64 protein-coding genes, 1 tRNA gene, 1 other RNA gene and 5 pseudogenes (1 of these 71 running past the window's edge) are annotated in these 55,892 nt (G+C 41.1%); 23 read left to right on the forward strand and 48 right to left on the reverse strand.

Going from position 1 to position 55,892, the window contains the following annotated elements:
- Positions 1-324: 324 nt before the first annotated feature.
- From yacG to infA, 3 genes are all read right to left on the reverse strand, one after another.
- Positions 325-609: a DNA gyrase inhibitor YacG gene (gene yacG / locus ACFIK4_RS04800; RefSeq protein ID WP_375611670.1), complete on the reverse strand. Its 285-nt coding sequence runs from the start codon at positions 607-609 to the stop codon at positions 325-327.
- Between the two features lie 21 nt (positions 610-630).
- Positions 631-1,344: a Maf family nucleotide pyrophosphatase gene (locus ACFIK4_RS04805; RefSeq protein ID WP_375611669.1), complete on the reverse strand. Its 714-nt coding sequence runs from the start codon at positions 1,342-1,344 to the stop codon at positions 631-633.
- A gap of 243 nt (positions 1,345-1,587) precedes the next feature.
- Positions 1,588-1,806 (reverse strand): translation initiation factor IF-1, encoded by a 219-nt coding sequence (gene infA / locus ACFIK4_RS04810; RefSeq protein ID WP_004857577.1) that lies wholly within the window; start codon positions 1,804-1,806, stop codon positions 1,588-1,590.
- Between the two features lie 2,622 nt (positions 1,807-4,428).
- Between infA and ACFIK4_RS04815 the strand changes: the two genes are divergently transcribed.
- Positions 4,429-4,794 (forward strand): helix-turn-helix domain-containing protein, encoded by a 366-nt coding sequence (locus ACFIK4_RS04815; RefSeq protein WP_375634536.1) that lies wholly within the window; start codon positions 4,429-4,431, stop codon positions 4,792-4,794.
- 1,915 nt (positions 4,795-6,709) lie between these two features.
- Here ACFIK4_RS04815 and ACFIK4_RS04820 read toward each other — a convergent pair.
- Complete coding sequence (locus tag ACFIK4_RS04820) at positions 6,710-7,291, reverse strand: disulfide bond formation protein B (RefSeq protein ID WP_375610657.1); 582 nt, start codon at positions 7,289-7,291, stop codon at positions 6,710-6,712.
- A gap of 10 nt (positions 7,292-7,301) precedes the next feature.
- Positions 7,302-7,454 (reverse strand): DUF5993 family protein, encoded by a 153-nt coding sequence (locus ACFIK4_RS04825; protein ID WP_273790835.1) that lies wholly within the window; start codon positions 7,452-7,454, stop codon positions 7,302-7,304.
- Positions 7,455-8,275: 821 nt separating this feature from the next.
- Here ACFIK4_RS04825 and purE point away from each other — a divergent pair.
- Both purE and ACFIK4_RS04835 read left to right on the forward strand, forming a co-directional pair.
- Positions 8,276-8,773, forward strand: a complete 498-nt coding sequence (gene purE, locus ACFIK4_RS04830; RefSeq protein WP_375610656.1) for a 5-(carboxyamino)imidazole ribonucleotide mutase — start codon at positions 8,276-8,278, stop codon at positions 8,771-8,773.
- Between the two features lies 1 nt (position 8,774).
- Positions 8,775-9,920 (forward strand): 5-(carboxyamino)imidazole ribonucleotide synthase, encoded by a 1,146-nt coding sequence (locus ACFIK4_RS04835; RefSeq protein ID WP_375675204.1) that lies wholly within the window; start codon positions 8,775-8,777, stop codon positions 9,918-9,920.
- Between the two features lie 197 nt (positions 9,921-10,117).
- On the opposite strand, the gene ACFIK4_RS04840 is transcribed toward ACFIK4_RS04835, so the two are convergent.
- Positions 10,118-10,243 carry a hypothetical protein gene (locus ACFIK4_RS04840; RefSeq protein ID WP_375627706.1) on the reverse strand — a complete coding sequence of 42 codons (126 nt, stop codon included), beginning with the start codon at positions 10,241-10,243 and terminating at the stop codon, positions 10,118-10,120.
- A 941-nt stretch (positions 10,244-11,184) separates the two neighbouring features.
- Between ACFIK4_RS04840 and ACFIK4_RS04845 the strand changes: the two genes are divergently transcribed.
- Positions 11,185-11,559, forward strand: a complete 375-nt coding sequence (locus tag ACFIK4_RS04845) for a hypothetical protein (RefSeq protein WP_375638481.1) — start codon at positions 11,185-11,187, stop codon at positions 11,557-11,559.
- The gene (locus tag ACFIK4_RS04850; protein ID WP_375611660.1) at positions 11,552-11,725 is read left to right on the forward strand and encodes a hypothetical protein; all 174 of its coding nucleotides are present in this window, start codon (positions 11,552-11,554) and stop codon (positions 11,723-11,725) included. Before ACFIK4_RS04845 ends, ACFIK4_RS04850 begins: the two co-directional genes overlap by 8 nt.
- A gap of 295 nt (positions 11,726-12,020) precedes the next feature.
- On the opposite strand, the gene ACFIK4_RS04855 is transcribed toward ACFIK4_RS04850, so the two are convergent.
- The gene (locus ACFIK4_RS04855; protein ID WP_375675207.1) at positions 12,021-12,251 is read right to left on the reverse strand and encodes a hypothetical protein; all 231 of its coding nucleotides are present in this window, start codon (positions 12,249-12,251) and stop codon (positions 12,021-12,023) included.
- Between the two features lie 136 nt (positions 12,252-12,387).
- Complete coding sequence (locus tag ACFIK4_RS04860) at positions 12,388-12,513, reverse strand: hypothetical protein (RefSeq protein WP_375675209.1); 126 nt, start codon at positions 12,511-12,513, stop codon at positions 12,388-12,390.
- A 448-nt stretch (positions 12,514-12,961) separates the two neighbouring features.
- Between ACFIK4_RS04860 and ykgO the strand changes: the two genes are divergently transcribed.
- Positions 12,962-13,087, forward strand: a complete 126-nt coding sequence (gene ykgO, locus ACFIK4_RS04865) for a type B 50S ribosomal protein L36 (protein ID WP_004863016.1) — start codon at positions 12,962-12,964, stop codon at positions 13,085-13,087.
- Positions 13,088-13,244: 157 nt separating this feature from the next.
- Positions 13,245-14,030 (forward strand): tetratricopeptide repeat protein, encoded by a 786-nt coding sequence (locus ACFIK4_RS04870; protein ID WP_375611659.1) that lies wholly within the window; start codon positions 13,245-13,247, stop codon positions 14,028-14,030.
- Positions 14,031-14,797: 767 nt separating this feature from the next.
- Here the strand turns inward: ACFIK4_RS04870 and ACFIK4_RS04875 are convergent.
- Positions 14,798-14,950, reverse strand: coding sequence for a hypothetical protein (locus ACFIK4_RS04875; RefSeq protein WP_375675211.1), 153 nt, complete (start codon positions 14,948-14,950; stop codon positions 14,798-14,800).
- Positions 14,951-15,129: 179 nt separating this feature from the next.
- On the opposite strand from ACFIK4_RS04875, the gene ssrS reads away from it, so the two are divergent.
- The 4 genes from ssrS (at position 15,130) to ACFIK4_RS04895 (ending at position 17,482) form a co-directional block, all read left to right on the forward strand.
- Positions 15,130-15,290, forward strand: a non-coding RNA gene (gene ssrS / locus ACFIK4_RS04880) — 6S RNA.
- A gap of 257 nt (positions 15,291-15,547) precedes the next feature.
- Entirely contained in the window at positions 15,548-15,721 is a 174-nt protein-coding gene (locus ACFIK4_RS04885) for a hypothetical protein (RefSeq protein WP_375675213.1), read from the forward strand.
- Positions 15,722-16,036: 315 nt separating this feature from the next.
- Complete coding sequence (locus ACFIK4_RS04890; RefSeq protein WP_375675319.1) at positions 16,037-16,642, forward strand: 5-formyltetrahydrofolate cyclo-ligase; 606 nt, start codon at positions 16,037-16,039, stop codon at positions 16,640-16,642.
- Positions 16,643-16,660: 18 nt separating this feature from the next.
- The gene (locus tag ACFIK4_RS04895) at positions 16,661-17,482 is read left to right on the forward strand and encodes a TIGR00282 family metallophosphoesterase (protein WP_375675215.1); all 822 of its coding nucleotides are present in this window, start codon (positions 16,661-16,663) and stop codon (positions 17,480-17,482) included.
- A 372-nt stretch (positions 17,483-17,854) separates the two neighbouring features.
- Here the strand turns inward: ACFIK4_RS04895 and ACFIK4_RS04900 are convergent.
- From ACFIK4_RS04900 to ACFIK4_RS04925, 6 genes and pseudogenes are all read right to left on the reverse strand, one after another.
- Positions 17,855-18,210: pseudogene (locus tag ACFIK4_RS04900) on the reverse strand (helix-turn-helix domain-containing protein).
- Between the two features lie 280 nt (positions 18,211-18,490).
- Positions 18,491-18,883, reverse strand: a complete 393-nt coding sequence (locus tag ACFIK4_RS04905; RefSeq protein ID WP_375675217.1) for a helix-turn-helix domain-containing protein — start codon at positions 18,881-18,883, stop codon at positions 18,491-18,493.
- A gap of 430 nt (positions 18,884-19,313) precedes the next feature.
- A pseudogene (locus tag ACFIK4_RS04910) lies at positions 19,314-19,653 on the reverse strand (UDP-N-acetylglucosamine 1-carboxyvinyltransferase); the annotation flags it as partial.
- Positions 19,654-20,007: 354 nt separating this feature from the next.
- Positions 20,008-20,337: pseudogene (locus tag ACFIK4_RS04915) on the reverse strand (UDP-N-acetylglucosamine 1-carboxyvinyltransferase); the annotation flags it as partial.
- Between the two features lie 91 nt (positions 20,338-20,428).
- Positions 20,429-21,724 (reverse strand): UDP-N-acetylglucosamine 1-carboxyvinyltransferase, encoded by a 1,296-nt coding sequence (murA, locus tag ACFIK4_RS04920; protein ID WP_375638476.1) that lies wholly within the window; start codon positions 21,722-21,724, stop codon positions 20,429-20,431.
- 176 nt (positions 21,725-21,900) lie between these two features.
- Positions 21,901-22,053 (reverse strand): hypothetical protein, encoded by a 153-nt coding sequence (locus ACFIK4_RS04925; protein ID WP_375675220.1) that lies wholly within the window; start codon positions 22,051-22,053, stop codon positions 21,901-21,903.
- 172 nt (positions 22,054-22,225) lie between these two features.
- Between ACFIK4_RS04925 and ACFIK4_RS04930 the strand changes: the two genes are divergently transcribed.
- Positions 22,226-22,300 (forward strand) — tRNA-Thr (locus ACFIK4_RS04930).
- Positions 22,301-22,484: 184 nt separating this feature from the next.
- Here ACFIK4_RS04930 and ACFIK4_RS04935 read toward each other — a convergent pair.
- The gene (locus tag ACFIK4_RS04935; RefSeq protein WP_375675222.1) at positions 22,485-22,673 is read right to left on the reverse strand and encodes a hypothetical protein; all 189 of its coding nucleotides are present in this window, start codon (positions 22,671-22,673) and stop codon (positions 22,485-22,487) included.
- A 1,408-nt stretch (positions 22,674-24,081) separates the two neighbouring features.
- Here ACFIK4_RS04935 and ACFIK4_RS04940 point away from each other — a divergent pair.
- From ACFIK4_RS04940 to ACFIK4_RS04955, 4 genes and pseudogenes are all read left to right on the forward strand, one after another.
- Positions 24,082-24,819: a hypothetical protein gene (locus ACFIK4_RS04940; RefSeq protein ID WP_375675224.1), complete on the forward strand. Its 738-nt coding sequence runs from the start codon at positions 24,082-24,084 to the stop codon at positions 24,817-24,819.
- Between the two features lie 93 nt (positions 24,820-24,912).
- On the forward strand, positions 24,913-25,446 hold the full coding sequence (locus tag ACFIK4_RS04945; protein ID WP_375675226.1) for a hypothetical protein: 534 nt from the start codon (positions 24,913-24,915) through the stop codon (positions 25,444-25,446).
- 230 nt (positions 25,447-25,676) lie between these two features.
- Entirely contained in the window at positions 25,677-25,982 is a 306-nt protein-coding gene (locus ACFIK4_RS04950) for a hypothetical protein (RefSeq protein ID WP_375675228.1), read from the forward strand.
- A 436-nt stretch (positions 25,983-26,418) separates the two neighbouring features.
- Positions 26,419-26,658, forward strand: a pseudogene (locus ACFIK4_RS04955) (DnaJ domain-containing protein); the annotation flags it as partial.
- Between the two features lie 415 nt (positions 26,659-27,073).
- Here the strand turns inward: ACFIK4_RS04955 and ACFIK4_RS04960 are convergent.
- From ACFIK4_RS04960 to ACFIK4_RS04985, 6 genes are all read right to left on the reverse strand, one after another.
- Entirely contained in the window at positions 27,074-27,277 is a 204-nt protein-coding gene (locus ACFIK4_RS04960) for a hypothetical protein (protein WP_375675230.1), read from the reverse strand.
- Positions 27,278-27,317: 40 nt separating this feature from the next.
- Positions 27,318-27,512, reverse strand: a complete 195-nt coding sequence (locus ACFIK4_RS04965) for a hypothetical protein (protein WP_375675232.1) — start codon at positions 27,510-27,512, stop codon at positions 27,318-27,320.
- A gap of 166 nt (positions 27,513-27,678) precedes the next feature.
- Entirely contained in the window at positions 27,679-28,002 is a 324-nt protein-coding gene (locus ACFIK4_RS04970; protein ID WP_375646988.1) for a hypothetical protein, read from the reverse strand.
- 112 nt (positions 28,003-28,114) lie between these two features.
- Positions 28,115-28,879 (reverse strand): lambda exonuclease family protein, encoded by a 765-nt coding sequence (locus tag ACFIK4_RS04975; protein ID WP_375675234.1) that lies wholly within the window; start codon positions 28,877-28,879, stop codon positions 28,115-28,117.
- 69 nt (positions 28,880-28,948) lie between these two features.
- The gene (locus ACFIK4_RS04980) at positions 28,949-29,119 is read right to left on the reverse strand and encodes a hypothetical protein (RefSeq protein WP_375638470.1); all 171 of its coding nucleotides are present in this window, start codon (positions 29,117-29,119) and stop codon (positions 28,949-28,951) included.
- Between the two features lie 230 nt (positions 29,120-29,349).
- On the reverse strand, positions 29,350-29,619 hold the full coding sequence (locus ACFIK4_RS04985) for a hypothetical protein (RefSeq protein ID WP_375611645.1): 270 nt from the start codon (positions 29,617-29,619) through the stop codon (positions 29,350-29,352).
- Positions 29,620-30,071: 452 nt separating this feature from the next.
- Between ACFIK4_RS04985 and ACFIK4_RS04990 the strand changes: the two genes are divergently transcribed.
- Entirely contained in the window at positions 30,072-30,293 is a 222-nt protein-coding gene (locus ACFIK4_RS04990) for a hypothetical protein (RefSeq protein WP_375675321.1), read from the forward strand.
- Here ACFIK4_RS04990 and ACFIK4_RS04995 read toward each other — a convergent pair.
- The 3 genes from ACFIK4_RS04995 to ACFIK4_RS05005 all read right to left on the reverse strand — a co-directional run bounded on the left by ACFIK4_RS04995 (position 30,235) and on the right by ACFIK4_RS05005 (position 31,445).
- Complete coding sequence (locus ACFIK4_RS04995) at positions 30,235-30,423, reverse strand: hypothetical protein (RefSeq protein ID WP_273790850.1); 189 nt, start codon at positions 30,421-30,423, stop codon at positions 30,235-30,237. The two genes, ACFIK4_RS04990 and ACFIK4_RS04995, sit on opposite strands and share 59 nt — an antisense overlap.
- Before the next feature lie 2 nt (positions 30,424-30,425).
- Positions 30,426-30,815, reverse strand: a complete 390-nt coding sequence (locus tag ACFIK4_RS05000; RefSeq protein ID WP_375611644.1) for a hypothetical protein — start codon at positions 30,813-30,815, stop codon at positions 30,426-30,428.
- A 312-nt stretch (positions 30,816-31,127) separates the two neighbouring features.
- Positions 31,128-31,445 carry an XRE family transcriptional regulator gene (locus ACFIK4_RS05005; RefSeq protein WP_273790852.1) on the reverse strand — a complete coding sequence of 106 codons (318 nt, stop codon included), beginning with the start codon at positions 31,443-31,445 and terminating at the stop codon, positions 31,128-31,130.
- Between the two features lie 416 nt (positions 31,446-31,861).
- Here ACFIK4_RS05005 and ACFIK4_RS05010 point away from each other — a divergent pair, with 416 nt between their 5' ends.
- Both ACFIK4_RS05010 and ACFIK4_RS05015 read left to right on the forward strand, forming a co-directional pair.
- Positions 31,862-32,932 carry a YdaU family protein gene (locus tag ACFIK4_RS05010; RefSeq protein ID WP_375675237.1) on the forward strand — a complete coding sequence of 357 codons (1,071 nt, stop codon included), beginning with the start codon at positions 31,862-31,864 and terminating at the stop codon, positions 32,930-32,932.
- Positions 32,933-33,467: 535 nt separating this feature from the next.
- Positions 33,468-36,203: pseudogene (locus ACFIK4_RS05015) on the forward strand (toprim domain-containing protein); the annotation flags it as partial.
- A 142-nt stretch (positions 36,204-36,345) separates the two neighbouring features.
- Here the strand turns inward: ACFIK4_RS05015 and ACFIK4_RS05020 are convergent.
- The 6 genes from ACFIK4_RS05020 to ACFIK4_RS05045 all read right to left on the reverse strand — a co-directional run bounded on the left by ACFIK4_RS05020 (position 36,346) and on the right by ACFIK4_RS05045 (position 39,374).
- The gene (locus tag ACFIK4_RS05020; RefSeq protein ID WP_375675239.1) at positions 36,346-37,431 is read right to left on the reverse strand and encodes a hypothetical protein; all 1,086 of its coding nucleotides are present in this window, start codon (positions 37,429-37,431) and stop codon (positions 36,346-36,348) included.
- Positions 37,432-37,495: 64 nt separating this feature from the next.
- Positions 37,496-37,708 (reverse strand): hypothetical protein, encoded by a 213-nt coding sequence (locus tag ACFIK4_RS05025; protein ID WP_375675241.1) that lies wholly within the window; start codon positions 37,706-37,708, stop codon positions 37,496-37,498.
- Between the two features lie 57 nt (positions 37,709-37,765).
- Complete coding sequence (locus tag ACFIK4_RS05030) at positions 37,766-38,089, reverse strand: hypothetical protein (protein ID WP_375675243.1); 324 nt, start codon at positions 38,087-38,089, stop codon at positions 37,766-37,768.
- A 24-nt stretch (positions 38,090-38,113) separates the two neighbouring features.
- Positions 38,114-38,800 carry a hypothetical protein gene (locus ACFIK4_RS05035; protein ID WP_375675245.1) on the reverse strand — a complete coding sequence of 229 codons (687 nt, stop codon included), beginning with the start codon at positions 38,798-38,800 and terminating at the stop codon, positions 38,114-38,116.
- A 15-nt stretch (positions 38,801-38,815) separates the two neighbouring features.
- Positions 38,816-39,220 carry a hypothetical protein gene (locus tag ACFIK4_RS05040; protein WP_375675247.1) on the reverse strand — a complete coding sequence of 135 codons (405 nt, stop codon included), beginning with the start codon at positions 39,218-39,220 and terminating at the stop codon, positions 38,816-38,818.
- Positions 39,180-39,374 (reverse strand): hypothetical protein, encoded by a 195-nt coding sequence (locus ACFIK4_RS05045; protein ID WP_375668421.1) that lies wholly within the window; start codon positions 39,372-39,374, stop codon positions 39,180-39,182. Before ACFIK4_RS05045 ends, ACFIK4_RS05040 begins: the two co-directional genes overlap by 41 nt.
- Before the next feature lie 87 nt (positions 39,375-39,461).
- Between ACFIK4_RS05045 and ACFIK4_RS05050 the strand changes: the two genes are divergently transcribed.
- Positions 39,462-40,031, forward strand: a complete 570-nt coding sequence (locus ACFIK4_RS05050; protein WP_375651157.1) for a hypothetical protein — start codon at positions 39,462-39,464, stop codon at positions 40,029-40,031.
- A 2,048-nt stretch (positions 40,032-42,079) separates the two neighbouring features.
- Here ACFIK4_RS05050 and ACFIK4_RS05055 read toward each other — a convergent pair.
- A complete protein-coding gene (locus ACFIK4_RS05055; RefSeq protein ID WP_375675250.1) occupies positions 42,080-42,343 on the reverse strand; it encodes a hypothetical protein in 264 nt (87 codons plus the stop codon).
- Between the two features lie 1,180 nt (positions 42,344-43,523).
- Between ACFIK4_RS05055 and ACFIK4_RS05060 the strand changes: the two genes are divergently transcribed.
- On the forward strand, positions 43,524-43,847 hold the full coding sequence (locus ACFIK4_RS05060; RefSeq protein WP_375613621.1) for a hypothetical protein: 324 nt from the start codon (positions 43,524-43,526) through the stop codon (positions 43,845-43,847).
- A gap of 245 nt (positions 43,848-44,092) precedes the next feature.
- Here ACFIK4_RS05060 and ACFIK4_RS05065 read toward each other — a convergent pair whose 3' ends face one another.
- From ACFIK4_RS05065 to ACFIK4_RS05105, 9 genes are all read right to left on the reverse strand, one after another.
- Entirely contained in the window at positions 44,093-44,260 is a 168-nt protein-coding gene (locus tag ACFIK4_RS05065; RefSeq protein ID WP_375675252.1) for a hypothetical protein, read from the reverse strand.
- 514 nt (positions 44,261-44,774) lie between these two features.
- Complete coding sequence (locus tag ACFIK4_RS05070; RefSeq protein ID WP_375675254.1) at positions 44,775-45,938, reverse strand: DUF6990 domain-containing protein; 1,164 nt, start codon at positions 45,936-45,938, stop codon at positions 44,775-44,777.
- Positions 45,939-45,948: 10 nt separating this feature from the next.
- Entirely contained in the window at positions 45,949-46,326 is a 378-nt protein-coding gene (locus ACFIK4_RS05075; protein WP_375658261.1) for a hypothetical protein, read from the reverse strand.
- A 697-nt stretch (positions 46,327-47,023) separates the two neighbouring features.
- The gene (locus tag ACFIK4_RS05080) at positions 47,024-47,590 is read right to left on the reverse strand and encodes a hypothetical protein (protein WP_375675256.1); all 567 of its coding nucleotides are present in this window, start codon (positions 47,588-47,590) and stop codon (positions 47,024-47,026) included.
- A gap of 52 nt (positions 47,591-47,642) precedes the next feature.
- Entirely contained in the window at positions 47,643-47,801 is a 159-nt protein-coding gene (locus ACFIK4_RS05085) for a hypothetical protein (protein WP_375675258.1), read from the reverse strand.
- A gap of 959 nt (positions 47,802-48,760) precedes the next feature.
- Positions 48,761-49,318, reverse strand: a complete 558-nt coding sequence (locus tag ACFIK4_RS05090) for a hypothetical protein (RefSeq protein ID WP_375675260.1) — start codon at positions 49,316-49,318, stop codon at positions 48,761-48,763.
- Between the two features lie 143 nt (positions 49,319-49,461).
- Positions 49,462-49,815 carry a hypothetical protein gene (locus ACFIK4_RS05095; protein WP_375675262.1) on the reverse strand — a complete coding sequence of 118 codons (354 nt, stop codon included), beginning with the start codon at positions 49,813-49,815 and terminating at the stop codon, positions 49,462-49,464.
- Positions 49,802-49,993, reverse strand: a complete 192-nt coding sequence (locus ACFIK4_RS05100; RefSeq protein ID WP_375675264.1) for a hypothetical protein — start codon at positions 49,991-49,993, stop codon at positions 49,802-49,804. The genes ACFIK4_RS05095 and ACFIK4_RS05100 overlap by 14 nt, the downstream gene beginning before the upstream one ends.
- Entirely contained in the window at positions 49,954-50,103 is a 150-nt protein-coding gene (locus tag ACFIK4_RS05105; RefSeq protein ID WP_375675266.1) for a hypothetical protein, read from the reverse strand. Before ACFIK4_RS05105 ends, ACFIK4_RS05100 begins: the two co-directional genes overlap by 40 nt.
- Before the next feature lie 694 nt (positions 50,104-50,797).
- Between ACFIK4_RS05105 and ACFIK4_RS05110 the strand changes: the two genes are divergently transcribed.
- Together ACFIK4_RS05110 and ACFIK4_RS05115 are read left to right on the forward strand one after the other, a co-directional pair.
- A complete protein-coding gene (locus tag ACFIK4_RS05110; RefSeq protein WP_375675268.1) occupies positions 50,798-51,361 on the forward strand; it encodes an NADPH-dependent FMN reductase in 564 nt (187 codons plus the stop codon).
- Between the two features lie 18 nt (positions 51,362-51,379).
- Positions 51,380-51,895, forward strand: a complete 516-nt coding sequence (locus tag ACFIK4_RS05115; RefSeq protein WP_375675270.1) for a short-chain dehydrogenase — start codon at positions 51,380-51,382, stop codon at positions 51,893-51,895.
- 607 nt (positions 51,896-52,502) lie between these two features.
- Here ACFIK4_RS05115 and ACFIK4_RS05120 read toward each other — a convergent pair.
- The 7 genes from ACFIK4_RS05120 to ACFIK4_RS05150 form a co-directional block, all read right to left on the reverse strand.
- The gene (locus tag ACFIK4_RS05120; RefSeq protein ID WP_375675272.1) at positions 52,503-52,670 is read right to left on the reverse strand and encodes a hypothetical protein; all 168 of its coding nucleotides are present in this window, start codon (positions 52,668-52,670) and stop codon (positions 52,503-52,505) included.
- Between the two features lie 112 nt (positions 52,671-52,782).
- Positions 52,783-52,956 (reverse strand): hypothetical protein, encoded by a 174-nt coding sequence (locus ACFIK4_RS05125; protein ID WP_375675274.1) that lies wholly within the window; start codon positions 52,954-52,956, stop codon positions 52,783-52,785.
- Positions 52,957-53,098: 142 nt separating this feature from the next.
- The gene (locus ACFIK4_RS05130; RefSeq protein WP_375675276.1) at positions 53,099-53,260 is read right to left on the reverse strand and encodes a hypothetical protein; all 162 of its coding nucleotides are present in this window, start codon (positions 53,258-53,260) and stop codon (positions 53,099-53,101) included.
- 260 nt (positions 53,261-53,520) lie between these two features.
- Positions 53,521-53,697, reverse strand: coding sequence for a hypothetical protein (locus ACFIK4_RS05135; RefSeq protein ID WP_375675278.1), 177 nt, complete (start codon positions 53,695-53,697; stop codon positions 53,521-53,523).
- A 15-nt stretch (positions 53,698-53,712) separates the two neighbouring features.
- A complete protein-coding gene (locus tag ACFIK4_RS05140) occupies positions 53,713-54,285 on the reverse strand; it encodes a hypothetical protein (RefSeq protein WP_375675280.1) in 573 nt (190 codons plus the stop codon).
- A gap of 10 nt (positions 54,286-54,295) precedes the next feature.
- A complete protein-coding gene (locus tag ACFIK4_RS05145; RefSeq protein ID WP_375675282.1) occupies positions 54,296-54,670 on the reverse strand; it encodes a hypothetical protein in 375 nt (124 codons plus the stop codon).
- 88 nt (positions 54,671-54,758) lie between these two features.
- A protein-coding gene (locus ACFIK4_RS05150) for a DUF6990 domain-containing protein (RefSeq protein WP_375675284.1) crosses the window boundary here: on the reverse strand, positions 54,759-55,892 show its 3' portion. 18 nt of this gene lie beyond the right edge of the window; 1,134 of the gene's 1,152 nt are visible here — the last part of the coding sequence; the start codon falls outside the window, past its right edge; the stop codon is at positions 54,759-54,761.

A 55,892-nucleotide genomic window follows, 5' to 3' on the forward strand; every position in this document is an offset into this window, starting at 1 on the left:
CTTTTTTCGTTAGCAATACTGATTGGACTATCAATTTTTCCTCACACCCTAAAGGCACCAACAACTTTCACGCAACAAAGCTCCATCGACCTTCATGCAACAAAGCAATTTATAATTATCCATGGTAAACAAAACCTCTGGAGATAAGTCTTAGATATGTATTAAAACTTCCATCGTTGATTGAACTTAATCTGCGTCTTTGCGAATGACGATAATAAGCAAGCCGTTAATCCAGCTCTTAAATACATTTACGATAATCCCGCGCGCCTCCCCTTCAGTTTCCACACAAAAAAACGCTTTAGCGTTCTTTCTCAAGAGAACTCTTTATTCTTCTTCATCACTTACTTGTGGTGGGGGTGGTAAAATATAAGAGCCTGAAAGCCAACGATTAAGATCAATAGCTCGGCACCGTGTGGAACAAAAAGGATAAGAAGATTTTTGTGACATCTGACCACAAATAGGACAAGGATGCGGAGGACGGGTCTCTTTTTGCAAATTTAGCTCTTTTTGTTCTTGGCACACCTTTGTCATTGGCTTCTTCATTAACTTTTCTTCTGTTGCTTTTTTTTCATTTTTGCTTTTCTCTTTTTGTTGCTTTTCACCTTGCATTGATCTTACCTTAAAGTTTTTCTAATGCGTTTGTTCAGCCCAGTGAGTGAAAAGTGGATAGTGATAAGCGGTCAAGAGATCGGCTGTTTCAGCCAAAGGCAATCCCACAACATTAGAATAAGAACCCGTGATATGGACAACAAAAGCCCCTGCTTTTCCTTGGATAGCGTAGCCACCTGCTTTCCCTTGCCATTCTCCTGAAGCAAGGTAAGCCTTCATCATGGCAGAGGTTAAGCGTCTAAAGCGAACACGACTTTCAACCAATTTTACGGTTATTTTTCCACGTTCATTGAGCGCACAAATGGCACCATAGACCTTATGCGAACGCCCAGAAAGGTATCGTAAACATTCATAAGCCTCATCCTCGCTTTCTGGTTTGGGGAAAATGGTCCGCCCAACAGCCACCACGGTATCAGCCGCCAAGATAATCATTTTCTGTCCAGGTAATTTTTCTTGACCATTCTGCAACTCGTCTTGACCATTCTGACTGTACCAGCGCAAAATTTTTTGGGCTTTCAGTGCTTTTTCTTTTGCCAAACGTTTGGCAAGGTTTGCAGGATGTTCTTTTAATTTTGGCGTTTCATCAATATCGCTTGCATAAACCTGCTGGGGATCAATCCCTATTTGTGCCAAGAGCGCTAAACGCCTTGGCGAAGCGGAGGCAAGCACCAAATGAATTTCTTCTGTAAGAGTATCTGCCAAACGTTTTTCCCCCCACTCTCTTATATTTCTCATTTCCACCCCTTCACAATCGACTTCCCTCTCACCCCCTTAAGCACCCCCTTTTTAAGCGCCCCTTTAGCCTCCCTTTTAAGCGCTATTGATCTCCTTATCCTTTTTCCGCATCGATTTTACAGTTTTTCAAGGCTCTTCAAACACTCCCCTTTTTTCACTCATGAAAAGCAAACTAAAAAACTGTTAAAAAATAATAGAAATAATATGATAGCTTTTAGAAAAAAGTGCAAGCCACCCACGAGGCTACTTATAGCGATATGTAATACGCCCTTTTGTCAAATCATAAGGTGTCATTTCCACCATGATTTTATCACCGGCCAACACCCTAATACGATTTTTCCGCATTCTACCAGCGGTATGAGCAATAATTTCATGATCATTTTCCAGTTTCACACGAAACATCGCGTTAGGTAAGAGTTCAGTAACGATACCAGAAAATTCTAAAACTTCTTCTTTTGACATAAACAAACATTTCCTTTACAGTGCACATATTTTGTTAAGCTGCGCGTTATTTCCAGCGTTCATATCCTATTTTCTTAAGTTTGTGAATAAAAATTCCACAAAAAGGGAAAGGTTTTTCAAGTTTACTCTCTCATGTTCTCAAAAAACGTCATCCCACACCTTAAGAATAAAAACTTTTTTTTCACCAATTTTACCCGCTAATTTCCTTCAATTTTTATGATGATTTTGGTTTCAGTGTGACAAGAAATTACGCTAATTTTTTCCCCTAAAGCATTTTCCCAACACCTCTGACTAATCCCTCCACAACTTACTCACAATCATCCTCTCTCCAACTTTTCCTCACCTTCCACACCTTAAACATGCGCCCTTCAGATAAACACCACTCCCCCACGCCAGAAGCCCTTCCTTTTCTCAAAAACCTTCTCCATTCTTCACACACCATTCACAACATGCTTCACTGCCCCACACTTCATACTCTACGCATTTCCCATACAGCCTTCCCCATTTTCTCTCTCTTCACACGCTTCCTCTAAGCCACTCTTTCCATTTATGTTGTTCTTCCTACCTTCGAAAACACGATCCCTATACATTGCGTACCATTAACCACAACGCCTCTAACGACATAAAGCCTTTTCCTTTTTTACACATTTCCGTTTTTACGCTTTTACGTATTTACAGAATAAAGCCAAATGAAACTTCCACACCGCACCACTCTATAAACAATAGTATTACCCCAGCTTCTTGCCTAGCCAATCTCCCCAAGCACTTCAGATCACCCACCCACGGACTTCAGATTCCCCTCAAATGACACCACTTCATCAAGTACCATAAAAGCAAAGCGCTATCTCCTTCACACCATCCTTCACGCATCCCTTCGCACCACCGCCTCTTCCCCCTCTAGTCTGTTCATTCCTATTCCGCCCCCACACTCTCTTCTCCCTTCAATCTCCCGCAGGCTTCATCCCAGCTTACCACTCCATTCACAAAAACTCTTTCCCCCATTTATCTCACCACATTCCATGCCATGCCAAAAGCATACACAATGCACAAATCCTCTACTCCTTTTTCACGAATATACGTTTTCACGCTTTTACATATTTACAGAATAAAGCCAAATGAAACTTCCACACCGCACCACTCTATAAACAATAGTATTACCCCAGCTTCTTGCCTAGCCAATCTCCCCAAGCACTTCAGATCACCCACCCACGGACTTCAGATTCCCCTCAAATGACACCACTTCATCAAGTACCATAAAAGCAAAGCGCTATCTCCTTCACACCATCCTTCACGCATCCCTTCGCACCACCGCCTCTTCCCCCTCTAGTCTGTTCATTCCTATTCCGCCCCCACACTCTCTTCTCCCTTCAATCTCCCTCCGCTTCATCCCAGCTTACCACTCCATTCACAGAAACTCTTTCCCCATTTATCTCTCCACATTCCATGCCATGCCAAAAGCATACACCCCACATAAAGTCCCAGCTTCCTTTTTTACATATTTCCGTTTTTACGCTTTTACATATTTACAGAATATAGCCAAATGAAACTTCCACACCGCACCACTCTATAAACAATAGTATTACCCCAGCTTCTTGCCTAGCCAATCTCCCCCAAGCACTTCAGATCACCCCTCAAACGAGATTATTTCATCAAACGCGACAAAAAAATCCAGCCTAAAATACTCATCATACACTCTAAAAACACCTTGATAAATTGATATGCCTGATATCACTCCCCCTATAAGCTCCCCTTCTAATCATGATTTCGGAGCCGCGTGAGAGGGACAAAACAAGCCGTTAAGTTCTGGGGGTCAAGGACGCCGTTAGGCGCCATGTAATGGTCTCCTTGACCTTAAGAACCTAGGATTGTTAGTCCCCTCATTAAACGCGGGTCTGATCTCATGATTTTGGTGAGCGTTCCGGAGAGTTTGAGAGGCGGAAAGCCTCTCATTAAAAAATAAAGTTTATAAATAAAAACTATTTTCATTTGCCAATCTTCTGAAATTACTTTATCACTTAAAGTGTAATTTTGATCGTCCACGCAACGATCAACAGGGAACTAAAAGCCCTAAACCCTAGCGTACAATTGAACCCACTCTTGTGGGTATCCCGGAATTCCGGGAGTTTTTGCTATGTCCAGGTGCGTTTCCGCACTAAAAGCAAAAAAGCTGACTAGGGTTCAGTACTTTTAGACTCCCGGAATACCAATGCGAGGGCGCTCGCAACCGGAGGGGGGCTTGAAATGCAAACCAAAAATCCACATTTTATCGACATTTCTGATTAAGCAAAAGACGCGATTTATAATCCATATTTCGCACTTTTTTAAAAAGTACCCAATCTTATAGTCTTTGAGATTATTTTGATTTTTCTTGCCAATCTCCTGAAATTACTTTATTGATAAGCACGTGTTTTTGATCGTCCACGCAACGATCAAATAGGGAGCTAAAAGCCCGAAAGCTTAATACATAAATTTATCCCGCATTGCGGGTATCCCGGAATTCCGGGAGATTTTGCTATGTCCAGGTGCTTTAAGCACTAAAAGCAAAAAGCTGATTAAGCTCAGTACTTTTAGACTCCCGGAATACCAATGCGAGGGCGCTCGCAACCGGAGGGGGGGCTTGAAGTGCAAACCAAAAATCCAAATTTTATCGATATTCTGATAGGCAAAAGAATTCGTCATAGAAGAATTGCCATGGGACTTTCCCAAAAAGAATTAGGAAGCTATTTAGGTGTCAGTTTTCAACAAATCCAAAAATATGAAAAAGGCTTCAATCGTGTAAGCGCAGGGTGTTTACTCAAAATCGCCCAAAAACTGGAAGTTCCCATAAGCTTTTTTTATGCAGATATTGCCACAAAAGAAAATCTTTCAACACATGCCGCACACTATGATCAAGAAACATACAGCGAAAAAGAACATTCCCTTTTGAAAAATTTTAGAGAGCTCCAGCCGAAAAAACAAAAAGCAATCTTATGGTTGATTTCTGATTAAGCAAAAGTGCACACAAAGCATAAATTCTCCGCATCATTTTACGGACATACGTTTTTATTTTACGGATCAACGTTTTGATGCTTCTCCACATTTACAGAAAGCAGCCAAACGAAACTTTCAAATTCCCCCCGCACCACTTTGTAAACATAGGTTTGTCAACAATACAGCTTCTTACTCTACAATTCCCCTGCTGATTTCAGATCACGACACCACAAAGGATAATGTTGCATCAAACGCGACAGATACGTCCTATTTTAAAATATTCTTGCCCCTTCACCACCCTAAAGTAAGATCACGCAAAGCACCGGTCAATCCCACTTCAAAAACAACTTTCCCCACACCCTCTCTCCTCTCTCGTCAACACACCCACCTCTTCATCCAAACTTCTCCTCCCCTTCATAAAACTCTTCATCCCCACACCCCAATCTTCTCTCCACATTCCATGCCATGATAAAATCATACACCACGCATAAAGTCCCAGCTTCCTTTTTTACAAATTTCCGTTTTTACGCTTTTGCATATTTACAGAAAGCAGAAAATCTGTAAAAAATGCATTATACAATAACGTTTTCAACAACTGTCATCAAAATCTCGCCTCCCTTTTCATCTAAATCCCCCTATTTTCACTTAAATCATAGATATAAACCGCCCTATTATTGTATTGAGCAGCATAAAATTTTTCGAAAAATTCTAACGATCAAAAGGGGTCATAAGAAGCATTTTACGACTTTTAAAAGAATTTTTATTTACACCCAGTGCTTTTTTGTAACGTAGAAGAGCACATTTAATTAATTGACTATAAGAAAGTTTGAAATGAGAGAAGCTCTTCGTTTTTCTCATTCAACATCCGCAACGATAACTTATCCTTATAAGTCAATATTTTTTCGTAATACAAAACGTGCCAAAAGGAATATACTTATGTTGCATATTCACGCGCTTGTTTTAAAGAAAGATCTCTCAACGCTCCATCACACCCATTTTGCAAAACGCTACCCGTAAAGGAATGGTAAGCTCCCATGAAGTGTATAAAATCCATTCAGCCCCCCCCTATCTTTACGCTTATGGAAAAACAAGTTTACGCTTATAGAAGAACAAGCCGGCATCATCACAAAAACTCTGCCAGCTCCCAATGTTGCAGACAGCCTTCAGTTCAAGAGACACTTCATTAAAGGCATGCCTTTCTTGTACAGTTTTGACCCACATGGCCCACTCACTTATGATGTATAAGCCAAGTAATTTTAATTGATTTAATATGAGAGAACTGGTGATGAGAAATTTTATTATATTCAGCAACGCGCTTCACGGTAAAAAAAATGGTTATTTATTATTATAAATCAATATATTAATAAAGAAGAGAGTCATCATCAAGACGCTTACCTTTTTCTAAAAAAAGGCTTCACACTGAAAGAAAACATCTAAAACTTAGATAAAAAAAAAGGTTTGCCTCTAATAAACAAACCTCTGCAGAAAATTATTCACATAACTTTCAAAATTTTAAATTAATCCCTCTAGAAGCAATAAAAAGCTTTAGAAGCACCAAAATGAATACAAAAACTTATTTAACACAATGTTAAGAAAAATCAAGAACAAAAAATTTTTATCGTTAATGCACCTTTAAAAAAACGAGGCTTTTTAACCCACGCGGCTCAAAAGTCCGGGGCTTCTTCTACAAACGCCTCCAAGCCAATCAATCCCTTCATCTCTCTCAAAAGACAGCATAAAAGGTGCACAGTACAAGTCTTCGCTAAAAAAAATATCAATCGCCAGCGCTCATAAAAGCCAGCGTTAGTATAAAAGATCAGATTATCGAACAATCTTGCTGAAATGTCTTCCCAATAAATAAAAAAGAAGCGGATTCTTAAATATTTCCGCCTCTTTAACAATAAAAATTATGATGAGGGATTATTAAAAAATTTCAAGACTGTGAAGGGAACCAATTTGATAACAATTCATACCTTACAGGATCATCGGCACATTGTCCACCACCACATTCCAGTATGGTAGAAATCAAATTTGCCGCAATCAAAAACACAAATAAGAAACTTGCCGTTTTACTCAAGGCTGGAAAAGGAGAAAATTCTTTGAACTTGTGTGCCAATTCGCCTAAAATCATGACAAATGAGACAGCAAAGATACAAAGGACAGAAATAATGAAAGCCCAAGTATAAAAATGCAATCCAAAGAACGTTGAACCATATCCTAAATCATCGGGTGTGATATGCAAAAACACTTGCCGTGCTGCCACAGCACTGGTTACCATACAACCAAGAATAACCATACCATAATGGGTATTTTTCACCTTATGGTGAATATTGAGTAAGAACCCACAACCTGCCAGCATCAATCCAACGCGCTGCAGCAAACAAAGGGGACAAGGTAACTCAAACTTTACCAATTGATAATAAAAAGCCACCACCAAGACAATAGATAACCCAAAGAGTCCTAGCGTATTCATAAAGATGACGAAGTGAGGATTTTTTTGTTCAACATGTTCCATGGCTATTCTCTCAAAAAGATAAATTTAAAGTAGAAGTTGCGTGATGATTGAAAGTGAGAAGAATGACAACGAATAAAATTGCCCACAAAGCATAACTTATATTTTTTTTACCACACATAGTCGTTACTGCAGTACCTAAAGCGATTAAAAATGGAAGAAACATAGCTTTTAAATCTCCTTTACATCCGTTGTTTAACTCTTATTTATTTCAGCGTTCACCATATTACAAAATTGGGCAAAAAAGAGACCATGGATTTATTATTCACAATTCGTCACTCGCGATTGATATTGCCATTATATTTAAGTGAAAAAACGATATAATCGCTCAGAAGCACATCTCAACAAAAGCGTTAAAAGCACAAAAGCGTTGATTATTCGCTTCCCCTTATATCAGCCATTGTTAAAGATATATCGACAATTATAAAGATTATATCCCCTATAAAGATTATATCCCCCACTCACAAAAGAATCACTTGAACAACAAAATAAATAGGCTTTGAAATCGAGAGATATACATCTCTTTTTTTCTCAAAAGAATATCCTCATTTTGCAACACATTTTTGACATAAAAATCTCTTTTTCTCATAAGCAATGTTTCAAATTGCAACAGATTTTATATCATATGGTGATCTTGTTTATTTTAGCAAATAAAAAATAAGACATTTTTTTAAAAAAAACTTATAATCAATGGCTTTTTCCCAATACATTTTTCCCTCTTATCTTAAATAAAAGACAATACCGCAAGCTCAACAGCCTCATGGGTCCCACGCCACCCCGTGACATTGCCCTCCCCCCTCACAAGAAGTGCTTCATGCCTTCAATACTTTAGTTTTTCATCTCTCGAGATCCCCTTTAAATTTTTAGCTTTCCGCCTTATTTGAAAAATAACTGTTTCTCTGTCATCAATTGGCTTTGCAAAAAGAATATAAAACTTTAAAAAAATAATGATAAAGAATCGCATTGAACCTTTGAAAAGGATAGAGAATGATGAAAAAATCATGTGATGTGGCGATTTTAATGGGGAGCCAATCGGATTGGCAAACGATGTGCCATAGTGCAGATATTTTGACGAATCTTGGTATTTCTCATAGTTCGCATATTGTCTCAGCACACCGAACTCCTGAACGCCTTTATCAATTTGCCAAAGAAGCAAAAGAAGCAGGGTTTAAAGTTTTAATTGCCGGTGCGGGGGGTGCAGCGCATCTTCCAGGTATGTTAGCAGCCCTTACTCCTCTTCCTGTTTTTGGCGTTCCAGTGCATTCTCACTCTCTTTCTGGTCAAGATTCTTTGCTTTCAATCGTGCAAATGCCAGCAGGGATACCCGTCGGCACATTAGCAATTGGCAAAGCAGGCGCAATTAATGCAGCACTTTTAGCCGCAGCCGTTATGGCCGTTTATGACCATGATCTCGCCCAACGATTAGAAGATTGGCGTCAACAACAAACAGCCAATGTCGCCCAAACGCCTGTAACGGAGGTTTAAAATGGCACCGTTTTCCACCCCCCCCTCGTCCAACACCACCTCGTCCAACACCACTCCCTTCACCATGTTACCTCCAGGCAGCGTCATTGGTTTAATCGGGGGGGGACAATTAGCGCGGATGCTCGCCATAGCGGCCGCAGAATTAGGATTTCGAACCGTTATTTTTTGCCCTGAAGCCGATTGCCCAGCCGCTCAAACAGCAAACAACCATATTGTTTCCTCCTATGACGATATATCAGCTTTAGATCATTTTATTTCTCAGTGTGATGTTGTCAGCTATGAATTTGAAAATCTTTCGCTTCAAACGGTTCAATATGTAGAAAAGAGTAAGCCTGTTTATCCTTCTTCCAAAGCATTAGAGATCACGCAAGATCGACTTTTTGAGAAGCAATTTTTGCGTGATCAAGGGATTGGCACCGCGTTATGGCACGCTGTTGACAATTCTTCTTCTCTTCTTTCCGCTCTTGATACCTTAGGCGGACGTGGTCTTTTAAAGACGCGTCGTTTTGGTTATGACGGAAAAAACCAGATCAAGCTTGATCACCCAGATGAACAAACCCTTGACGAAGCCTTAAGGACTTTTCAGGAACAGCCTTGTATTTTAGAAGAAATAGTCCCTTTTTTATCGGAAATTTCGGTTCTTTCGGCACGTACAAAACAAGGAGAACATATTTTTTATGACTGCCCTGAAAATCAACACAAAAATGGTATTCTTCATAAGTCCTTTGTTCCATCACATATTCCACTTGACGTGCAAAAAGCAGCTCAAGAAATCAGTGTAACAGTCATGGATGCCCTCGATTATGTTGGTGTTCTTTGTATTGAACTTTTTGTCTTAACGAATGGTCATCTTTTAGTGAATGAATTAGCACCGCGTGTCCATAATTCTGGTCATTGGACACAAAAGGCATGCATAACTTCACAATTTGAACAGCATATCCGTGCTATTTGCGGACTTCCCTTAGGCAGTCCCTATCGCCATAGCGATTGCCAAATGACCAATCTTCTTGGTAACAATTTTAGCACGTTAAAATATTTTCTGAAGCAAGAGCGCACCTCGATCCATTTATATGGCAAAAGCACTGTTCACCCCAACCGCAAAATGGGGCATATCATCCAATTACTGGGACCAGCCAACAAATCTTAAGCCCACATATATACAAATACTTTTTCACACTTTTCCCCCAAATGAACTGAAAAAACAACCTCTCCCCCCACACCGATATCCATCGGCTTCAAAAGCGCCCCTAACCTTTTAATTCTCCCCTGAAAGGGCGTGAAGCCCTCCTACAAGCTCCTTCTCTCTTAAAAACATCACCTCTTCCCCCTCCAAACCGCTTCATCCTACACGAACATCTCATCCGCCCTCAAAAACAACCTCTCCCCCACACACCGATATCCAAGCAGTACAACAAGCGCTCCCAACCCTTCAACTCCACCCCCTAGCTCTTCTCCCCTTCCTTTTCTCAAAAATATCCCCCCACGGCTAAAAATAATCCACCAGCCCCCAACTTCACTACCCCTCCACCTCCCACAGCATAAATATTCCCCTATAACATACGCAGCCCCTTCATTTTTCTTTTAATGCCAATCTTTAAGCCTTTTAATTCCAACCTTTAGAGGATAAACTTACCTCTTGCGGCCTATAGAGAGCATTCTAACAATGCGTTCTCATTGCCTCTAGTCTCCCTTCTTGTGTTCATTCTTTCACAAAAGTGCCAAGCGCCGCTCCGCACCACCCCTTGAGTTTCATGTCAAAGATATAATTACAGTACTAAGCTTATCCATCATAGCAATATCCTCTCTCCCCTCATAAGGCGATATTACCTGTGTCGTATTTTCTAGGGCTTGAAGCGTCTCTCCTTATTTCATTTCGCGATAAGGCTTAAAAGAGCAGATGTACATACACTCCACACTGAAAGAAAACCGTAAATTTAGCTTACACGCTAAAACACCAACCGCTTAAAATATCACTCACTTTAACATTTGTAATATTTGTGACCTCCGTTATGTCTATCGCCTTCGTTCTTTCCCCTATAAAGTTACATTATTCAAATTTGCGCGCCTAACCGCGCTCAAGGACGAAGATTCCTGTGCCGATCTGTCAACAATCAAGCTTCTCTTAAGTAAATTCTAGCCAATATGAACACTTCATATTAAATGCCTCTTCTCCTATAGTTTAGTGATAAAACATAATTGTACTCACAAAACGAATCTTTTATACAGCGGCACGAAAAATTGTACATGCCTCATAATAATAAAGGGAAGATGCGCTACAGACGTAGCAAGTCATTCGTATTATCATTTTAACAACTACAGAAATCTTTTTTCATTTCATAAACATAGTCTGAGAAACTGAGTTATTCGCTTTATCAAAAGACAAAACCCTCAAGAAACAAACGAATATCAACATGACAAAACCAAACCTATCAAATGCATCACCAAAAGAACAAAATGATACATCTTCTCAATGGGACTTAGTCCTCGATATCCAAAAAGAAGTTAAGGAAACATTAAAGGCTGGTGTTGTTTCACTGAGAGAGTTTATATTCATAATTTTTATAAGCATCTGTTTATACATTTTCCTCTCAATATTAGGCAGTGCGGATAAACCTCAGATGAATGTAGCAACTGCAATCGGGCTGATATGCGCATTAATTCTGTACGGTTCGATACCAATCTCTTTGGTGCTACGGATCATAGTAAAGAAGAAACTGAAAAAAGTAATGAAACAACTAGACGAAGCGGTTGCTAATCAAAATACAATAAGGAGAGAAAATGACTGAAGCTATAATATTAGGGCGCATTCTAGGGATCATTGTCGGTTGTGCAATAATAACATTATCCGTTTGGCTTGTTTATTCTACCATTAAATATCGAAAACTGTACCGTAAAGCGCTTACAGGACTAAACTTAGCAATTCAAAAATGTAATAAAGAAATTAATAAATAAAAAAAGTCGTGAAAAACGTGGTATTAAAATACCATAATCCTTATTTTCATATTTCTAGACGTATTTAATGTGATTACCAGTTATTGATGACCCATATTGAGGGTATGAGATTTTTCATAAGGGGACGTTTGAAACTATCGGCATGATATTATGTGCGTATAGCCAATACAAGAAACAATTCCAACGGCTCCCCCTCTTCCCCACTTCAAGCATTTCAGCCGGCGCACGCACCTGACAGGGCCTTCACGAGCCCGCAACAAACAAGCCCCTTACGTTTTAAGAAGCCACCTTGCCCTTAACAACAAAAACCACACCACTTCAACAATCCAACGGCGTCCCCTCTTCCCCCCACTTCAAGCATTTCAGCCGGCGCACGCACCTGACAGGGCTTCACGAGCCCGCAACAAACAAGCCCCTTACGTTTTAAGAAGCCACACCTTGCCCTTAACGACAAAAACCCACACCACTTCAACAATCCAACGGCTCCCCCTCTTCTCCCCACTTCAAGCATTTCAAGCCGGCGCACGCACCTGACAGGGCTTCACGAGCCCCCACAAACAAGCCCCTTACGTTTTAAGAAGCCACACCTTGCCCTTAACGACAAAAACCCACACCACTTCAACAATCCAACGGCGTCCCCTCTTCCCCCCACTTCAAGCATTTCAGCCGGCGCACGCACCTGACAGGGCTTCACAAGCCCGCAACAAACAAGCCCCTTGCGTTTTAAGAAGTCCCCCTTTGCCCTTAACGACAAAAACCCACACCACTTCAACAATCCAACGGCTCAACAGCGCTCCTGTTCTTGCAACACTCCCTAACAGAGCTTATTTGTTTAAAGCTGAAAAGGCTTTTACTTTTTTCCACTCTTTGTGCTTTTTGGTGTCCTTCTTTTTACGAGAAAATTTTTACCTTCAAGGCAACCATTAACACACCCTAAGGAATTTGTAAGGGATATACCCTTGACAAGAATAAGACTTCTTGTTAAATCTCTCCTACTTTTTTGCAATTTTCACTTATCGTTGTGCTAATGAAGTGGTTAATGCGTACCTTAAGAGTGCGCTTTTCTTTTTGTGATCACAGTGAAAAAGTGTATCGTGTGATGTTATCATGCAAGTACGATATCGCAATGCAATGCTCATAGAGTAAGCAGTCTATTGGGGTTGTAATATTGTATTTTCGTGTTTTAATATTGTATTATAGTATTGTGTTACGTAAACTATTTAAACGGTGAATATGATGAAAATTAAAAATTCGCTTAAAGCACTAAAAGAGCGCCACCGTAACAATCGTTTGGTGCGTCGTAAGGGTCGTGTTTATATTCTTAATAAAACGAACCCACGTTTTAGAGCACGTCAGGGCTAATTCTTTTAGGACTAATTTCTTTAGGATCAATGTTTTTATGCCTACTTTGATTGTAGGCTTAAAAAAATTTTATTGCGTTTTTTTGGTTATAAGTCCGTTGATTACAAGTCTAGTATTTGATAATATTTGGTGATTTATCTTTTGGGGGCTTGTTTTTATGGATTCTTCTATTTTTTTAAAAGCCTTTCGATTTTTTCAGCTGCGTTTTTTCTGTATTTTTCAGCGCGCGTTTTTTCTTTTTTTTGTTGGCGTTTTTTGTTTTGTTCCCTCGAGCTATGGGCAAAATCCTCCTTCTCTTCCTGAAGATCGGCCTTCTCCACAATCGCTTTTACCGTTAGATGATCTTATTCCCAATTCTCCTCCCCCTTCCTCAACGCCCTCCGATTCTGATTCCTCGGCGGTTATTCTTGAAGATCTTGACAAAGAGCAGCTTTCCCATGTTGACAGAGTTAAGCAGCGCAAAGAAGCAGAAATTTCACGTTTACTCAAAGAATTGAAATATTGTGCTGATGTTGCTAAAGCGAAAAAGATCAGTCAACAACTTCAACATTTATGGTCCCAATCGGGGAGTGAGACGATTGATCTTTTAATGTCATGGGCTGAAAATGCACTCAACAGCGACGATTATGGACTTGCGCTTGATTATATTGACAATGCTCTTGCACTTTTACCTACTCATTCTGAAGCTTGGATAAGACGCGCTTGGATTCACATTCAACTGAACGATTTCAAACTTGCCCTGCTTGATCTCAACCATGCTCTTGAACTTGAGCCGCGCAATTATAGTGCTTTTTTTGAACTTGGCGTTGTCATGGAAGCAACGGAGCGTCCAAAACTTGCTCTTAAAGCTTATGAAACAGCATTGGATTACTATCCACAAATGCGCAGGATTCAAAAGCGCGTGCAAGCTCTGTTAGACGAACAATCACCCCAAGCTCTTTAAAACCATTCAAGAACAAGACACTTTACGGCATCCTTTCAAACCTAGATAAGACGCAAGCCGGCTTCACATTCCACTCAATAAACTGCCCCTGCTTATAACCCCCCCCCCCAATTGACAGTGTCTTTTTTTGAAACTTAGCCATTACCATGGAAGCAACAGAGCGTTCAAAACTTGGCTCTTAAGATTGATGAAACAGCATTGGATTACACTCCACAAATGCGCAGGATTCAAAAGCGCGTGCAAGCTCTGTTAGACGAACAATCACCCCAAGCTCTTTAAAACCATTCAAGAACGAGACGCGCTTTACGGCATCCTTTCAAACCTAGATAAGACGCAAGCCGGCTTCACATTCCACTCAATAAACTGCCCCTGCTTATAACCACACCATCACCCCCCCACACAATTCACAGTGCCTTTTTTTGAATTTGGACCTTTTTTGTATTGAAGGCATCTTCCAAACACTGCCAATATGCCCCTTACAGAATTTCTTCTCATAGCAAGCATACGGGCTTCACGCCTAAGTCCTCTTCACGCCGTTTCTTCTTTTCACACCTTCCATCATGGATAAAAAAAAATTGTAAACACGATCCTCAAAAAATACTTTTTGAAAAAAGCTTAAAACATCGCTTAGCGCCTCTGATAAACTGTCATCGTCTGTTTTTTATTTATGAGCTTCAACCATAGCACAGCACATACCGTATCGGCTCTCCTCCACCCCTCAAAGTTGATAAAACAGCCCTGAAATATGGCTTCACAAAGCAAAAACTTCAAAGGTGCAACACCAATTCAACCAACATACTTGAAATAAGAAATATTCCTTTCAAAACTCCTCCAAGCATTACCCCCGAAACATAAAAATCAAGCATTGTCGCAAAAGAGCTAATCAAGCCATTGCCAATAAACCGTTCTACGTCACTCAATCACCCACCCCCACTCATATTTTTTGCTTTTTTACTTTGAATAAGCCATCCATCATACAGCCATTTCGAGCAACCACCAGCAAGGTTATAAAAACTCTCCTGAAATACTTTATGAAAAAGAAGAGAGCGAGGTTATTTTATCTCTAGCAGAAACTCTGAAATTGTTTTATATTAAGGAGGGTGTTCTGCACTTCTCGACAGGAAATAACGTATTCCTGAGACCTTAATGATCTCCAAGGGAGCTGTCCCTGATCAAGCCCGTGGGCTTTTTCATATGGCGCCCACCTATTTGTATAGGTTCCCGGGATCAGCTTTTTCCATCGGCTGTTGTGGATCACCCTTTATTTATATAACTTTTTTACATCAAATTTTTCCAGCTAAAATTGAGAGCGTCCTTTTACATAAGACCAATGACGATACTCTCTTTTCAAGAAATAAAAATTACGATAGGCTTTATTTTATAAAACAGACAGCACTGACAAAATAATCCCCTCTGTGAATCTGCTTCACCCCTTCGCACGCAAGCAACGCAAAAGCGGCTTGTTGCACCAAGATACCCCCTAAAGAGCACACACTTTTTTTCATGCTTTTTTTTTCATGAGCACAGCTCTTGTCCTAACAGAGATTTACAAAACGCCAACAATGGATAAAATACCAGCATCTTATAAAACAATTGACGAGACAATGACAAATAATCCCCTCTGTGAATCTGCTTCACCCCTTCGCACACAGCAACGCAAAAGCGGCTTGTCGCACCAAAATACCCCCTAAAGAGCACACACTTTTTTTCATGAGCACAGCTCTTGTCCTAACAGAGATTTACAAAACGCCAACAATGGATAAAATATCAGCATCTTATAAAACAATTGACGAGACAATGACACAAAATCCCCTCTGTGAATCTGCTTCATCCCTTCGCACGCAAGCAGCGCAAAAGCGGTTTATCGCACCAAGATACCCCCTTATAAAGAGCACACACTTTTTTTCATGCTTTTTTTCATGAGCACAGCTCTTGTCCTAACAGAGATTTACAAAACGCCAACAATGGATAAAATACCAGCATCTTATAAAACAATTGACGAGACAATGACAAATAATCCCCTCTATGAATCTGCTTCATCCCTTCGCACACAGCAACGCAAAAGCGGTTTATCGCGTCGTGATGCTCTTTTAACAGAAGAGCGTGCACTCTTTTCGCAGCGTGCTTGTTGCCACTTTATTGAATACCTTGAAAAGAAGGGAACCGATTTTTCACGCCTCATTTTAGCAGGCTATTGGCCCATTAAATCGGAAATTGACCCGCGTCCTTTACTGGATGCTGTAGCGTTACGCGGTGGGCATTTAGCCTTACCAGCAGTTCTTGATTCCACCACCATGATTTTCCGTGCATTTTCGCCCAGCACGATTTTAGAGCCCATGCGTTTTGGCACCTTTGGTCCGGGTGCAGACAATGACGTTGTTGCCCCCAATAATATTATTGTTCCGCTTTCTGCATTTGATCGTCAATGTCACCGTCTTGGCTATGGAGGAGGATACTATGACCGTGCTGTTGCAGCTCTTGAAAAACAAGGGCATCAAATGATATTATGGGGCATAGGATTTTCATGTCAGGAGGTTTCCTCTATTCCCGCAGCAGAATATGATCTACAGGTACAAGGAATTTTTACAGAAAAAGGTTTCTTAAAATGTTAAAATGTGATTAAAGCGCCTATGCGTTTTTTATTTTTAGGTGACATTGTTGGTAGCACAGGCTGTAAAGCTGTTTTTGAACACCTTCCTCAACTGATTGAGAAATGGCAGCTTGATTTTGTTGTGGTAAATGGTGAAAATGCCTCTGGTGGTTTTGGTCTCACACAAGAAACGTATCAAGATCTTTTGATAACCGGTGTTGATGTTGTCACCACAGGTAATCATGCTTTTTCTCACAAAGAAGCATTGCAGTATGCCCATGAGAGTGATCGTTTTTTACGCCCTGCCAATTTTTCGAAAGAAACTCCTGGAAAAGGTTCTGGTGTTTTTACGGCAAAAAATGGCGCCCGTGTTCTTGTCGCCAATCTGTTGGGCAACGTTTTTATGCCGTGTAAAGTAGAAGATCCATTTGAAACAGCGGAAAATATTCTGCTTGCCTGTTCGTTGATGGAGCAAGCCGATACGATTATTTTTGACTTTCACGCAGAAACGACAAGCGAGAAGCAATGTTTTGGCCATTTTCTTGATGGTCGTGTGAGTGTTATCGTTGGCACCCATACGCATATTCCCACGGCTGACGCGCAGATCTTAGAAGGTGGGAGCGCCTATTTAACAGATGCAGGCATGTGTGGAGATTATAATTCCTCTCTTGGAATGGATAAAGAAGAACCCTTACACCGTTTTCTTTATAAGACGAAGCAAAATCGTTTTGAACCGGCATGTGGTCCTGCCACCCTTTGTGGTTTAGCGGTTGAGATTTCAGATCGCACCGGTTTAGCAGAAAAGGTCTCGGCAGTACGGATTGGTCCTCATTTAAAGCCTGAAGTTCCGGATTTTTGGTAGCTTCTTTTAAGCCGCCCCTTTGATGATCGCTCTCCACTGTGCGCCCTTTGGATGATTGCTCTCCAAGATTTTCTTTTGAGAACTCTATTTGGCAAGACGACTTTTCCAGCCCTTCCCAAATCCCTACTAAAAACACCCCGCCCTCCAATTTACCTAATACAGCAACTTTTCTAGCACAAATAAGTCACTCTTTAAAAAAAAATAAAGGATAAAAGATAAAATTTTTCGTGATTTTTAAAACGATGAGAAGGAGGTTTTATTTGGACATTTCTGCGGGGGGGGGGGAGGAGAAATGTTAACCCCCTTCTCTAGAAAAAGCTTTATATAATAATTTATTATTTAGCAAGAGCCTCTTTAATCTTTTTTTTGATTCTAACGAAAATTTAATCTTAAAATTGCTTTTTGCTTTTTAGGTTTGAGCTCTCTAAAACTTTTCAAAAGGATATGCTCTTCTTTACTTGAAATCCTTTCATCACAGTAATACAAAGCATTTTCTTTTGTTGAGAGATCAGCGTAAAAAAGGCAATAGGAACATTGAGAATATCAGCAATTTCCTGTAAACGCCCAGCTCCTATACGATTAGAGCCTTTTTCATATTTTTGGATTTGTTGAAAAGTCACACCTAACTGGCTACCTAATTTCTTTTGCGACATTCCCAGCATTGCTCTTTTAAAGCGAATTTTTCTGCCTATCGAAATATCGTTAAAGTGTGGATTTTTAGTTTGCACGTCAAGCTCCCCTGCCGGTTGCGAGCGCCTCTTATGCGTATTCTGGGAGTCTGAAAGTACTGAGTTCAGTCAGCTTTTTTGCTTTTAGTGCTAGAGCGCACCTGGACATAGCAAAAACTCCCGGAATCTCGCGATACTTATAAAGCAGGCTAATGTTTCATCTTGGATTTTCAGGCTTTGGGTTTCACCATTCAACCACACTGTACGACGAGAACCCTAGTGCTTGTTCATAAAATAATTTCTGGAGACCAGCAATAAAATTTAAAACAGTGTTTTTATCTCATGAGACAATCAAACACAAAATTGCTTTCTGTTTTTGAGGTTTGAGCTCTCTAAAACTTTTCAAAAGGATGTGCTCTTCTTTACTTGCGATCCCTTCATCACAGCAATACAAGGCATTTTCTTTTGTCGAGAGATCCGTATAGAAAAAAGAAATGGGAACATTAAGAATATCAGCAATTTCTTGTAAACGCCCAGCTCCTATACGATTAGAGCCTTTTTCATATTTTTGGATTTGTTGAAAAGTCACCCCTAACTGGCTGCCTAATTTCTTTTGCGACATTCCCAGCATTGTTCTTTTAAAGCGAATTTTTCTGCCTATCGAAATGTCGTTAAAGTGTGGATTTTTAGCTTTCACTTCAAGCTCCCCTGCCGGTTGCGAGCGCCCTCGCATGAGTATTCCGGGAGTCTGAAAGTACTGAGTTCGAATCAGCTTTTTTTGCTTTTAGTGCTAGAGCGCACCTGGACATGGCAAAAACTCCCGGAATTCCGGGATACCTACAAGAGTAGGTTCATTTTATGATCGAACTTTAGGGCTTTCAGACCCTACTGATCGCTGCGTAGACGACCAAAGTCACCCTTTAAGGTATAAAGGAATTGAAGAAGATTAGCAATAAAATTTAAAAACAGTCTTTATTTTATGAGCTCCACCCCCGCCTCTCAAACTTTTATGCCCGCTCGTAAAAACTCCAAAACCATGAAATAAAACCCACGTTTATTGAGAGGACTAATAACCCTTTATTTTTGAGATCACACCTCCCAAAAGCACACCTAACAACATATCACCCCCTCCCAAAGCCATTTTTGAGAGACATCTTACAGATTTACACTGTGATGCGTTGGATTTTTGCGCCACAACGAGCCAATTTTTCTTCTAATCTCTCAAATCCACGATCAAGATGATAAACACGATTGACGATTGTTTTCCCCTTTGCTGCCAATGTAACAAGAGTAAGAGGGCTGCAATCACAAGAGAAACAACAAGCACGCAAATCCGTCGCCATGATGAGGCCCCCCTTGCAAATTCTCTGTTCCATGAGATGCGTTGCTCTCTCGCCCATCAAGCTTTATTTGCGCCCTCAAGCGATTGAGTTCTTGAACATGCATAAAACGATTTTCGAAAACCGTCTCTGTAATATGCGCGATTCCTTCAGCCCGTGTCATGCACCCCGCGTCATGAGCGCCATGAACGAAACTTAGACAATAATCACGAGCCTCCTCAAGAGTGAGAGAAGCAAAACTTTACACGAAAGAAAAACCATTCCGAAAAGAAAACAGCAGCCACAAAAGCCATACCCTTGAAAGATGGAGATTTGAAAGAACTATTGAGAAAATCATCAAGAATGTACGGCTCCAAAATTCCACAAGCAAGAGAGTAAACCATTAAAAATGCACCAGCCAAGCCCAGCGCCCCAAGCCCAGCCCCTCCCAACAAGCAAACATTGTGTTAAAACGCCCCCAAGCAATCGCCCCCCCCCTCAACCACAGCGCAAAGCATTCAGCATATCTTTGAAAGCTTTACACTGTGATGCGTTGGATTTTTGCACCACAACGAGCCAATTTTTCTTCTAATCTCTCAAATCCACGATCAAGATGATAAACACGATTGACGATTGTTTCTCCCTTTGCTGCCAATGTAACAAGAGTAAGAGGGCTGCAATCACAAGAGAAACAACAAGCACGCAAATCCGTCGCCATGACAGGAGCCCCCCCTTGCAAATTCTCTGTTCCATGAGATGCGTTGCTCTCTCGCCCATCAAGCTTTATTTGCGCCCTCAAGCGATTGAGTTCTTGAACATGCATAAAACGATTTTCGAAAACCGTCTCTGTAATATGCGCGCTTCCCTCAACCCCGTGTCATGAAAGCATGCCGCCCACACAACAGCCACCCCCCAAGCAACCTCTCAAAGCCATTCTTTGGAGCATATCTTTGAAAGCTTTACACTGTGATACGTTGGATTTTTGCGCCACAACGAGCCAATTTTTCTTCTAATCTCTCAAATCCACGATCAAGATGATAAACACGATTGACGATTGTTTCTCCCTTTGCTGCCAATGCTGCAATCACAAGAGAAACAGAAGCGCGCAAATCCGTCGCCATGACAGGAGCCCCTTGCAAATTCTCTGTTCCATAGACAGTTGCCGTCTGCCCATCAAGCTTTATCTTTGCCCCTAAGCGATTGAGTTCTTGAACATGCATAAAACGATTTTCGAAAACCGTCTCTGTAATATGCGCGATTCCTTCAGCCCGTGTCATGAGCGCCATGAATTGCGCTTGGAGATCAGTTGGAAAAGCAGGATAAGGTCCTGTTTTAATATCAACGGGCATAATTTTGGTGTTCTTTGGATTTCGCTTAATATGAATTCCTTGAGGTTCTATTTGAATCTCGAGTCCTGTTTTTTGGAGCACCTTAAGCACCTTTGTGAGATGATTAGGATTTGCATTTTTAAGAAAGACATCTCCTCCCGTCATAGCAACAGCCATTGCATATGTTCCCGCTTCGATTCGATCAGCAATAACGCGTACTCTAGCACCGTTGAGTTTTTTAACCCCTTCAATTGTAAGCGTTGTTGTTCCTTCACCGGTTATTTGAGCCCCCATAGCATTCAGGGTTCGAATAAGGTTTGTCACTTCTGGCTCACAAGCTGCATTCTCAAGAGTGGTTGTTCCCTTTGCCATTGTCGCCGCCATCAGCAGCACATGGGTTCCACCAACAGTGACTTTAGGGAAACGATAGTGAGCACCTTTTAACCCCTTTAGCGCTTTTGCATGAACATATCCATTTTCGATAGTAATCTGTGCGCCTAAAGTTTTAAGTCCCTCAAGGATAAAATCGACAGGTCTTGTTCCAATAGCGCATCCTCCAGGAAGCGAAACATAAGCCTCTGCGCATCGTGCAAGCAGTGGTCCGATAACCCAAAAGCTTGCACGCATTTTTTTCACCAGTTCGTATGGTGCCCGTGTTGTGGCTATTTTTTGCGCCGTAAAATGAATTGTTCTTGAATTCACACATTCATCGTTAAACTCTTGTCCATCAACGGCATATCCAACACCATGATTATTGAGAATACGAATAAGCAATTCAACATCGGCCAGATGCGGAATATTTTCTAAAGTGAGCGTTTCTTCTGTCAGCAGCGCCGCAATCATAAGAGGCAATGCAGCATTTTTTGCCCCAGATATAGGAATTGTTCCTTGAAGTTTTTTTCCCCCAACAATTTGAATAGAATCCATCGTGTTTTCCCTCTTTTCCTTTGTGCCTGCCCTTCCAAAGGATTGTCCCCCTTCGGGAAGTTATGCTTTATTAATCGTTTTAGAACGCATTCTAACTATGAGAACAAATTATTGAGAAGTTTGGTTGCAAAAATTTACTAAAAAACATTTTTTTGCATTTTAGAGCTTTTTGCATTTTAGAGCTCTGGTTGTGCTCTTTTTCGACTTTGCTCTTTTCGACGTTTCAGGTTTTGACGCAATTGTTGTACCAATCTTTCTTGACGTCGTTTTGCTTTTTCATCTTGATGATTAATTTCATTTTGTTTTTGTTTTTGATGCATTTGTGTCATTGCGCAACCTTTTAAACAGTGTTGAGCTTCTATCCAAGCAACTCATTTAGATATTTAAGCATATAAGAAACATATGTCATGACATAAGATACGTTTTCTTGCAAGAATATACAAATGTTCTCTTGCCTATTTTCTGACAATATGGCACAAGACAGCGCAAAGATTGAAAAGGGCTGCGGTAGCTCAGTGGTAGAGCACTCCCTTGGTAAGGGAGAGGTCGAGAGTTCAATCCTCTCTCGCAGCACCATTTTATTCTTCTTTTGCCTCTCTCTTCTTGCCCTTATAAGTCTTCCCTATAAGCCTAAATCTTTTCCCCAACCTTCATCGGCTTCATCAAATCCTCCATCCTTTAAACCATGCGCTTCAATAGCCTCAAAATCAGTAGCTTCAAAATCAAGAGCCTCAATGCCACGCTTAATCTCTAAAATGCCTTACGAACGGCTTTTGAAATTGACCGCCCCCAAAGAATATCCCCCCACCCCTTTCCTTGCCTCCCCTTTCCTTGCCTCCCCTTTCCTTGCCTCCCCCCTCTTTCCTTTCTGTAAGATTTGCCCCCTATCCTTCTCTTTACCAAGCCTCACTGTTGCAACAGCTCTTAGCACTTGAGACGGTATAGGCATTTTTATTTTTTCAATATTTTATTTCTTGAATATTTTTCCCCACAAGCTCACCCTGTTTGTAATATGCAAACAAACGATTTTACTTGATTCAATATAAGAGCGTCTGAATAAGAAGGGTTGAAATAAGAACATCTCACACTATTTCGGGCTCTCATTGAAATTCAAATTAAATCTCAATAATGAATTATTATAAACTCATTGTTTGAACATATCCCATTGATACCTTTATCCGCCCCAAAATGAATAATCTTATCTTTCTAGCCTCTCTACCCACCTCAAGCAACACAAGTATTCCCTGTAAAAATTAGAATAAGCTTCATCTATCCTATTCGTCATTTACAACAAATCTAACAGAGCCATTTCCAGAACCTCCTCTCAACGCCTTTCCCATTCTCCCCACCCCTTACCAAAAGAAAAAAAAACAAACAGTGATACCCCTCCACAGTGAAGCTTTCAAGAAGCCACTCCACGCTCCCATATGGCAAAAATCCCATATACCAGACATCCCATATACCAGAAAATTGAGAGCCTGCCTTTTCAAAGAAGATCCCTCATTACCAATTTTATACACTATGGTTTTCCACGTGCTCTAAGCCATCCCTCTTTCAACACGCATCTTTTTTATACGAATACTTTGATTGATACAGATAGCGTTATTCCTCTTGCATAAGAATCCGAAGAGCAAAAAATTCTCTCCCCCTCTATTCTATTGAAATCAATCACTCCTCTTCGCTTACAGTTCACAAACAGAAAGATCCGTATGGCGAGAAACTTTCCAAGAAAAGCATATCTCTTCGTAAGAAGCCTCCCAGTAAACGAGATTATGAATCGTCTCAAGAGCTACAGCCCATGCCGCAATTTTGGCAACGGGCCCCCAATAGTACCAACTTACTTTTTCATAAAGTAAGATAGGGTGCGCAATGTTTATAATCTACAGGGTTTTATAACCTCTGGGGTTTATAATTTACGGGGCTTGACCGTTATACCCCTCACGATATTATTCACAAGCGGCAGTATGAAATTTATGAACGCCGGCATAAAATGGCTGTGAAATGAGCTTAGAGCGAGATATCTTTATTAAAACAAGTGCGTGAATGTACAACAACAAGTATATTTCATTTGGAGTATTTTGGATATTGCCTACTCTCCCCACCCTAGGACAACCATTTTGTCTACAGATCCCCTTATATATTCTGCATATTTTCTGCTGTCATATCTCCTCCAATAAGCTAAAACCCCACATATGCGGGGTTTTAGCCAGTACCACACCTTTATTTAGACACATTATGATCACTATAACCATTTTTATTAAATACGTTTTTACGTATATTTTCAACACAAAAATAACACATATTGATTTATTTAACAGAAATCAATTAAATATTCATGATAATCATTAAAAGTTAAAATGATGAAATTATTATTCAGAACGTACGTCATAATATTTATAACGTTTTTTTCTGTATTCATATTATTGGGTTGTACTCAAGTAAGCGACCTTGCTGAATACGATAGGCTTTACCAAAAATATGTCCATGAAAATTACACTCCTTTAGCATATTCTCAGAAATTAGAAAAAGCAAAAAAAGAGGTAGAATATTTAAAAGCGTATATGGAATGGACTGTAGATATACCCCATGACAAAAGTCAATTTTGGAGGCATTTAATAACATTGCCCCGTAATCCTCCAGAATTCAATATTTTAAGACATTATCACATATTGCTTGTTTTTTGTGGACGTTTTTTTGATTTATGGCAAGGTGATAAAACGATGCCCACACTTACCTTTAACGACTTACCAACAAGACTGAAGGATTTTAAAGCTAACGGGATGAAATACAGGAAAAATTGGGATTATATAGAAAATATTTTCCTCAAAGCAAAGTTTGAAACAAACTTTGATGATCCAATGTTTGCGTACGCAGAAAAATTTTTGGATTCCCCTAATGGCATTAGTCGAAAAGAACAAACTCTCCAGACAGAGCTGCTCATAATAGGCAATGAACTCACTCGTTTTAGAAACACAGCAACAATGTGCGTTATGGCTAGAGAGGTATACCTTGCCATGATGCCCAAAGAAAATGTAAAACCGCCCGTAAGATATAGCACTTTTGAAAAATGGAAGCAGTATTTAAAAAATCTTTAAACGGATCATAAAATGCCTTTCAAAATACTTCTAAAGAACCATTAAGCCCTCTCACAATGACTATAATCAAGCACTAAGAGGGTATAAAAAACAATGTTAATTAAACAGTCTTTATTGAGAAGCGTCTTAATTATCGCTCTTTTAACAACGCATCTTTTTTATTCTTCAAAGGGATATACTCATTCGAATGAAGTGTTCTCTTCAAAAGAAATTACAGAAAGAGAGAGTTTCTTCCGCATTTTCCTTGTTAATGGAAGTCGCTGGTGGGAAGAAAAATTCTACCAAATTCTCTGGATAGAAAAAACATTTTTTTTGGAAAACAAGCAGCAGTTATCGCAACCGCTCTATGAAAAACATGTCAATATAATAAAAAAATGGCAGAATATAATCAAAAAACGACATCATGTATTTAATACTCTGTGCACCCTTATAGAATTAGAAATAGATGCAATGCGACATGTGAATGAAGCAAAACACTCTCATAAGCATACAGATCTCTCAAACCTTATGAAACACATAGAGACATATCAAGAGCGTATAGTTAAAAACAAGAAAGAACTTGAGAAACTTGATCATGAAATTGAGATCTTATACAAAGTTATCATAGAATATACAAAATTACCATAAACTTTGATCTATTCATTCCATAACTTTATGAAAAGTGCTTCTCAAAGGGTCCCCTGTATTTTCAAGCGTTTTGAACTATCTATCGCCACCTTTAGATACAGAGTGCCAAAGTACAGTAACGTTATCATACAATTTGTTGTATTTTACCAACACAAAAATAACACATATTGATTTATTTAACAGAAATGACTTATAAAAGCTCATCAGAAACAAACGACAATAAATACCTTATGTTTAAACACTTTATTTTCTTCGCTATCGTAATAAGCGCTGTTTTATTTACGCATCATACAACGAGTGGATGTACAACAGATGGTCTTTTTGTTGGAAGTACTTCTCCGATCAATTGTATTTCAAAAGAATATATAAGACAGAAAATAAAAAAGAAGCTATTAGAAAAAGAACGCGAAAGAGAATGGTTAGAGCTTGAACAATTTTCTGTTAGCGCTTGTCTAGGTGGAAAATTTCCTGTTTATTATGGCTTTTCTATTATCGATTGTGTTTTGAGAGGAAGAACTAAAACAAAATCGTCTTAATCAAAATCGTTTTAATAATGAAATTAATATAATGAACTTATTCCTGCAATGGTTTATCGTAGCATTCGTAATAACAACGATAATGTCTGTTCCCATAAGTTTACTTTGGCGTTTTAGATTTAAGGTTCCTGCCTGTTTATTTACAATAATGACAACCTTGGCTATTATTGCCGTCCCTTTTACATTTGATTTATCGTCTCTCTTTTAATCTATTTTTGTAAAAAATATTTCTAAAATATTAAAAACACCCTGCATTTTTAAGCGTTTTGAACTGTATCTCCTCTCATTTAGAGACAATAGCCCCAAGTACAGCCATGCCACTCAATACAATGTTCACCATATTTCTAACATAAAAATAACACATGTCGATACATTCAAAAGAGATCAATTAAACGATCTTATAAAATAAGAGCAATACACAAAGTGGCTGTATTTAATGATAGTAAATGAAGACGATTATTATGGAATTCTTGGTGTAAGCTACGCATGCAACGATAAACAGATAAAATCTGCTTTTCGTAAATTAGCTCTGCAATACCACCCTGATCATAATTCTAGTACCGAAGCAGAACAAAAATTCAGAAAAATTTGTGAAGCCTATGAAGTTCTTAAAGATCCTCAAAAGAGAGCTGCTTACAATCAGTTCTATCATAAAACTTTTAAAGATAATGACAAGGCTTCTGAAATTAGTAGAAAGCAAGAGAACAGACGACAAGATAATACCGAGCATGTAATTGGTAGTATCATGAATGTAATTTTCATTATTTGTGGAATAATACCTATATTTCGTTTTTTACGTGGAATATACCACTAGGAATAATAAGTATAGGGTTATTAATTTTCATCAGTATAAAAGGATATTTGGTAAATATTGGTGCATTTATCTTCGGGATCATACTAATATCATTTATCAAAGTTATATGGAGAAGTATCTATTGATCAGTGCTTTTGAAGAGCTTTAAGATCAGTCCCGCAGTGAATTCACAAGGTGTGGTAATTTTTGATTTTCTATAACAAGGTAGTGTAGAAAAACATAAAGATTATAATGTCTCTATCCGTTCTTTTCTTATTCTCCCGTTTCCTCCACCCCTCTATTTTTTTCCACAACCTGCCCCCCAATCTTTTCCCCAACAAGCCCACTTGACTCCACACAGACTTTTTCTCATGCCCCTACATCCTTTTCCCATATCGGCTAAAAAAAATCCCCCAAGCCCCCGCAAAGCTCTCTCCCCCCCAAGAACGAAAGCATAACGTACACCATTGTCACAGCAATGAAAAAGCAATTGGCCCATCATTGCCACTCCCCCACAGTACTCACCACAAAAGCACCCAAAATCACACCACCATATCTCTAAACAACTTGGCCTTACTCCCCATTCTCGTTTTCCCTTCCAGCATACCGCGCCGCCTTGCATGCGCTCCAAGCACCCTTTCTTCCCACATTTTCCCACCATGCCTTTCACATTCATGACCAAGCTCTTTGCGCTCCCTACACTCTTTGCGCTCTTTGCTTGCACCCTCCTCCAACACAAAAACCAGCTCTTTTCCTCCTTGAACGTGCCTTTTTATAGGTTGGAACCTGTCTGCACTGCTGCTTCCCTTCCCCCTAAACCTCATTTTTGTTCTCTAGCATGCTTTCGTGTCACTCCAAGTCACAGGATAACGACCTGCCCCCTTCATCCCCACTATTTCCTCCTCATCCCGCTCCAACATTTCTCTTCCCAAAGCCGCGTATCTCCCCCTTTTCCATATCGGCTAAGAAAATCCCCCAAGCCCCCGCAAAGCTCTCTCCCCCCAAGAACGAAAGCATAACGTACACCATTGTCACCACAATGAAAAAGCAACTCAGCCCTTTCATTGCGGCTCCCCCCCCCCAACACTCACCACAAAAGCACCCAAAATCACAGCCTCCATACCTCTGAACACTTAGCCTTACTCCCCATTCTCGTTTTCCCCTCCAGCATACCGCGCCGCCTTGCATGCGCTCCAAGCACCCTTTCTTTCCCCATTTTCCCACCATGCTTTCACATTCATGACCAAGCTCTTTGTGCTCCCTGCACTCTTTGCGCCCCCTTATTTAGCACCCTCTTCCAACATATGCTTTGCTCTTTTCCCCCTCTGCTCTTTCCTTTTTATAGAACTTTGCCTCTCCTCAACGCTACACAAGATCCCTTTCTTGCCCGCCTCATTCTTGTTTTGCCCTCCAGCATACGTCTTGCATGCGCTCCAAACTCCCCGCTTTCTCCCTCCTTCAAAGCAATTTCTGTTCTTATATGAAAACCTGTCTCAACCGATTTAATTTGCTGTACCATCTTCTCCAAAGCCTCATTAAAACGGCTAATTTCATTTTCAAGCTTGCAAATATATGCTTCATCACGATAAGCCCGTTTAATCAAAGGAGGCATATCCGGCCAATAGAGCATTAAATCCACCCATTCGCGTTGAGAAATCCATAATCCCCCTTGACATTGTGCTTTATGTTCTGCTGGAAAGCTCTTTTGCATGAAATGAGGGATCAAAATTTCAGGTTTTTTTGTTTTAATTTCTAATAAGCCATTTTTTCCCACAAAAGCATCGGGGGAAAATCCTTGTCTGCGGTCATCTGCCAAAACAAAGCCAATACATTCAGGTTCTGTATGTGTAAATTCCCCATAAAGCTGTCGCGCGCTTGGTTCTAATTCAGTCCCACGTCGCATAGAAAGTGTTGCCCCTTCATCAACAGTTTTTCCGGTAATTCTTTCTCCCGCCAATTTCATCATCACACTCTGATAGCGTGACGTTTTTTGCCCTTGTTTTGTTCGTGCCATAACCATCTCAAACAACGAAGCCGTAATCAAACCATTACGCACTTGCTGCCATTCCTCTGTTCCTTGAATACAATCGATAATGATTGGCATAGTATTTCTCCCCTTCATCTTTAAGGTGTTTTTTTTTGCAACATATTCTCTTTGAAACATTCATATCTTTTAAGATGCATTCCCCACTAAGAATGACAGCATCCTTAAATATTGTGCTGCTGAAATCACAAAAGCTGTTGGAAACGCCCCCCTCAACATCCCCCTCCCCACAAGTTTCTCATCCCCTCCTTTTCCATATCGGTTAAGCCCCCAAGCGGCGCCCTCCCTAGACGAAAGCATAACGCGTGATATTTTCTCCCCGATAAAAAAACCTCTCGCCCATCATTGCCCCCTAAGGCTCAATACAAAAACGGTCAGAACCGCGCTCCCATAGCGCCTTCCTCTTCTTCCCTCTCAAACACCTTCCCTCATTTCCCAACATGCTTTCACATTCATATCCAAGCTCTTTGCACTCCCTGCGCTCCAAGCCCTCTACTTTCCCCCCTCCTCCAACACTCTACTCCTTCCCCCTACACGGAACTTTTTTTAAAGATTGACATCTCCTCAACGCTTGTACGGCTGCCCCTTTTCCACACCTCATATCTCCCCTCCAGCATATGCCTTACATACGCTTCAAGCTCTCCTCTCCCCCCACTCGTTCTCCCTCTTAACCAGCCAACCACCAACATTTTCCCCAACAAGCTTCCCCCCAACATCCCTCCTCCCCACAAGTTTCTCATCCCCTCCTTTTCCATATCAGCTAAGCCCCCCCAAGTCGTCTCCCCCAAGAACGAAAGCATAACGCACACCATTGTCACCACAATGAAAAAGCACTTGGGCCCATCATTGCGCTCTCCCAGCACTCAACACAAAAGCACCCCAAAGCCCCCCCCCCCACGTGTCCCAATATGTCTAAACAAGCTTTAACGATCTCCCCCGTCAAACACCTCCTTCCATTTTCCAGCATGCTTTAGGTATCATTCCAAGCTCCCTACTTGCGTGCCGCAAAAACACAAAAACCGGCTCTTTTCCCCCTTGAACTTGCCTTTTTATAGGTTGGAACCTGTCTGTACTGCTGCTTCTCTTCCCCCTAAGCCTTCATTTTTGTTCTCCAGCATGCTTTCATATCACTCCAACCCCACTGGATAACCCGCTGCTGCTTCATTGCCTTACCCCCCCCCAATGAACCAGCCGGCAACTGCCCCCTACACACAAGCGTCCGCAATTCCCCATATATAGGGCTCTTTTCTTCATGCCCTCCTTTCCATATCGGCTAAGAAAATCCCCGCAAAGCTCTCCCCCAAGCGGCTCCCCTAAGTCGTCCCCCCCCCAAGAACGAAAGCATAATGTGCACCATTGTCACCGCAATGAAAAAGCACTTGGGCCCATCATTGCGGCTTCTTTTTTCAACCCTGCTACTGCACGACGGAAAAATCATGGCGGCAATATTCTTCCTCCAATTTTTTTGCCATAGACTGAGCCACCTCTTGCGATATAAAAAGTATAGCGTTGTGTTTTTGTGGTTCGAGTCTGATTAAATTCCGCATATTTCCAGCATAATAAAGTGGAATCCCTTGATACGAAGTCTTGAGATAACTTGGCATGTTTACCACCAATAATCTGTCAAGACATCACATGGGCGTAAACGATGCTGTTTTTCATAAGAGCCATAGAGATTATCTTCATAATCGCAAGCCGCTCTTTCATTTAAACAAGCATGATAAGCTTCACTATTCAAAATGAAGGGCTGCAATTGTGTATTTTCTTCATTTATTTCATGATTTTCGACATAAAAATCAGCGATTTGTTCCGTAATATCTTCAGCATGAGAAGTTGTCAGATCGAGTCGTAAAACTCTATAAACAGTTTCACATTCTTCAATCAGTTCGAGCACTTCTTCGATTTCGTCGATTGGTCCTTCATAAGTACAAGGATTTTCCTCTTCGCATAAAACGACAATGATTTCATCCTCTTTAACGAATGAAATATTTTTCATGATTTCCCCCTTTAGATAGTTGATAAAGCATAGCCTTGTCTTGACAAGACTAAATATAGCGTTAGTCTTATATCCTCTATAGGAGAGATGTCAACCATTTTATCCTTCATAAAAGATATATTTTAAATATCTACGGGGTTCAAATGACATATGTAAAGAAAAATCTATTATTCTTTGTTCCTCTCATGCCCCTTTGTTGTTCTCTATTTGTTCTTACAAAATTGCAATTATAAACACACAGGAGAGATAAAATGAGTGACATAATATTAATAAAACACTGGAGTCGCCTTGACTCAAAAGCACAGAAGGAAGTTATTTTGAAGCTTCGTCAATTGGTCGCCGCAAAAGAGTCAAAATCGCCTGTCTCTCTTGCGGAGAGAGTTTCGAAATAAGCTCTATAAATTCTTTATCTTCAGGGCTAGCCCCTTTCCCGTAAAGAATATAATTCATACTGATATTAATTTCGTGACAAATTCGCGAGAGAGATTCGATTGTTGGTTCTTTTCCTTCAGAAAGAATAGAATGAAGGTACCCCGCGCCTTTACCGGCAGCGAGGGAGATAGATCTTTTTGACCGCCCACTTTTTTCCAAAGCGATTCTTAATCTTTGACGCCAACCATCGATATTCATAATTTCACCATATAGCGCGTCTTTTTAAAAAAACACGTCCTTTTTATAAAACGGGCTTGCATTATCCTTTAAAAAGGATAAAATTAAGGAAACAAATTTTACTTTTTAGGGGGAATTTTTTTTTATTTTTAGATCATAAAAACACTTTAACCACCCTACCGGATATAAAAGACCACCTCCAAAGCTTCTGCCCAAAAGCAAGTACGTTGAGAATGTGTGGTATTCTTTATTTTTTCCATCACCGCAATCTTAAATCGTAAGTTTGCATGCTCTTCAAGCACAGCCAATCATTTATAAGCATCGTAAAGAAGCCTCTAGTCATCATCGAACAGAGCCAAAAGCAACACAAGTTAAATCCTTATTTGAGCTTTTATCATCAATAAAAATGTATAAAAAAGAAGAAAGTAGATTGCAGTATGAAACACGCTAATCAACAAGAAACTCCTCATTATGAATCGTCTAGGCTTCCATATGTTTGTTGGTATCAAAATGACTTTCTAGGAGGTGTACGTGGGATGCGCGCACACGAAATTGGAATCTATACGATTCTTCTCAATGAAATGTATGCCCGTGGCCGACCTTTAGAAATATCGAAAGAACGTTTAGCGCGTCTTTGTGGTTGTGACAAGCGAACTTTTGTTAATGTTTTAGAGATGCTCATCCAAGAGGGTAAGATTTTAAATTTAGCTAATGGATTATGGAACAAGCGTTGCGAAAATGTTTTTCAAGAGCGTGAAAAATTGCTTGAACAAAAATCCTTTGCGGGTCGTTCTTCGGCAAAAAAACGCAAGAAAATCAATGCAGAGATGCAACAACTGCTTAACGAAAGTCCAAAAGATGTTGCACAAAACTCAAAAGCTCAAAAGGCAGAAGAAAAGGAAACACCTTACGGTGTTTTAGAAAAGAAAATTTTGTTTGATGAGACAGAACCTTGTTTTTCCTGCGAAGAGAACTTTGAACAAAGCGATCATCCATCCCCCTCACCGGCTCTTGGTTCACCTCTCCCTTTGCCTGCCCAAGCAGAAGCAGAGCAAAAAAACGCCTCCCCTTTAAAAGCTCCCCAAGACGAGTTCACTCCCGCCCCTATCGCGCAAATTGTCACGGGGGAAAAAACAAAATCCGCCACCACTCTTCCCCCCAGCAATCTTCCTGCCTCCATCCCGCTTTGCACCAACAAAAAAACCACAACCTCAGTTACCAAAGGGCATCGCCTTCCTGAGCATTGGCAAGCAGACATCAAGGCGGCAGTTTCAGAAGGCTTGAGTGAAAGCCAAGCCCATTGGCAAGCCAAGAAGTTTCGCGACTATTGGCAAGCCAAGGGCGGCAAAGAAGCTCTCAAAGTAGACTGGCAAGCCACATGGCGCAACTGGTTTCGCCGTGAGATCGAACGGCAAGAACAGCAAAAACAGGGAGGCTCCTCATCTTTTACCTCTGAGAACAACGACACGCTTTACCGCAGTTTGATCAACTATAACGACAATTTTTGACATCACACAAACAACGTATTTTTCAAGCAAGCGCGGGGACAAAAATGCTTCAAAACCACAACAGCATCGGACAAAACAACACAGAACAAAACAAAAGGCGGCAAAACAACATTTGGATAGGCGATTCACACAGCAAAACGCGTCAACATCGACCATTTTGCTCTCATCACAAAAGCGTTTTCCCCACGCAAAAGACCCTCACAGGCACCCCAACATACACACCCCAACATGCACCCCAATACACCAGGACTCCAGCATGCACCACACCCTCACAGATATATCCACCCACCTTCTTGCATCATCCACCCTACCTGCTTCCAACGCGCCCCTCTCAAAGGGCTCCACCTTCCTAAACCCTTGGCAAACAGATACCAACACAGCCATTTCAAAAACTTTCAGGATAGAGCAAGTCCCGCGCAAAAAAGGACCGTATAGCATAAGACCTTTCACCATGTGATCGAACAACGAGAACAGCAAAAACAGAATCCTCACCTCCCACATCTTGAGAAAAACGACAATAATATCACGAATGACCATGAGCACAATTTTTGAAATCAAACAAAAACTTATCTCACAAGCAGATAGAATAGCAGAAATGCTTCTTCCCCAAGGGCACAAACGAGGCAACAATTGGATTGTAGGCAACACACGTGGTGAAGCTGGTCAAAGTTTATCGATTTGCTTAAGTGGTAGTAAAGCAGGACTTTGGTATGATTTTGCAGAAAGCACAGGAGGAGATCTTTTAGACCTTTGGTGTGAAGTCAAAGGCATTAGCCTCTCTCAAGCCTTAGAAGAAGCACGCGCGACTCTCAATCTGACACGCCCCAAACCCTTTATGGCGCCTCATCGTTCCTATCGCCGTCCACCGGTTCCTAAAGGGCAGAGCCCGCAGAATCTTGTAAAAACCTATCTCCATGAAGAACGCCGCATTCCTCTAGAAATTATAAAGCGTTACCGCATAGGAGAAAATGGCGAAAAAATCATTTTCCCCTTTTATAAACCCGACGGCACCCTTGCTTTAGTCAAAGAACGGCTTGCACAAGCGGGAGCAAAAACAAAACCTACAGCAGCACACTGTGAACCGATTTTGTTTGGCTGGCAAGCCCTTTACCCCACAAACCACCCCTCCACGCACACATCCCAGCAGGCACCCCAAAACACCGCCACAATCAACCCCGCCTCCACAAAGGCATCCCTGCACACATCCCAACAGGTAACCCAACACGCACCTCAGCAGGTACCCCAAAACACCGCCCAGCAGGTACCCTCAACTAACCACCCCTCCACGCAGGCGCCCACGCACACATCCCAACAGGCAACCCAGCACACACCTCAGCAAGTATTCCAACACACACCTCAGCAGGCATCCCAACACACACCTCAGCAGGTACCCTCAACCAACCACGCCTCCACACAAGCGCCCCAAAACACTGCCTCAACTAACCTCACCTCCACGCAGGCACCCCAACACACACCTCAGCAGGTACCCTCAACCAACCCCACCTCCACACAGGCATTCCAAAACACCGCCTCAACTAACCTCACCTCCACGCAGGCATCCCCGCACACATCCCAGCAGGTAACCCAACACACACCTCAGCAGGTACCCTCAATCAACCCCACCTCAACCAACCCCGCCTCTACACAGGCATCCCAAAACACCGCCTCAACCAACCCCGCCTCCACAAAGGCATCCCCGCACACATCCCAACAGGCAACCCAGCACGCACCTCAGCAGGCACCCCAAAACACACCCCAGCAGGTACCCTCAACCAACCCCGCCTCCACGCACACATCCCAGCAGGCGACCCAGCACACACCTCAGCAAGTATTCCAACACACATCCCAACAGGTACCCTCAACCAACCTCACCTCCACGCAGGCACCCCAAAACACCGACACAACCAACCCCACCTCTACACAGGCATCCCAAAACACCACCTCAACCAACCACGCCTCCACACAGGCGCCCCAAAACACCGCCTCAACCAACCCCACCTCCACACACACACACCAACAGGCACCCACACACCCCCCCCAACAGGCGCCATTTCCCATTCTTTCTTCAACAAACCGTACCATTGTTATCACTGAAGGAGAAATTGATGCGCTATCCTTAGCAGCCTATGGATATCCGGCGGTTTCTGTTCCCTTTGGAGGAGGCAGTGGAGGAAAACACAACTGGATTGAAAATGAATTTGATCATTTAGAATCTTTTGAAACGATTTTTTTAGCCACCGATATGGACAAGCCCGGAGAAGAAGCAGCCCGTGAGATTGCCAGCAGGCTTGGACGCCACCGTTGCTACCGTGTCCGTTTACCCCTTAAAGATGCCAATGACTGTTTAACCGCAGGGATCGATAAAGCCACCATAAAAGCCGCCTTTTCCTCAGCACAAAGCTTTGCACCAGAAGGTTTACGGCGCGCCTCAGACTATAAAGATCAAGTGATTGGGCTTTTTTGGCCAGAGCCTGAAAAACATCTTGGTTATACGGTTCCCTATCCTAAACTGAAGGACAAATTGCATTTCCGCCCAGCAGAATTAACGCTCTGGAGCGGTGCGAGTGGTGCAGGTAAAAGCCAATTATTATCAGATTGTATTCCCCATTGGATTGCACAAAAGAGTCGCCTTTGCTTAGCGTCTCTAGAAATGAAAGGAGAACAATCGCTTCGCCGTTTAACCAAACAAACGGGCGGCTTAGAACAGCCTACAAAAGAAACGATTGAACGGATTCTTCATTTTTTAGACGATGGGCTTATTCTTTATGAGCATGTTGGCAAATCAAGCGTTGACACCTTGCTTGATGTCTTTGACTATTGTCGTGCGCGCTATGGCTGCGATCAATTTATCATCGACAGTTTGATGCGGCTTGGCATTGCCTCTGATGATTATGCAAGACAAGAACAAGCCGTTTATAAAATGGTTGATTGGGCTGTTTTAAACAATGTACATATTCACCTTGTAGCCCATGCCCGCAAAGGCGGTCTGGATAAAGATATCCCCAGCACAGAAGACATTAAAGGCGCCTCAGAAATTGGTGCCAATGCCTTTAACATCATCACCATTTGGCGCAATCGGTCGTTGGAAGATAAAATCTTTGCCGCCTCTCTCGCACAAGAAAAAGCAGATTTAGCCAAACGCCCAGGTGTCATTATGAATATTGCCAAACAACGTTCTGGTGATTTTGAAGGCAAAATAGGGCTTTGGTTTGATCCCCAAACTTATCGCTATCGCTGTTCTTTTGAACAATCATTCCCTCGACGTTATCTGTAATGCCCCATAAACCCCACTCTCTTTAAAAACGCCTCCGCTTTCAAACGCGCACGTCTTGCTCCCACAGAAACAACAGGAAGGATCAATCCACAAATGATGAAAAACACCCAATCCTTCGCGAACCAAAGCCTGCTCAACCCTAGATTCTCTGCTCCCAAACGCAAACAAAAAAAGGTCGCTCCAACAACGGCGCAAAACACCACCCCTTCAATAACCACAAACAACGCGTCACCACCCCATCTCGCCGCCCCCTCATATGCAAAATCAAGAACCACTCCAACAGTGCAGCAAACACGATCCCCATCAAGGACAGGAGTCCCCATGGTATGTCCATACTCTCCATCCCCCAAAGAGCTAAAAAAAGGACGACTCCTAAAACGCCGTAAAACAGTACTTCCTTCAAAAAGAGGGAAACACCAAAAATACAATAAAACGCCGCCCGCCACCACGGAATATCGAAGCGCTTGGAAACCTTATAAGTACCAATAACGACAACAATAAAAAGGTAGGAAACCACCAACAACAGCAAAAAAACACCCCCTACCTCAAGAACCAAGCCCATAGAACACGCGCACGCCTTATACCCTGATAAATCAAAGGAGAAAAAAAATCCAACAATAAAGGGCAACACCCTCTCATCCGAGAACCAAAGCCAGCTCAACCCTAGATTCTCTGCTCCCAGACGGGTAAAAAAAAGGATTAGTGCCAAAATGCAGCAAAACAGCACAAAATTCAAAGCACGCAACAACCTCTGTAACACCGTATCACCTTGCTCGCGTATAAAGAACCCCAAGAGCACTTTCAACAATACAGTCAAGAGCAATCCCTTTAAGAATACCGCCCTTATGCTATCCATATCCCTGACGCCCACAGCAGCGAACCACAGGATAAAGCCCATCATGCAACAAAACATGACCGCCTTTAAGAACACTTGCCAAGCAACAGGCATACTCTTGACGCCCAGATGCACCAAACCAAGGACAGTTGCAAAAATGCAAGAAAACACCGCCCCCTTTAAGAGCAGCTCCCCATCAACAGCGCGCCTGCCCACGCCCACATAAACAAAACCAAGGTAGGTGGCAAGGGCGCCATAAAGCACCACCCATCTCCAAAACATCCACCCTGTAACAGAGCGACGCTTTGCTCCCTTATAAATAAAAATCAAGGCCAGAGCAAAAAAGCAGAAAAACCAAGGCAACAGCCAAAACATCACATCGTTCGACATCAAATACCCCTCACAGAAAGAACATCAAAGACCATGCCCGTGGAAAAGAAAAATGCTCATTTTTTTAAGCACCATCCCAACAGTACACGCACTCACCGTACCCCCTCCAAAACAAAAAAGGAACAAGTCCAATAGTGCTCACAAACACCCCATTGTTCAAGAACCAATGCGTGCTCCAGCCCATATGCTTTACTCCCACATGTGCCAACCCAACAACAGCTCCAACAACGCCACCAAACACCAGCCCCTTAAAAAACATGTCCCATGCAACCACCATACACCCCGCACCTTTATTAAGCAAAACCAAAGACCATGCCAAAAATGCAGCAAAAGATCAATCCTTTTCAAAGAATGAAATCCTAAACCCAAGACGCTTTGCCCCTAGACAAATAAGCCCAAGGATAAGACCAAAGACAACGCCAAAAAGAATGTAAAAAACCCACTTGTTTGAAAACCACACCTGAGCCAAACCAAAATGCTCAGCTTTCGCATAAACAAACTTAGAGGTCACGCCAACAAAGAATGCAAGCACCCCACCCTTAAAAAAGTCCTTCCTTGTAAACCCGAAAAACCTTATTCCCACATAAATAGAAACAAAGGCGAGAGCCAAAGGACAGAAAAGTGCCAACCACTGCAAAAACATCACATCGTTCGACATCAAATACCCCTCACAGAAAGAACATCAAAGACCACGCCCGTGGGGAAGAAAAATACTCATTTTTTTTAAGCACCACCCCAACAGTACACGCACACACCGTACCCCCTCCAAAACAAACAAAGGAACGAATCCAACACTGCTCACAAACACCCCATCGTTCAAGAACACCCCATTGTTCAAGAACCAATGCGTGCTCCAGCCCATATGCTTTACTCCCACATGCGCCAACCCAACGACAGTGCCAATAATACAAGAAAACACCACCCACTTGAAGCACCACACCCCACGCGATATCCATTTACCTCGAACCCTCATAAGCAAAACCAAGGACAGGTCCAGCAATGCAACAAACACCGCTCCTATCACTAAAAATTCCCATGATATATCAAAACGCTTCACTCCCTTATAAGCAAAGCCAAGAACCACTACAGCAATGGCGCAAAACACCACAGCCTTGAAAAACACGCCCCACGATACAGTCTTACGGTCTGCTCCCACAACAATAAAACAAAGGGTCGCTCCAGCAATGCAAGAAATCTCCACCCCCTGCCAAAACACCTCCCACGTAATAGCCGGTCGCCCCGCATCTTCATAAGCAAAACCAAGAACCAAGCCAATAACGCAGAAAAACGCCAGCCCCTTCAAAAACATGTCCCGCGCAACCACCATACGCCCCGCTCCTTCATCAATAAAAATCAGAGACCATGCCAAAAATGCAGCAAAAGATCAATCCTTTTCAAAGAATGAAAGCCTAAACCCAAGACGCCTTGCCCCTCTATAAATAAGAGCAAGGACAAAGCCCAAAAGGACATAAAACACCCACTTGTTTGAAAACCACACCTGAGCCAAACCAAAATGCTCAGCTTGCTTATAAACAAAATCAGAGACAGCAGCCAAAATGAAGCTCAACAACACCATCTTGAGGAACAAACCCTTCGTTACACCACGCCGCTGCATTACTTCATAACCCAACATAAGGAAAATACCGGGAATGCCATAAAACGCCATAGCTCGTAAAAATACGCCCCACGTCATCCCCAACGCCTTCATTTCCACATAAACAGCCACAGAGACATAAGCTACAATACAGCTAAACACCAATCCCTTCAGAGACAAAAGCCCGCGCGCCATCACTCACCTCCCTCATCAAGTCATTCAAGGAAAATCCACCATGCGACAAAACACCCCTCTTTTCAAGAGCCAAATCCATGGGGCTCCCACACACAAGCGCAACAGTCCAAGTCACCCCCAAGAGCGCATACCCCCACGGCACACTCCAACACATGTCTTCCTCTCACCCCCCTCTTTTGCCTAGATCAAGCAACATTTTTTAAAAAACGAGAAGCAAAATTAAAATTTTTAAGGAGATGCTATGACCCATAAGCAGAAAAAAAATACGCAAACCTGCCCGCTTGATCATCAAAATCAAGAAAAGCACATTGGTCATTTAAAGACGCAAGAAATCCCTGTAGAAACGCGTAATCCTTATTTTAAACCCAATCATCGAGAAAGTTCCAGCAACCCGCGCACTATCAATGCCATTGCCAATGCACAAAGCCATCCCATTGCCCTTTTATATGCGAAAGGACATCTCAGCAAAGCCCAATATAAAGCGGCAGAACGTTTTTATTTTTACTGGCGTCAAAGCCAAGCCGATCTCCACATGAGCCTTGACTACACCCGTGAAAAGGTTTCCTGTAGCCAAGGGTACACACACCCCATTGAACGTCAAATAGAAGCCTCCAATCATTTAAGAACAATCAAAGTTCAACTGGGTATTCTTGGCTATTCACTGCTTGAACGCGTTATCGGCTATGGACAAGCGATAAAAGAATTAAGTTCTTCAAAACGCAAACAAAACTCCCTTGCCGATCATTTACGAGATTGTTTAGACTTGCTCGCATTTCATTGGGGATATGCAAACCATAAACATTTTGAATAATCCCCCTCCTCGCCATTTTAAGCGGCCTCCCATGTTGCCCCGCCCCCTATTTCCATCACCTTGCCCCCACCCAAAAGGACAATACTTCACCCCCCTCACACATACTTAAGATACACCCCACACTCTTAAAAACAAAAAGCCTTCCCCCATATCAGTCCTATAATCATGAGGGGCTCTTAATTCGTTTTTGATTGAAGAATATTCTCAAGATGCTTGCATGTATCATAATATTTTTAAATATAGTTTAATTAATATCGAGTCTTAAAACAAATATTCAATTGAAAAAAGTATTAAGTTTTAATGCAAAATGACAATTTTTTTTGTAAAAAGTATTTTTTATATTGCTATTTTTTCAATTCTCTGCTAACTATAATATGGTAGGTTCTTTAAGTATGATTTTTTTGTATTTAGTACGGCCTTTTAAATTTATTCTTTTTTGACACGTCCTGCGAGTCAATGTTAAAATTCTCCTGCTTTTTGGTCCTCTGATTGCGACGGAGGACTTTTTTTTATAACTGTACTTTTTTATGACTGTATTGTCTTAAATCACTTCCTTATGAGCTTTGTGATAATTCCTCCATAAGGTTTACCCGCAAAATAGATCATTCTTTTGTCAAATTGACTTGCGTTCCATTCTTAAAGAACACAGATTCTTAACTCAATCTGATTTACAAACAGCTTGGATACACTTCCCTCTTGGTTTGCCATTCCCTCTTGGCTTCTATTCAGGTTTTTCCGCTAAACTCAAGGCGCAACAGAATCTTGCTCTGTCTTAAAGATTCACCACGCCCTTAAAAAAACACTTAAAACATATCCAAGGAAGCTTGCTTCATATCACCAAACCTCAAATGACCGTGTTTTACGGCATAACAGAATGACTTAACTATTGGATAACTTTCTTTATCGCCCCCCAACAGGTTGATGTATCACGACAACATATTGATTTATAATCATCATATCCCGTTATCCATATAAAATTAAGAGACGCAGATATCATAGGGATTCTCTCATTTTAAATTTATTTCATGTTGCATCAATCAACACCTTGTCTTTTCCACATTACAAACATAAGAGACATATGAAATAAAGCACTTCAAAGATTTCAAAGATAAAGAATCAAAATGCCTCTTATGAACACGCTCAAGAGCCAAAGGCTGTCATCATATGAGGCGCGAATAGTATGATAGTGCTGGCTTTTCCTTATGAGAATTTAAAGAAAGGCTTATCCACTTCACAAGAGATTTCTCCATTATCAGATTTACCAATATCCCCAATCACCAATATAATTGTGATAATAAGATCACATAATGTTTTTAAACAAGTAGGTAAATGTGCAACACAAATATATTCTATTTAGAATATTCTGTTTTATGTGAGTCGCGTAAACTCCCATTAAAAAACAAAATCCCCCATTAAAAAACAAAATCCCCCATTAAAAACAAAATCCCCCATTAAAAAACAAAATCCCTATGAGAAAAAATCTAAAGCGTGAGAATAAAAACATGAGACAAGTGTGATTCCATTCAGATATTGCTCTTTAACCGTCAAACCGAATAAAAAATAGATTCGGAAAGTATGTTAATCTTCCTAACTTAAGAGATAAACTAAGAATATAGACAACATCTCTCCTAACATTCCCCTTTTTCTAGCATCGCGTAAGAATCAAAAGTTATACAGCTTATTTTGTCATATTATAAAGCACTGTTTTTTAAGGCGGTATTGAAGCAGTTAAAACAATTGAAGTGTTTAGCCAACGCCATCGCCATTAGCAAAGCTAAAAAAACAAACTGTTGAAAAGCCGTGCATATCTTGTGTAAACACAAAAAAAACAAGAAAAAGGCACAAAAATATCTCAATTTTTATAAAAATACATCAGCGTCTTTTACGATTGTATTGACGAACAACCCTTATCACATAATCATCTTAAATATTGAGAATAAAGAATGAATAGCCCTCGCAAATACAGCAACCTATCAATAAAAATATAAAAACAAATCTTTTTGTTATCTCTGTTTCTTATGGAATATGCCTTTCCCTATGGATGCACTTTAGCCTCCAAAGAGTGCATTCAATCCATGGAAAGGATGCACTCCAGCCCTCAAAAAGAGTGCATCCTTCCCCTCAACGGAAACTGCCAAACCCTCATAAGGCAGTATCCAATCCATAAGAGGATGCACTCCGCGCCTTAAAAAGAGTGCATCCTTCCCCTCAACGGAAACTGCCAAACCCTCATAAGGCAGTATCCAATCTATAAGAGGATGCACTCTAGCCCTCAAAAAGAGTGCATCCTTCCCCTCAACGGAAACTGCCAAACCCTCATAAGGCAGTATCCAATCTATGAGGATGCACTCCGCGCCTTAAAAAGAGTGCATCCTTCCCCTCAACGGAAACTGCCAAACCCTCATAAGGCAGTATCCAATCTATGAGGATGCACTCCGCGCCTTAAAAAAGAGTGCATCCTTCCCCTCAAGAGATACCTCCGACCCTCAAAGGAGGCATCCAATCTATGAGGATGCACTCTAGCCCTCAAAAAGAGTGCATCCTTCCCCTCAACGGAAACTGCCAAACCCTCATAAAAGGCAGTATCCAATCTATAAGAGGATGCACTCTAGCCCTCAAAAGAGTGCATCCTTCCCCTCAAGAGATACCTCCGACCCTCAAAGGAGGCATCCAATCTATGAGGATGCACTCCGCGCCTTAAAAAGAGTGCATCCTTCCCCTCAAGGGATACCGCCAAACCCTCATGAGGCAGTATCCAATCTATAAGAGGATGCACTCCGCGCCTTAAAAAGAGTGCATCCTTCCCCTCAACGGAAACTGCCAAACCCTCATAAAGGCAGTATCCAATCTATAAGAGGATGCACTCCGCGCCTTAAAAAGAGTGCATCCTTCCCCTCAACGGAAACTGCCAAACCCTCATAAAGGCAGTATCCAATCTATGAGGATGCACTCCGCGCCTTAAAAAAGAGTGCATCCTTCCCCTCAACGGAGACTGCCAAACCCTCATAAAGGCAGTATCCAATCTATGAGGATGCACTCCGCGCCTTAAAAAAGAGTGCATCCTTCCCCTCAACGGAGACTGCCAAACCCTCATAAAGGCAGTATCCAATCCATGGAAAAGATGCACTCCGCCTTCAATAGAGTGAATCCTTCCCTTCAAGGGTTTTACTCAATTTTCATCGCATCTCATTTTTATGAACCCTCATTTTTATGAATCCTTGGTCAAAGGCACAAAAAGAAGTTTGCTAGCAACTATTGTATCACCCACCTTATGGGATTCCACTTGCCTACAGAGCTTTCAAACTTTTTTACGCCTTCATAAAATCGAATCTGAAAGAATTCATTAAGGCAATTAAGAGTAAATTTTGTCAAAATATAGACAAAGTTTATTCTTTTTTGTGATTGTTGTATTTTTACTATAGTTATTTAAATCGAATTTATATATGATACGTATCGATATTTATTTATCGAAATAAATATAGGAGAAAAACTATGAATATCAGATATTTTTTCATAGCTGGGGCTATTACAAGTGGTTTAGCTCTCGCGATTCAAAAATCTGATCGTATAGTCAATAAACAACCCTCTCCTATTGTTGCTCCTTATACTATTGAGAAAACAAATTTACAGTTTGTTAAACAAGTAAGGGACACATCGGATACATTGAATATACTGAGAGTCAGTAATAGAAGCGCATCAGAACAAGCATCAATCAACGATATATACGATAAAGCAGAAAATTTATTGAATGCAATAGCTGGTTTTTTAGGATCACTTATTATATATTTCGTACAACTTGTTGCTACTAGAATATAAGATACAAAAAGTTCTTAAAGTAAGGTTATATACATTTTGTATATATTGTAAAATTTAAATAAAAAGGCCCTTTATAAAATGGGGCCTTTTTTAGTTTAATTTTTCCTTTGTTTTAGTTTAGTTTTTATTGTGTTTTTATTTTTATTGGCCAAATATCATCGCCTTCAAAAGTGCCATTTTTACTTGTCTCACATCTCAAATGACAAAGGCTCTAACTCCCTAGCTTCGCTCCCATAGCGCTTTCGTTAATAAGGATCCGCAATCTTCTTGTTCTTCCCAAAAATTCTTCTGTTTTCAAGAAAATGACCATGCATCTCCTCTGTCATCGGATTGGCTTCCAGATCTCCATGAAACAGACTGAAAAACACAAAAACACCATAACTTTTTATATCAATATCACCATACTGAAACACTGTTGAAGCTTAACAAGCGCTGCTTCATTGGCAAGGACTTCTTAGAAAGACAAAAAACACCTCAAAGGCAAAAGAGCTTAACACTGCTCAAAAATGCCATTTTTTGCCTTCCTCTCACCTCAAATGACAAAGGCTCTACCCCCTAGCTTCCCTCCCATAGCGCCTTTAGTCAATGGAGCTTCCCCCATAGCGCTTTAGTCAATAGAGCTTCCCCATAGCGCCTTTAGTCAATGGAGCTTCCCCTCATACCGCTTAAATAAGCAATGATTTATGAGAATTTTCTAACAAAACAACAAAACCATCTTAAAGAAGAGAGTAGAATTTATAATTGATTTTTCTCCTCTATTCTTGAGGATCAAGCCATTTCCAGTCTATTTTTTAAAATCTTGGCTATTATTCTTGATTTTTCGAACCCTTTATTTTGCTCTGGTAAAAAAGGTGTGAAAGCGTCTCAATCATGGCGCTTTCACATCTTTTAAATAAAAGTGCTTTTCTTCAACAGGAAAGTACAACACTAATCAATTTTTATATCCATAAATGCGATTTTACCATCTTTAATATAAGTAATATCAGGAGCATGTTTTACCCCCTCTGCTTCAAACACGAACTGTTCATCACTCACCCCTTCAAACCCTTGTTCCCTTAATTCTTGTTTTTTCTTCTCGACTAATTTTTTATGCAAAGCGCGTTTTTGATTACACGTATTAGGGGATCTCACTCTGAAAAGCTGATAGTCCATGGCTATGGACCACTTCTCAGCAACCCGTTCCAGTAGATCGTAACTGAACTTTCCTTCCCTTTTCACTTCTTGAGCAATCACCATCGCGCGTTCCAAATGAACTTTTTCAATGGTTTCATCAAAGCCAAGCTTCTCCCCTGCCGTAAAACTTTCATCATAAGAAGCTAAAGTTTCAACATCGCCCAGCAAGGCAAGAGCAGCAAGATGCAGCAAAGCATAAGGTGCGAACTCTACGTCTCCATCCGTTGCCCATGATAAAGAATCTTTTTCCCAAGGGGGAATACCATATTGAGAGCGAAACATTTCATGCAAAGAATCATCTTCCATTGTCCATTTTAAAGTTGTATCGAGTGCTTTCTTTAAAAGCTGAGCGCTCACTTTTTCTTCAAAAATTTCCAATCCATTGGGTACAAAATTCATAAATACCGTTGGCACAACCCCAGAATTATGAGGATTAATCGTCTGACAAGCCGCCGCAAAAATACCGCTCATAATTAAAAGTCCGCGATCAAAAGGCGAAAACTCTTCCACTCGTTTCTCGTTATAAAGAAACTGCACTTCACGATCTGGTAAAAAGAGGGTTGCCAAATAATCTCCCTTTCCCTCGATTTCCACCGACCATCCCAAGCTTTTTAAAAGCCCTGTTGCACTTTCTATCGTGAGAATTTCATCATCATCATAATCGGCAGAGAACTCTTTTTCCTTTAGTTGCAAACGCCTCTCCTGCACCACAGCTTCATCTTTCCAAAACTGCTGCGTTGCAAGATCATTTTCTTTAAGCACTCTTTCCAGCTCGCCTTTCACTTGGAAATTCATTTTCATCCGTTTAAAGACAGAGGTATAAAGAGCTAAAACAAGCATGATAATGATCATGCAAATAACAATCATCACCCAGAATCCGGGATCTAATAGAAATACGGCTATAGGATCACTGTTCATTTTTCCCCTCTCAGTCTTTACAAAGCCCGTGCGACAGAGAGCTTATGTGCTCTCCTACAGAGATTGCTTCTTCTAGTTTCTGAATATTTTTTCGCAACTCACCCGTCACTTTGGTGCGAAGCCGTAACATAACCGGAATAAAAATAATAACACAAACCGTTATGATGTCCGTTGTTTTAAAGAGAACGGCATGCACAACATATTGCCACCCTGTCAGCTGCCAATTCAATACACCTGGTATTTCTAGAACCATTTTCCACATGATAATGAGAACCGCAATAGCAAAGATAATTTTATAATCCTTTGCTGAGAGCAACACGTGCTGGAGCGAAAAAGAATGCGCTCCTTTATGCGTTTCTTGCTCTGATGCCCAATTTTGCTCCTTCATGTATTCCCCTCTCACTCTTTGAAAAGACCCCGTGTGACAGAGAGCTTATTTGCTATCACACAGAGATTGCTTCTTCTCGTTTCTGGATCTTTTTTTCCAATTTACGCATTATGATGATGCAAAACCCAAATATCACCGAAATCAAGAAAAGTACACAGACCATTATGGATTGCGTCATAATAAAAATAATAATATTCCTGCTACCTTGCTACCCTCTTACCTTCCTCACATTGCAAACAATAAAGATTTTCAAACCACGCCAATCTATAAACAATAGTCACAATTCAGCTTTTTCTTCCTAAAAATTCTCCTATTTTCAAGAAAAAGACCCTGCAGCCCCACTTCAATAGGATTCATTTCAAAACTTGAATGAACAAGGCTCCTAAAAATACGAAAACAACCCATATACCGCGCACCCCTACAAGCAAAACCGTTCCTTCCTCACATTTCAAACGATAAAGTAAGTCCCAAACGCTCACTCTAGGCTCTAAACCCCAAGGGCTCTTATTCCCTTAAATCAATAATGGTCCATAATCGGCTTTTCTTCCCCTCAATGTCATCCTCAACACTGCTCCTTAGAGCAATATTTACGGACAACCCATGAAAGAGCACCAAAAAATATCAGAGGCAAAATGATATAGAGAGCAATCCCTATAAACCTTGAATCTCTCATAATTTCTTCATTATTTTTCCCCTCTCATGACTTCTCAAAAGCTGTATCCTGTTCTTGCAAGACGTTTTTCAGTTCTTTTCTTAAGCAGCAATACGTTCTCACCTGCTTAAAGACACCATAATAAAGTTGTAAAATCCCCACGGGAATAGCAGCAAACCAAAATGTCACGAACAGAAGCACGAGAACAAATATCATGACAAGAATATCGTCCATTTTCGAGTTCACACTTTCTTTATACCAATCCTTTTGATCGGTTATTTTACCCCGTTGCTGGTTTATTTCTTTCAATTGCCGAATATTTTTTACCAACAAACGCCACAATATGATGCAGAGTATCAACATAACTGGAAACAAGACCCAAACACACACTGCAATAACTTGCCAAAACGTACACAGAGAGAAAAAAAGGGGTGTATCCCACCACCCTGTCAAGTTCTCTTTGCTGCCTAAGGATGAGAGAAAGACAATCCTGTTGCACAACTCAATAATGAGGGAGAGGAAACAAATGACAACATACTCTCGCGCAGAAAAATAATCTTTCTCGAAAAAATGGCGCAGTCCATTATAAAATGCTGAATTTTTCCCCTTCATTGCTCTTCCTTTTTTTATGAAAAACGCATTTTTTTATCTCATGCCCGCTCTTTTAAGAACCACGAAAAGTGCGATGCATGGCGCTTCCCTTATTTTCAATAAAAACCCCCAACTTTCTAAAAGCGCGGTTGCCCTTCCAAATGATTAAGAGCATCCTCCTCATTACAAAAGAAAATAGACTCTCTTCTTTGCCTGATAATTTTCCAACCATTCATCCTCCCCTCTTCTCTGTGTCACGAGAGCTTCTAAACATTGCCTCTTACCCCTCACGATAGCTACAAAAGCGCCTTGTCACTCTCTTTATCTTACGCGTTTTAATGCCCGTCTCACTTTACGATACGTTCTCACGCGCTTGAAAATAAAATAATAAAATTCTAAAATGAGCATGACAACACCCGCAGGAAAAAAGACGTTTAGCAGAAATATCACCCAAAAGTATACGATAAAAAAACAGATTATTTTTTCTCTATTGTTTTTTACTGGATTATTTTGTTGATCGATTGTGTGACCCCGTTGCTGGTTTATTCCTTTCAATTTCCGAATATTTTTTACCAACAAAAACCACAATATGATGCCGAGTATCAACATAACTGGGAACAAGACCAAAACACACACTATAATAACTTTCCAAAACGCATACAGAGAGAGAAAAAGAGGTGTATCCCACCACCCTGTCCGTTCTCCATTGCTACCCAAAGATGAGAGAAAGAAAATCCTGTTCCATAACTCAAGAGAGAAAATGTTGTACTCTTTGCTATCCAAGGATGGGAGAAAGAAAATCCTGTTCCACAACTCAATAATGAGGGAGAGGAAACAAATGACAACACGCTCTTTCTCAGAAAAAACACTTTTTTCGAAAAAATGGCGCAGTCCATTATAAAATGCTGAATTTTTCCCCTTCATTGCTCTTCCTTTTTTTATGAAAAACGCATTTCTTTATCTCATGCCCGCTTTTTTAAGAACCACGAAAAGTGCGATGCATGGCGCTTCCCTTGTTTTCAACAAACCCCCAACTTTCTAAAAGCGCTATTGCCCTTCCCAATGATTAAGAGCATCCTCCTCATTACAAACCTGATAGGCCTCTTTATCCTCTTTACCTGATGATTTTCCAACCATCCCCTCTTCTTGTGTCATGAGCTTCCAAATATTACCTCTTACCCCTCACGATAGCTACACAAGCGCCTTGTCACTCTCTTTTCTTACGCGTTTTAATTCCCGTTTCACTCTACAATAGGTTCTCACGCGCTTGAAAACAAAATAATAAAATTCTAAAATGAGCATGACAACACCCGCAGGAAAAAAGACGTCTAGCAGAAATAACAACCAAAAGTATACAATAAAAAAACTGCTTATTTTTTCTCTATTGTTTTTTACCGGATTATTTTGTTGATCGGTTGTGTGACCCCGTTGCTGGATAGCCTCTTCTAACTGCTGAATCTTTTTTTTCAACAAATACGTTAAGATGAGATAAAGCACCAATAAAACAGGTATCAAGGCAACAACAACAACCATGATGACTTCACGCAGCACAAAGAGCGCCAAAAGAGCGCTATCCTGCGATACACTCAACGACCACTTGGATTCTAATGGGATCAAAAGAGCTTTATGACCTATCCCAATAAGGATAGAAATAAGAAAAATAATAATATGATCTTTATAAGAACGAAATGATTTTCCAAAAAAAAGAGAGCACAGTTTGTTATAAAATGTGGAATTTTCCCCCTTCATTTGCTCTTCCTTTTTATACAACTGTTTGTCCCTAGCTTTATAAGGACACGCATAATCTCTCCAGCACAATTGCATCCATTGTCGTCAAACAGAACACCCCAGAAAACACTCGTATTGCATATTTATGTTGCCAATACTTTTGCCTATTCACGTGCTTGTTTTAAAAAAACACCTCTCAACACTTCTAAACCAACGCGCGTACACCTCATTTCATGAACATCCCCCATGAAAGGGATAACAATAGCGCTCTCATGAATATATCCCCTTACTATAAACTCTATCACCACCATTATTTCAATAAAAAATGTAATCCAGCACCATTCATATACGCCCCCTGCAGCCTCTACAATAGCCTTATCCTCCCCTTGCAACAAGCCACGCCATAACTCGTTCCTCAACACGGACACCCCCCCCATTACCCTAAGGCTCCCGACAACAACCATACCCGCCCGCACCCTACAAACAGCCATACCCGCCCGCACCCTACAAACAGCCATACCGCTCTGCCCCTACAACAGCCATACCGCTGCCTCTACAACAGCCTTTACCCGCCCCCCCTACAAACAGCCATACCCGCCCGCACCCTACAAACAGCCATACCGCTCTGCCCCTACAAACAGCCATACCACTGCCCCCTAAAACAGCCATACCGCTCTGCCCCCTACAAACAGCCATACCGCTCTGCCCCTACAAACAGCCATACCGCCTCTGCCCCTACAAACAGCCATACCACTGCCCCCTACAAACAGCCATACCGCCTCTGCCCCTACAAACAGCCATACCACTGCCCCCTACAAACAGCCATACCGCTCTGCCCCTACAAACAGCCATACCGCTCTGCCCCTACAAACAGCCATACCGCTGCCCCCTACAAACAGCCATACCGCTCTGCCCCTACAAACAGCCATACCGCTGCCCCCTACAAACAGCCATACCGCTGCCCCCTACAAACAGCCCTATCTAGCTTCTACGATAGCCTTTATCCCTTGAAAAGACAGAAGCATTTTTATTCTTTTCTCTATTGTTTTCCGCCCACTTAAGACATGAAAAAAGGAACTTCCATTGATGCGCAAATTGATCGCGCAATAAGAGCATTTGAAATGAGAAAATCTTACAATTTTCTTATTCCAATTAAAAAGGATCAATGAACATTCAAAATATGACGATACATTCCATTTTTCATTAGAGTTCTTGCAAGCCAATAGCTTAGAATATATTCATAAAAGCGCTTCTAAGACAGAGAGACAGCCGCGATTCTTGAGATCAAGCATTTTAATATTAATGAAAGCACTAACATTCCCTTACAAGTTTGAGGTGTTGTTTTGTTAACAATCTTGTTAGCATGAACTGATTCTATGATGATGCGATATCATCACAATTGCTCTTTATGGACAATATAATGATACACGTCATTTTACTCACAATTCTTTATAAGCCTTGCGTTATAGGCTTGTGGGGAAAAGATAAAGGAGAATCCTGTTGAATATAGCAATTATTTTGGGGTCTGTGCGTCAACCTTCCTTAACAAGAACTTTAGCCAATTATTTAGCGGATTGCCTCATAAAGCGGGGTGCATCACTTCAGTGGGTTGATTTGCGTGAACAGCCCTTGCCGATGACAGATCCCGATTATCATCAGCATGTAGAGGCTAATCCAAGTGCTGCGGTCCGTGAGTTTGTCAAAACCATTGCCGCGGCTGATGGCGTTATTCTAGCAAGCCCTGTTTATCAAGGATCTTATTCGGGTGTTTTAAAAAATGCTCTTGATAATTTGAGCTATAATGCCTTTTTAAATAAACCTGTTGGACTTATCTCTCATGGGAGTACGGCCAAAAAATGCGCACAACCTTGTGAACATTTAGTGCCGGTGGTGCACACGCTTTATGGTTATACACTCCAATGTCAAATCGCCTCTTCCAACGAAGATTTTTCCTCAGATGATGAAGGTCGTACTTGGAAAGTTATAAGTGAAGAGGTACAAACCCGTTGTGAAAGACTTGCTGATGAAATGTACACATTTTTAAAGCAACGAGGTGGGATTTAAAGTAATAAGGGAGGGGGCATGAAAAAAAAGGATGCGCACTATCGTTATTTAGTGGTAGGGGGCACAGGGATGCTTGCTCCTTTGTATCAATCACTAAAGCCGCAAGAAGTGATTATTGCTGCACGCTTTCTTTCCCATAAAGTCCAGCTTGAGGCATTGCACAACAAACAGTTGTGCGTGTCGTTGGATTATGATTGTGCGGCATCAAAGGCGCAATTTTTAGAAGCTGTGAAGCAATGGCATGATCTAAAATATTGCATATTATGGATTCATTCGCCCGCCTATGCATTTTCTTGCGCATTAATTGAGCAGTTGGCTCTTTTGCCTAAACCGCCATGTATTCTTCATATTTTTGGTTCCAACACGCATGATCAAATGATCCTCGAGTGCGCGCACAAAAACAAGGTTGATTTTATCCCCATTCAATTAGGACAAAAAACAACGCCCAAAGGTTTACGATGGCTGACCCATAAGGAGATAAGCCAACAGGTACTGGATGCCATAAAAAACCATATGAATAAACAAAACTTATGAGCAACACCTATGGCTTTGCAAAGAAGCAGTACCCCTTCAATCTCTATCCATACCCGAACACCCTCTTGAATAGCCCATACTCTCTTACATCATAGGCTTTGAGAACGAACAATCCCCCTCCCTTACGCCTCTAAACAGCATGCCTATATCAACAGCTTCAAAACCAAACGTTTTTCTAACCCTTCTCACACGGGCTTATCCCCCTCTCACAACCATCACAGCTCTTGACCAACCACACACCTTTTTACAGTTCCACGTTTTTTACGATTTTGCAAATTTACAGAAAACAAGCAAACTGCCGATAAACCGCCCCATTAAAGCCTATCACCAGCCTATCATCAGCCTATTACAAACCTATCATCAGCCTATTCATTGCCATTAGTCCTTTCCCCCAGAGATCAGCGTAAAATGAGAAAAACAATCGATGCCCTCCTCCCAAGCCGTGAAGAAATGGCATGATCTAAAACTTACGCCTCCCCCATGACACGAGCACTACATGCGCTTTTTCAGCGCTGCGTTTAATTGTTTGGTAACCTTGTAATAAGAGATCAAACGCTTGATAAAGAAATATACAGTGCCACACGCGCACTTTATTTTCCTTATCTTTTCAACACCATTCCACACACACTTCCCTTTTCCCCCAACGCTCTCCATTACCCCAATTCCCCATTCCCCACATTCCAATTTTGACGCATTGCACAATCCAACCTTTACGCCTCCATTGGCACCCTCTTCTCCCCATATCCTCCCCACAACCATCACGGCTCTTGAGCAACCACACACCCTATTACAGTTTCACGTTTTTACGATTTTGCAAATTCACAGAAAACAAGCAAACTGCCGATAAACCGCCCCATTAAAGCCTATACAAGCCTATCACCAGCCTATTACAAACCTATCATCAGCCTATTCATTGCCAACAGCCCTTTTCCCCCAACGCCCTCCATTCCCCCAATCCCCCAATCCCCCATTCCCACATTCCCACATTCCAATTTTGACGCATTGCACAATCCAACCTTTACGCCTCCATTGGCACCCTCTTTACCCCATATCCTCCCCACAACCGTCACAGCCCTTGAGCAACCACACGCCCTATTACAGTTTCACGTTTTTACAATTTTGCAAATTTACAGAAAACAAGCAAACTGCCGATAAACCGCCCCATTAAAGCCTATCATCAGCCTATTACAAGCCTATACAAGCCTATTCATTGCCATCAACCCTTTTCCCCCAACGCTCTCCATTACCCCAATTCCCCATTCCCCACATTCCAATTTTGACGCATTGCACAATCCAACCATTACGCCTCCATTGGCACCCTCTTCTCCCCATATCCTCCCCACAACTCTCACGTCTCTTGACCAACCACACACCCTATTACAGTTCCACGTTTTTACAATTTTGCAAATTTACAGAAAACAAGCAAACTGCCGATAAACCGCCCCATTAAAGCCTATACAAGCCTATCACCAGCCTATTACAAACCTATCATCAGCCTATTCATTGCCATCAACCCTTTTCCCCCAGAGATCAGCGTAAAATGAGAAAAACAATCGATGCCCTCCTCCCCAAGCCGTGAAGAAATGGCATGATCTAAAACTTACGCCTCCCCCATGACACGAGCACTACATGCGCTTTTTCAGCGCTGCGTTTAATTGTTTGGTAACCTTGTAATATGAGATCAAACGCTTGATAAAAGAAATATACAGTGCCACAATGGGTATTGTTAAGAAAAAATCAAAAACACCCCCCAGCAGAATGATCAAAATCAGCGTGTAAGCTGCCGCCATTGCGTAATGCATTTTATCCCCTTCTCTTTATAAATTGATTGATTGGGTTGCTTCAGTCACTTCTTCCAATTGCTGAATTTTCTTTTTCAATCGATGAGTTAAAATTTCACGAAGGATCACAACAACAGGGATCGTTGCAAAAATACATACCGATAAAAAAAACCAGAAAAGCAAGAGAATGGCAAAATATTCAAATCTGCTCTCATCTATCTCATCTATCCCTTTAAAGAAAATCACATAGACATAAGCTTTGAAAAACATAATGATGAAAGAAAGGCATGCGTGAAGGATATAATCTTTGCGTGAAAAAGCGAGCCATTTTTTTAACGAATAGGAACTTATCTTTGTTTCTAGTGCTAAGTTTTGCGGCACTCTCTCTTTTTCTTTTCCGCTTTTTTCAAAGAAACAAAAACGCTGTGGATGTTCTTTCATCAAACGTCTTTGTTTTTTCACTCTGTAATAGAGCCTCAAACGCTTTATTAAAGAATAATAAGGCGCCACAATAATCATATTCACAAAAATGGCAAAAACTGTAACTGCATTTAGAAAAAAACATCCAATCGGCAGAAACAAAATAAAAACCGCGCCCTCACTCCTCATGCGTATAACCTCATTGATTAATCTCTTGCTGCTTTATTTTTTCTTTTAGTTTTTGCTTTATTTTTTCCAATTTACGCTCTTTAAAACGACAAATCCCCCACAAAATAGGAAGGGGTGTGAGAAGACAAAACCATATCAACACTGGTAAGAGAAAAATAAGAGAACCAATTCCTTCCCATCTTGTCCATTGCAACGGCTGTACCAGAGACTTTGCACCCGCAGGAACTTCTAAAGCCATCATGATAAGGCATGTACAAAACATGATAAAAAAGCGGTGCCCTATTATTTTACACCGTCCCACCCCTTTACGCATTTCCACTGAAGACACCATAAATTTTCTAAATGAAAAGAAAGACTCTTCAAATGTTGCTTTTTTCTCCTGCATTGTTCCCCTCTGCTTTTACGCTTCGCGCTTTTTACGCATTATTTTCAGGTTTAAGCTCTTTTTAAATTATCTAAACTCTTTATTTTTCTCAATAAATTTTTTCATCAATCCTAATTTCTACATCCATATATTCTAACTCCCCATCCTTTATGTAAAGAATATGAGGACGATAGTTTTTTCCATCAACCTCACAAATCGCGTCCTTTTCGTAAACAAAATATCCCTGTTGCCTTAATTCTTCTCTTTTTTCCTCGATCAAATTTTCATAAGAATCTCTTCTTCTATTGCACAAATTGGGATCTGTAGCTCTAAAACATTCATAGCTTTCCACCTCCATGGAAAAATCCTTTGCCGCCTGTTGAAGCAAATCGTAACTGGGTTGCTTTGTCTTTTCTACCGCTTGAGCAATCACCATTGCGCGTTCCAGATGCTCCTCTTCGATGCTTGTTTCAAAGCCCAGCTTCTCACCTTCCATAAAGCTTTTGTGATAAGAGTGTAAAGTTTCAACATCGCCCATCAAAGCCAGAGCAGCAAGATAACGCAAGGAATAAGAAGCCAACCGAGGGACCACAGTTTTGTTTTCCCAAGGCAGGATTCTATATTGAGAGTGAAGCATCTTGCCAAGATCAACCTCAGTCATTGCCTCATCTAAAGCTTTCTCGAGTACACGACGTAAACATCCAACGCTTACCTTTTCTTCAAAAATTTCCAACCCCTTCACATCAAAACTCAATTCAAGAGCAATCAAACCTCCAGAATTATAAGGGTCTATTGTTTGGCAAGCCGCCGCATGGATACCAGAAACCACTGCAATTGCACAATCAAATCGCGGATACCCCTTCTCAGCATTATAAAGAAACTGCACTTCACGATCTGGTAAATAATAGGTGGCCAAATGATCTCCTTTTCCTTCAATTTCCACCTTCCACCCCAAACTCTTTAAAAGCGCCGTTGCACTTTCCATCGTTAAGATTTCCTCATCAGAAAGAGAAAACTCTTTTTCCTCAGATAACGGCTTAATCATCGGCATTTCCCCACTAGACGGCTCAAAAACGACAGGTTGTTCAAGCACGCGGCTTAATTCTTTTGTCACTTGGCAATACAGCCTCACCCGCTTGAAAGTAGAGTAATACAATGCCCAAATAAACATCATGACCACGGCAGAAAGCAGCGTGAAAAGCGTCAAGCCCACACCCCACGAGAGTACAACAATAATATCCAT

It is taken from the genome of Bartonella sp. AP9QHHD (assembly GCF_042195625.1).
Lineage (GTDB): Bacteria > Pseudomonadota > Alphaproteobacteria > Rhizobiales > Rhizobiaceae > Bartonella.

Excerpts from the sequence above, each read along its gene's own strand:
- ACFIK4_RS04890 (WP_375675319.1), top strand. The coding sequence starts at position 16,037 with ATGACAAATAATCCCCTCTATGAATCTGCTTCATCCCTTCGCACACAG.
- ACFIK4_RS05090 (WP_375675260.1), bottom strand. The coding sequence starts at position 49,318 with ATGAAGGGGGAAAATTCCACATTTTATAACAAACTGTGCTCTCTTTTT.
- yacG (WP_375611670.1), bottom strand. The coding sequence starts at position 609 with ATGCAAGGTGAAAAGCAACAAAAAGAGAAAAGCAAAAATGAAAAAAAA.
- ACFIK4_RS05005 (WP_273790852.1), bottom strand. The coding sequence starts at position 31,445 with ATGAATATCGATGGTTGGCGTCAAAGATTAAGAATCGCTTTGGAAAAA.
- ACFIK4_RS05140 (WP_375675280.1), bottom strand. The coding sequence starts at position 54,285 with ATGAGGAGTGAGGGCGCGGTTTTTATTTTGTTTCTGCCGATTGGATGT.
- ACFIK4_RS04995 (WP_273790850.1), bottom strand. The coding sequence starts at position 30,423 with ATGCCAAGTTATCTCAAGACTTCGTATCAAGGGATTCCACTTTATTAT.
- ACFIK4_RS04870 (WP_375611659.1), top strand. The coding sequence starts at position 13,245 with ATGGATTCTTCTATTTTTTTAAAAGCCTTTCGATTTTTTCAGCTGCGT.
- ACFIK4_RS05010 (WP_375675237.1), top strand. The coding sequence starts at position 31,862 with ATGAAACACGCTAATCAACAAGAAACTCCTCATTATGAATCGTCTAGG.
- ACFIK4_RS05025 (WP_375675241.1), bottom strand. The coding sequence starts at position 37,708 with ATGGTGGTTGCATGGGACATGTTTTTTAAGGGGCTGGTGTTTGGTGGC.
- ACFIK4_RS04845 (WP_375638481.1), top strand. The coding sequence starts at position 11,185 with ATGACAAAACCAAACCTATCAAATGCATCACCAAAAGAACAAAATGAT.
- ACFIK4_RS04945 (WP_375675226.1), top strand. The coding sequence starts at position 24,913 with ATGTTAATTAAACAGTCTTTATTGAGAAGCGTCTTAATTATCGCTCTT.
- ACFIK4_RS04835 (WP_375675204.1), top strand. The coding sequence starts at position 8,775 with ATGGCACCGTTTTCCACCCCCCCCTCGTCCAACACCACCTCGTCCAAC.
- ACFIK4_RS04905 (WP_375675217.1), bottom strand. The coding sequence starts at position 18,883 with ATGCGAGGGCGCTCGCAACCGGCAGGGGAGCTTGAAGTGAAAGCTAAA.
- infA (WP_004857577.1), bottom strand. The coding sequence starts at position 1,806 with ATGTCAAAAGAAGAAGTTTTAGAATTTTCTGGTATCGTTACTGAACTC.
- ACFIK4_RS05100 (WP_375675264.1), bottom strand. The coding sequence starts at position 49,993 with ATGGCTGTTTGTAGGGGGCAGAGCGGTATGGCTGTTTTAGGGGGCAGT.
- ACFIK4_RS04970 (WP_375646988.1), bottom strand. The coding sequence starts at position 28,002 with ATGGTGGGAAAATGGGGAAAGAAAGGGTGCTTGGAGCGCATGCAAGGC.
- ACFIK4_RS04925 (WP_375675220.1), bottom strand. The coding sequence starts at position 22,053 with ATGACACAAATGCATCAAAAACAAAAACAAAATGAAATTAATCATCAA.
- ACFIK4_RS04885 (WP_375675213.1), top strand. The coding sequence starts at position 15,548 with ATGAGCACAGCTCTTGTCCTAACAGAGATTTACAAAACGCCAACAATG.
- ACFIK4_RS05070 (WP_375675254.1), bottom strand. The coding sequence starts at position 45,938 with ATGAACAGTGATCCTATAGCCGTATTTCTATTAGATCCCGGATTCTGG.
- ACFIK4_RS05045 (WP_375668421.1), bottom strand. The coding sequence starts at position 39,374 with ATGTGTTGGAGTGTGCCGTGGGGGTATGCGCTCTTGGGGGTGACTTGG.
- ACFIK4_RS05000 (WP_375611644.1), bottom strand. The coding sequence starts at position 30,815 with ATGAAAAATATTTCATTCGTTAAAGAGGATGAAATCATTGTCGTTTTA.
- ACFIK4_RS04805 (WP_375611669.1), bottom strand. The coding sequence starts at position 1,344 with ATGAGAAATATAAGAGAGTGGGGGGAAAAACGTTTGGCAGATACTCTT.
- ACFIK4_RS04975 (WP_375675234.1), bottom strand. The coding sequence starts at position 28,879 with ATGCCAATCATTATCGATTGTATTCAAGGAACAGAGGAATGGCAGCAA.
- ACFIK4_RS05115 (WP_375675270.1), top strand. The coding sequence starts at position 51,380 with ATGAAAAAAAAGGATGCGCACTATCGTTATTTAGTGGTAGGGGGCACA.
- ACFIK4_RS05145 (WP_375675282.1), bottom strand. The coding sequence starts at position 54,670 with ATGCAGGAGAAAAAAGCAACATTTGAAGAGTCTTTCTTTTCATTTAGA.
- ACFIK4_RS05095 (WP_375675262.1), bottom strand. The coding sequence starts at position 49,815 with ATGGCTGTTTGTAGGGTGCGGGCGGGTATGGCTGTTTGTAGGGTGCGG.
- ACFIK4_RS04960 (WP_375675230.1), bottom strand. The coding sequence starts at position 27,277 with ATGATGGGCCAATTGCTTTTTCATTGCTGTGACAATGGTGTACGTTAT.
- ACFIK4_RS05040 (WP_375675247.1), bottom strand. The coding sequence starts at position 39,220 with ATGGCGCGCGGGCTTTTGTCTCTGAAGGGATTGGTGTTTAGCTGTATT.
- ACFIK4_RS05135 (WP_375675278.1), bottom strand. The coding sequence starts at position 53,697 with ATGCATTACGCAATGGCGGCAGCTTACACGCTGATTTTGATCATTCTG.
- ACFIK4_RS04950 (WP_375675228.1), top strand. The coding sequence starts at position 25,677 with ATGTTTAAACACTTTATTTTCTTCGCTATCGTAATAAGCGCTGTTTTA.
- ACFIK4_RS04895 (WP_375675215.1), top strand. The coding sequence starts at position 16,661 with ATGCGTTTTTTATTTTTAGGTGACATTGTTGGTAGCACAGGCTGTAAA.
- ACFIK4_RS04980 (WP_375638470.1), bottom strand. The coding sequence starts at position 29,119 with ATGCTTTCGTCTAGGGAGGGCGCCGCTTGGGGGCTTAACCGATATGGA.
- purE (WP_375610656.1), top strand. The coding sequence starts at position 8,276 with ATGATGAAAAAATCATGTGATGTGGCGATTTTAATGGGGAGCCAATCG.
- ykgO (WP_004863016.1), top strand. The coding sequence starts at position 12,962 with ATGAAAATTAAAAATTCGCTTAAAGCACTAAAAGAGCGCCACCGTAAC.
- ACFIK4_RS05020 (WP_375675239.1), bottom strand. The coding sequence starts at position 37,431 with ATGTCGAACGATGTGATGTTTTGGCTGTTGCCTTGGTTTTTCTGCTTT.
- ACFIK4_RS04820 (WP_375610657.1), bottom strand. The coding sequence starts at position 7,291 with ATGGAACATGTTGAACAAAAAAATCCTCACTTCGTCATCTTTATGAAT.
- ACFIK4_RS04825 (WP_273790835.1), bottom strand. The coding sequence starts at position 7,454 with ATGTTTCTTCCATTTTTAATCGCTTTAGGTACTGCAGTAACGACTATG.
- ACFIK4_RS05080 (WP_375675256.1), bottom strand. The coding sequence starts at position 47,590 with ATGAAGGGGAAAAATTCAGCATTTTATAATGGACTGCGCCATTTTTTC.
- ACFIK4_RS04850 (WP_375611660.1), top strand. The coding sequence starts at position 11,552 with ATGACTGAAGCTATAATATTAGGGCGCATTCTAGGGATCATTGTCGGT.
- ACFIK4_RS05085 (WP_375675258.1), bottom strand. The coding sequence starts at position 47,801 with ATGGTTGGAAAATTATCAGGCAAAGAAGAGAGTCTATTTTCTTTTGTA.
- ACFIK4_RS04985 (WP_375611645.1), bottom strand. The coding sequence starts at position 29,619 with ATGCTTTCGTTCTTGGGGGAGACGACTTGGGGGGGCTTAGCTGATATG.
- ACFIK4_RS05030 (WP_375675243.1), bottom strand. The coding sequence starts at position 38,089 with ATGTCGAACGATGTGATGTTTTTGCAGTGGTTGGCACTTTTCTGTCCT.
- ACFIK4_RS05075 (WP_375658261.1), bottom strand. The coding sequence starts at position 46,326 with ATGAAGGAGCAAAATTGGGCATCAGAGCAAGAAACGCATAAAGGAGCG.
- ACFIK4_RS04940 (WP_375675224.1), top strand. The coding sequence starts at position 24,082 with ATGATGAAATTATTATTCAGAACGTACGTCATAATATTTATAACGTTT.
- murA (WP_375638476.1), bottom strand. The coding sequence starts at position 21,724 with ATGGATTCTATTCAAATTGTTGGGGGAAAAAAACTTCAAGGAACAATT.
- ACFIK4_RS04935 (WP_375675222.1), bottom strand. The coding sequence starts at position 22,673 with ATGCCTATACCGTCTCAAGTGCTAAGAGCTGTTGCAACAGTGAGGCTT.
- ACFIK4_RS05060 (WP_375613621.1), top strand. The coding sequence starts at position 43,524 with ATGAATATCAGATATTTTTTCATAGCTGGGGCTATTACAAGTGGTTTA.
- ACFIK4_RS04990 (WP_375675321.1), top strand. The coding sequence starts at position 30,072 with ATGCCCTCCTTTCCATATCGGCTAAGAAAATCCCCGCAAAGCTCTCCC.
- ACFIK4_RS05050 (WP_375651157.1), top strand. The coding sequence starts at position 39,462 with ATGACCCATAAGCAGAAAAAAAATACGCAAACCTGCCCGCTTGATCAT.